Origin of the sequence: Nonomuraea longicatena (assembly GCF_039525605.1) — a bacterium.
Lineage (GTDB): Bacteria > Actinomycetota > Actinomycetes > Streptosporangiales > Streptosporangiaceae > Nonomuraea > Nonomuraea longicatena.
Genome location: NZ_BAAAHQ010000008.1, coordinates 86345 through 144015 on the forward strand (window position 1 = coordinate 86345; position 57671 = coordinate 144015).

Genomic DNA, 57671 nt, shown 5'->3' on the forward strand with positions numbered 1-57671 from the left:
CGAGCGGGCGCGGGCCGCCTGGCCGAAGGCGGCAGAGGCGGACGTGCCCTCGGGCGGCGGCGCGGACGTCGGCGGGCTGCCCGTCGGCCTCACCGGCGCCGAGGACCGGACGGCCCGCGTGCGGGTGCTCGACCGCGCCGCCGCCGACGCCGCGGGCGTGGACGGGGTCCTGCTCACGGCGTCACTCACCACGGAGGCCCAGACGTCGGGCGACAGTACATTGAGCGTCGGCTACGCCGACTTCGCCTCCGCGTACGGCGGCGGCTGGAGCGGCCGGCTGCGTCTCGTCCAGCTCCCCGCCTGCGCGATCACCACCCCGGAGCGGGCCGAATGCCGCACCCGGACCCCGCTCGACACCGACAACACCCTCGCCACGCAGACCCTGTCCGCGCCGGTCGCGCTGGCCGCGGCGCCCGCCGTCCTGGCCGTGACCGCCGGTGCTCCCGGTGAGGGCGGCGAGGCCCCCGACGGCAGCGGCGACTACGCCGCGACCCCGCTGACCGCGTCCTCCACCTGGGAGGCGGGCGGCAGCTCCGGCGCCTTCAGCTGGTCGTACCCGATGGCCGCCGTGGACCCGGCGGCGGGCCCCGCCCCCTCGCTCGACCTGTCGTACGACTCGGGCGGCATCGACGGGCGCTCGGCCGCCAGCAACAACCAGGGCACCTCGGTCGGCGAGGGCTTCGACCTGGAGGCCGTCTCCTACATCGACCGTCAGTACGAAAGCTGCGATGACGACGGGCACAGCAAGCAGTTCGACCGGTGCTGGAAGTTCGAGAACGCCTCGCTGGTGCTCGACGGCAAGTCCACCGAACTGGTCAAGGACGACACCAGCGGGAAGTGGCGGCTCAAGGACGACGACGCCGCCACCGTCATCCACTCGACCGGCGCCGACAACGGCGACGACAACGGCGAGTACTGGACCGTCATCACCGGCGACGGCACCAAGTACGTCTTCGGCCTGAACAAGCTGGCGGGCGCGGGCGCCCAGCGCACCAACGCGGTGTGGACGGTCCCCGTCTTCGGCGACGACGCCGGCGAGCCCGGCCACACCAAGGGCGACACCTTCGCCGAACGTCACGTGACGCAGGCGTGGCGGTGGAACCTCGACTATGTCGAGGACACCCACGGCAACGCCATGTCCTACTGGTACACGGCGGAGACCAACCACTACCGCAAGAACAAGGCCGACACCGCGAACACGCTCTACACGCGCGGCGGTTACCTCGACCGGATCCTGTACGGCCAGCGCGCGGACACGCTGTTCACCGCGACGGCGCCGTACCAGGTGGGTTTCTCCTACGCCGAGCGCTGCACGGTCGCCGACTGCGGCACCCTCACCAAGGCCAACGCTCAGAACTGGCCGGACGTGCCCTTCGACGCGCTGTGCGACAAGGACGAGAAGAAGGAGGACTGCCACGCGGTCGCCCCCACCTTCTTCAGCCGCAAGCGCCTGGTGAAGATGGAGACCTCCGTCCTGTCCGGTACCTCCTACCAGCCGGTGGACTCCTGGGCGTTCGCGCAGAGCTACCTCGACGGCGGCGACATCGGCAGCTCGGCCGACCAGACGCTGACGCTGACCTCGCTAACCCGTACCGGCTCCTCCGGGACGCCGGTGAAGCTCGACCCGGTCTCCTTCACCTACACGATGCGGCCCAACCGGGTGGCGGGCGGCACCCAGCCGGGCGGCGGCAACGTCCTGCCGCTGAGCCGTCCCCGCCTGGAGACGATCACCACGGAGACCGGCGCGATCACCACGGTCGCCTACAGCGGGCCCGAGTGTGTGCGCGGCTCCGGCATGCCGAAGGCCGAGGACGACAACGCGCTGTCGTGCTACCCGCAGTTCTGGCACGTCAACGGCGCCGACAACGCCTCCCTCGACTGGTTCCACAAGTACCGGGTGCTCGCGGTCAACACCGCGGACCCGGCCGGGCACAACCCGCTCACCGAGTTCGCCTACGAGTACGAGCGGCCGGGCTGGCGCTACAACGACAGCCCGTTCACCCCGGGCAAGGAGCGGACCTGGTCGCTGTGGCGCGGCTACCAGAAGGTCACGACGTACACGGGGGCCTCGGACGGCACCAGGGGCCGGACCGTGTCCGTGTTCATGCAGGGCATGAACGGCGACCGGCTGCTCAAGCCCGGTACCACCACCAGGACCCTCGACCCGGACCGCAGGCGGGTGGCGGCGGTGCCCGGACTGGACGTCTCCGGCCTCGACGTGCCCGACCTGACCGACACCGAGCAGTACGCGGGTTTCGCCCGTGAGGAGATCACCTACTCCGGGGCCGACCCGGTCGAGGTGACGGTCAACGAGCCGTGGTCGGCGCGGACCGCGACCCAGCACAAGTCGTACGCCGACACCGAGGCGTACTACGTGCGGACCGGCCGGTCCTCCGAGCACACCTTCCTCACCGTCCCGAAGACCTGGCGCACGGTGACCACCGCCACGACGTACGACGGATACGGCATGAAGGCCGAGGAGGAGAACACCGGCGACACCGCCAAGAGCGGCGACGAGTCCTGCACCCGCACCTGGTACGCCCGCGACGACGCCAAGGGCATCAACGACCTGGTCTCCCGCGTCCGTACGGTCGCCCGCCTCTGCTCGGTGGCGGAGGCCGGCCTGTCGCTGCCCGCGAACAGCGCCACCCACGGGGACGTGCTGTCGGACACCGCCACCGTCTACGACGACCCCGCCGCCACCACCTGGACGGCCGGGCAGAAGCCGGTCAAGGGCGCCGAGACCTGGATCGGGCGCGCGAGCGGCTACCCGGCGGCGGCCACCGGCGACGACCGGCCGCCCACCGGCTGGCAGCGTACCGAGCGCACCACCTACGACGCGCTCGGCCGCCCGCTGACCCAGACCGACGCGGGCGGCAACGTCACCGGCAACGCCTACACCCCGGCGGGCGCGGGCGTGCCGACGAAGACCGTGGTCACCGACCCCAAGTTGCACAGGACGACCACGTTCCTCGACGGGGTGCGCGGCGTGCCGGTGCGCACGTACGACCCGAACAACGGGCTGACCGAGCAGACCTACGACGGCCTCGGCAGGCTGACCGGCGTGTGGAAGCCCGACCGGAGCAGGAGCGGCGGCCAGACCCCCAGCCTCGCCTACACCTACGTGTACGAACGGGGCAAGGCGCCCGCGATCGGCACCGGGACCGTCAGGTCGTCCACGACGGCGAACTGGTCGTACCAGATCTTCGACTCGCTGCTGCGGCCCCTGCAGACGCAGACCCCCACCCCGAACGGCGGGCGGCTGCTGACCGATACCCGCTACGACTCGCGCGGCCTGGCCTACGAGACCCACGCCGACGTCTTCGACGCCGCCCGCGAGCCGAACGCCACCTACACCCGCGCCGAGTACGGCCAGGCGCCCAAGCAGTCCAACCTGGTCTTCGACGGCGCCGGGCGCGAGGTCGCCACGACCTTCTCGGTCTTCGGCGCCCGCAAGTGGACCACTACCACCTCCTACACCGGCGACTCCACCGCCGTGAGCGCGCTGGAGGGCGGCAGCGCGGTCAGGACCGTCGAGGACGCGCTCGGCCGCGTGGTCGAGCGCCGCGAGTACAAGTCGCCCTCACCCGACGACACCCAGTACGGCGCCGCGACCTCCAGCGGCCACACGAACACCTCCTTCACCTACCGGGGCGAGGACGAACTGACCGTCACCGGCCCCGGCGGCGCGAAGTGGACCCACACCTACGACCTGTTCGGCAGGAGGACCGGCACCGACGACCCGGACAAGGGCGCGGGCACCATCTCCTACACGGCCTTCGACAAGCCGGACACCGTCACCGGCTCCGACGGGAAGAAGCTGCTGTACGGCTACGACGAGCTGGGCCGCACGACCGGGCTGTGGGCGGGTTCGCGCACCGACGCGAACAGGCTGGCCACCTGGACCTTCGACACGGTGGCCAAGGGCCTGCTGGCCTCCGCCACCGGCTATGACGACGGGAAGGCGTACACCAAGAAGGTGCTCGCCTACGACGCGCAGTACCGCACGACCAGCAGCGAGATCCAGCTCGACCCGAACGACCCCATGGTGACCTCGGGAGCGGCGAAGACCAGCTACACCTTCGCCAGCGCCTACAACGTGGACGGCACGCTGAAGAACTCGACCGAGCCCGCCGTCGCGGGGCTGGCCCAGGAGACGGTCAGCCTCAGCTACACGCCGACCGGGCAGGTCGTCGGCGTCACCGGTGTCAACGACTACCTGCAGAAGGCCGACTACAGCCCCACCGGGCAGCCGCTGCAGCTCACACTCGGGCTGTCGGGGGCCGCGCAGACGAAGAAGACCTTCGTCAACCACACCTACGAGGAGGGGACCGACCGGCTCCGGCGCTCGTTCGTCACCACGCAGTCGGCGGCCGTGAAGCCGCAGGACCTGGCCTACACCTACGACGACGCGGGCAACGTCACCAAGATCGCCGACACGCCGACCGGTGAGGGGGTGGGCGCCGGTGACGTCCAGTGCTTCACCTACGACGGGCTGCGCCGCCTGACGGAGGCGTGGACACCGGCCGCCGACGACTGCGCGAGCAGGACGCTCGGCGGGGCGGCGCCGTACCGGACGGCCTACACCTACGACGAGGCGGGGCTGCGTACCAGCGAGACCCGCTACTCCGGCACGACCTCCACCACCTCCGCGTACTGCTACGGCGACGCCAAGCGGAAGCGGGCCCTCACCGCGACCACGACGGGTTCCTGCGCGGGCGCGGCGGCCACCTATGCCTACGACCCGCTCGGCAACACGACCGCGCGCGACGGCCAGACGCTGACCTGGGACGCCAGGGGCCGCGTCGCGACCCTGACCCAGGGGGCGCGCAAGACCGCCTACGTGTACGACGCGGACGGCGAGGTGCTGATCCGCCGGGCCGTCGGCGACGGTGAGAGCGTGCTCTACCTCGGCGCCACCGAGGTCCACGCCAAGAAGACCGGGACCGAGCTCAAGATCTGGAGCACCCGCATGTACGTCGCGGGCACCCAGCAGCTGGCGGTACGAAGCACCCAAACGGGCGCGAGCACGGTCACGTTCCTCGCGGGCGACCGGCACGGCACCTCGTCGCTGGCGCTCGACGCGGCCACCCAGGCGGTCACCCGGCGCTTCCTGACCCCGTTCGGGCTGCCGCGCGGCACCGCCCTCGGCGGGAACTGGCCCGACGACAAGGGTTTCCTCGGCAAACCGGCGGACGCCGACACCGGGCTCACCTACGTCGGGGCGCGCGTGTACGACCCGGCGACCGGCCGGTTCCTGAGCCCGGACCCGGTGCTGTCCACCGACCAGGCCCAGGCGCTCAACATGTACGCCTACGGCGCCAACAACCCGGCCACCTTCAGCGACCCGACCGGCAGGGAGATCGGGTCGCGGCCCAACTCCTGCCAGTACGATCTGCGGTACTGCTCGAAGAAGGAGCAGCGCAAGGTCGGCTACAACCCCAAGACCCGCAAGGTCACCCCGCGCTACCGGCACCGGCCGAGGAAGGCGATCTACTACACCTCCAAGCCGCGCATCCTCTTCGGGATCAGGATCCCGATCCCGAAGATCCGCATCCCCAAGATCCGTCCGCCCAAGAAGGCGGGCCTGCTCAAGGATCTCGCCACGAACCCGTTCCACGTGCGAAACAACCTCAACGGGGCGAACGCCATGGCCGCGGGCTACGCGATGACCATGAGCGACAGCTGCGAACGGCACGCCAGGCAGTTCGTCTGCTTCGGCGGCTCACCCGGCGGCAACCAGTCGATGACGGTCGGGGACGTGCACTTCTACCCGTACTCGAAGCGCGAGTTCGAGGAGGACCTGGTGGCGGAGAAGAACAAACGGGAGGAGATCGCCCGGGTCCTGGGCCCGAAGGGGGCCGAGAAGTACGGACCCGACCTGGAGCGGCACGAGGCCGTCCACTCCCGGCAATGGGCCAGATATCGGAAGGCGACCGACTTCATCGCCGCCTATGGGGCCGCGACGGCCGCGTCGAAGCTGAAGACCGGCGATGTCGCGGCGGGCAACCCCTTCGAGCAGGAGGCCGGCCTGTACTGGGGCCAGTATCTCCGCTGGTGTCCGACGGCCTTCCGCGCGCCCGGCGAACAGTGCTGGTGATGGTCATGAGAAGGTTCAGACGCGCGGGCCTCGGAGTGCTCTTCCTGGCCCTGCTCGCCTCGGCGTGCGCTTCGCCCGCGCCGAAGGCGATCCTCGCCATCGCGCCCGCCCAGGACGGCGGCGTGCGGCTCCTCCTGGCGGACTGCCCGGACTACCGGGCCACGGACCTCAGCCTCTTCGCCGACGTCGAGGGCGAAACGGGCAAGTGGAGCGTGCGCAACGACGGAGGTGCCTCGTCGGTGCGTGACTTCGGGGTCTTGCAGGATCCGCCCGAGGGGTGGACCTCGACCGGCTCCGGCCTCACCGCCCTGCGGGACGGGGTGCCGTACGTGGCCAGGGTGGACGGCGGCGTCCGGGAGCGGGTGCTGAAGGGGCGGGTGCCGTTCACCCTGGCCGACGTGCGGGACCTCGCCGAGGACCAGGTGTTGGTCTGGAGCGGGGGAGAGGAGAGCGAGGCGGTCGGCCGGGCCGACTTCCTCCGCTCAGAGGAGCGCTGCAGCCCGTAACGCCACCACCGGTCCGCGCTACCCGGTCATCGGTACGCCTGCGGCGCGGGCGTTCGCGAACAGGTCGTCCACGAGGACGGCCTGTTTGCCGTCCCTGGCCAGGATCGAGGCCGCCGCCGCGGCCCGGTAGCCGCTGCCGCAGTGGACCCAGATCTCGCCGCCGGGCAGTTCACCCAGGCGGGCGGGCAACTGCGGCAGCGGGATGTTGAGGGCGCCGGTCACGTGGCTCGCCCGGTGCTCGTCCGGCTGGCGGACGTCGAGGACGACCACGTCGCCGTGGACCGCCGCGAGATCGGCGAAGGTCGCTGTGGGCAGGGTGGCGACCTCGCCCTTCAGGTCCTGCGGGGCACCGACGGCGGCCGAGGGCCGGTCGAGGCCGATCCGCACCAGTTCGCGGCGGGCCGTCGCCACCTGCTCGCGGGTCTCGCCCAGCAGGGTGATCGGCGCCCCCCGGTCCACCAGCCAGCCGAGCCAGGTGGCCATGCTGCCGTCCAGGCCGAGGCTGACGGTGCCGGTGAGGTGGGCGGCCGCGTACGCCTTGCGTGAGCGCAGGTCCACCACCCACTCGCCCGCCGCGATGCTCGCGGCCAGCCGTTCGGGGTCGGCGAGGACGGGCAGGCGCAGGTCCACGGGGTCGGGGCCGGCCGCGTTGAGCGCGCCCATGTGGGCGTAGTAGGCGGGGTAGGCGCCGAGGCCGGACAGGACCTCCGTCACGAAGGCGTGCTTTGCCAGGCGCAGCGCCGGGTTGCCCAGTTTCTCCTGGGCGAGGGTCGAGGCGTCGTCACCGGTGGGGGTGCCGACCGCGCAGAAGCTGCCGAAGCCGTGCGTCGGCCAGATCCTGGCGCCGTCGGGCAGCGTGTCGGCGAGCCTGCGCGCCGAGGCGTGCTGGTGGCGGGCGAGCGTCTCGGTGTGCTCGGGGCCGAGCAGGTCGGGGCGGCCGGTGGTGCCGAACAGCAGTGAGCCCCCGGTGAAGACGCCGACCTGGGCGCCCTCGTGTTCGAGGACGTACGACAGGTGGTGGAAGGTGTGGCCGGGGGTGGCCATGGCCTTCAGGCGCAGGGTCGGGGAGACTTCCAGGACGTCGCCGTCGGTGAGCGGGGTACGCTCGAAGGCCACTTCGTCGCCCGCCGCCATGGCGTAGGCGGCGCCGGTGAGCCTCGACAGTTCCAGGCCGCCCGAGACATAGTCGTTGTGCAGGTGGGTCTCGGCGACGGCGGTGATCCGTACCCCGAGGCGGCCGGCGAGGGCGAGGACGCGGTCCACGTCGCGCTGGGGGTCGATCACCACGGCTGCCGCGCCGTCGGTGGCCAGGTAGCTCCGGTCGCCGAGCGAGGACGTCTCGATCACGTGCACGTCATACATGTCTGGGACAACGTCTACCCCTAGGGGGTATATTCCGAGGTCAGCGGTGGCGGCGGGCCCACGCGCGGCGGGTCTGGGCGCCCCAGGTCAGGAAGTCGTCGTGGGTGTGCGGGTCGTGGCCGAGGGAGATCAGCGCCGTGTCGGTCCAGCCGCACGCCTCCTCCACGTCCGCGCCCGCCAGCAGCGGCAGCGCGACCTCCACGTGCCTCGGCAGCGTGCCGGTGTTCACCCAGGCGGTCGCCGCGAACGCCGCGCCCTGGGCCAGGTGCGGGCGGTAGCCGTCGGCGCCCGCGTGGGAGTTCAGCTCCTCCAGCTCGTCCGGGGTGGCGCCGCCGGTGTAGGCGGCGGCGAAACCGACCCCGCTCCACAGGTCGGTACGGCGGCACGAGGGGTAGGCGGCGATCCGGGCGGCGACGTCGCCCGGCGCGGCGCAGTCGTGGTACCACAGCAGTCTGCCGAGGCCCTGGTCGAAGATGGCGCAGTGGGTGCGCAGCGCCAGTTCGGGCATCGCGCGCTCGCCCACCATGCGGTCGGCCTTGGCCATGCTCCACTGGAAGCCGTAGCCGTCCAGGGCCAGCCACCGCAGCAGCGGGTGCGCGCGGCGCAGGCCCCAGGTCGGGGGGAGCCTGAGCAAGGCGTGCGCACGGCCCGCGCCGAGATGGGCGGCGTGGAGGTGGGAGCTGGCGGGACCGGCCAGTAGCTCGCGAAGGCGCCGGCCCCGGGTCAGGGTGAGCAGGTCCAGCACGGTGGCGGCGGCTGCCGCGCCCTCGAAGCCGAAGACCTGCTGCTCGACCGGCATTTCGCCGATCTTCATGATTTCTCGTGACAAAGCAGCGTTGAAGCCGAAGATGTATGAATTTTCGGCTGATTGGAGGACCTTGGGGGCCGGGCCGGCCCTCAGGCGGAAGCGTCGCCTCCCCAGATCGGACTCTCGCGGATCCTTCTCCAGAAACCTCCACAGGCCACGAACCGGGGCCAGTGTCGGGACTTTGTTGATGAATGCGGTTGTGTCCGTGTCGCCCACGCTTCCCCCGAAGACGCATCGTACGGCCACTCCCGAAGCTAACGACGCCAATGCGGCATTAGCTGGCGGCGCTCCGCCTGTTCCGGCAAAGGTTCTCCAAAAGCGGTTGCGATCTCCGTGTGGTAGTCGGCGCTACGGCGGAGCCGACTTGGCGCCCCCCACCGACGCGGGTGCCCGGCCGTGCGGGCGCTCAGCGCGGAAGGGGGCGGGCACCGTACAGCCGTGATGTGGGCCGCCCGAAGGGCGGACACCCGGATCGGCGGCGCGCCCTCGTCAGGACGGGTCGTATTGCGGCAGGCAGCCGCACAGAGGTGAGGCGGGGTCGGTGGAGCTGGCCCGCACATCACGAAATATCCCGCTACCGCCGGTGAAGCCGGACAGGGCGTCGGCCGCCAGCACCACCGCGGCCGCCGTGTAGCCCGAGCGCTCGTGCGGGAAGTGCCTGCGGTTGGCGAACTGCCAGCCCGTCCAGTAGGAGCCGTCCGCGTGCCGCAGGTGCTGCATGTCGGCGAACAGTGCCGACGCCCGCTCATGATCACCCAGCGCGTCCAGCGCCAGCGCCAGCTCGCACGTCTCCGCCCCCGTCACCCACGGCTGGTCGGACACGCACCGGATGCCCAGCCCGGGCACCACGAACGTGGACCACTCGCGCTCCAGCAGCTCGGCCGCCTCCGGGCCGCGAAGGGCGCCGCCGAGCACGGGGTAGTACCAGTCCATCGAATAGCGGCTCTTGTCGGCGAAAGCCGCCGGATGGGCGGCGAGCACGTGCGCCAGCCGGTCGGCCGCGAGTTCCCAGTGCGGCTGCTGATCGCCGAGCCGGTCGGCGATCAGCACCCCGCAGCGCAGCCCCTGGTGGATCGAGGCGCACCCGGTGAGCAGCGCGTACGTCGCGGCCCTGCCCAGCGCGTCCCGCTCCCAGACGATCTCGCCGCGCTCGGTCTGCAGGTCCACGGCGAAGTCGAGCGCGCTCTTGACCATCGGCCAGAGCCGGCCGGGCTCCTGGCCGGTGACCAGGTGATGGTGCCAGGCGCCGACCGCGACGTAGGCGGCGTGGTTGGACTCGCCGCCGTGCTCGACGGCGCGGCCGTCCTTCACCTTCATCGGCCACGAGCCGTCGGGACGCTGCCGGTCGGCCAGCCAGCCGTACCCGCGCTCGACCGGCTCCTCCAGCCCCGCGACGGTCATCGCCATGAGGCACTCGACGTGGTTCCAGGCGTCCACGTGGCCCTCCGGCCACGGCACGCCGCCGTCCTCCTGCTGGATGGCCGCGATGCTCTCAGCGGTCTGGACGACCTGTGCCCACGAGATCACGCCGGCTTCCGCACATAGAGCACCACGCTCTTGCCGATGACCGGGTTGAGAAGCTGCTCGGCCAGGCGGGTGATCGGCGGGCGCTTCATGATGTCCCACACGAGCAGTTCGTGGTACGCCTTCGCGAGCGGGTGGTCGTCGTTGCCGACGCCGACGGCGCACTTGATCCACCAGTACGGCGCGTGCAGGCCGTGCGCGTGGTGGTGCGGGCCGATCTCGAAGCCGGTCGACTTGAGCTTGGCCGACAGCTCCGCCAGCGTGTAGATGCGCACGTGCCCGCCGGGGGCGGTGTGGTAGTCCTCGTCCAGCGCCCAGCAGATGCGCTCGGGCAGGAAGCTCGGCACGGTCACCGCCGCGCTGCCGCCCGGCTTGAGCACCCGGAAGATCTCCGCCATCGCGGTCATGTCGTCCGGGATGTGCTCAAGGACCTCGGCCGCGATGACCCGGTCGAAGGAGCCGTCCTCGAACGGCATGTCGAGCGCCGTCCCCTTCACCGTCTCGCCGCCCGCGCCGACCGGCACCTCGCCCGCCTTGTCCATCGCGACGAACATGGCGGCCACGTTGTCCAGCTCGGACTGGTCCATGTCGAACGCCACCACGTCCGCGCCCCTGCGCAGCACCTCGAAGGCGTGGCGGCCGCCGCCGCAGCCGAGGTCGAGCACCCGCTCACCGGGGCCGACGGGCAGCTTGGCGAAGTCGACGGTCAGCACAGTTAGCGCGCTCCTCTTGCGTTGATGGCTTCTCGGTAGGCTTCCACGGTCCGCTTGGCGACGACGTGCCAGGTGTAGCGCTCCATGACGCGGTCGTATCCCGCCTTCCCGACGCGCTCGCGCTCTTCCGGCGAGTCGTGCAGGCGCCGCAGCACCGAGGCCAGTTCCTCCGCGTCGCCGGGCGCGACCTGCACCGCCGCGTCGCCCACGACCTCGGGCAGCGCGCCGGTACGGCTGGCCACGAGCGGCGTGGCGCAGGCCATGTGCTCGACGGCGGGCAGGGAGAAGCCCTCGTAGAGCGAGGGGACCACGGAGATCTCCGACGTGGCGATCAGCTCGCCGAGTTCGTCGTCCGAGATGCCGTGCACGAAGCGGACCCGGTCCTTCAGGCTGAGCTCCTGCACGAGCTGCTCGGTGGGGCCGCCGGGCGTGGGCCTGCTGACGACGGTCAGGTTCACGTCGCGCTCGGTGGCGAGCTTGGCGACCGCCCTGAGCAGGGTGGCGACGCCCTTCATGGGGGAGTCCGCCGAGGCCACGGCGACGATGGAGCCCTTGCGGCGGGGCTTGTCCGGGCGGGGGTGGAAGAACCTGGTGTCCACGCCGAGGGGGATCAGGCGCATGTTGGCCTGCGGGACGTTGAAGTCGCGGTGGATGTCGGCCAGCGACGACTGGCTCACCGTGAGAATCGGGCGCAGCCTCGGCGCCACCTTGGCCTGCATCTTCACGAAGCCGTACCAGCGGCGCAGGCTCACCCGCTTGGCGCCCTCCGCCGCCTCCAGTTCGATGCGGCGGTCCACGCTGATCGGGTGGTGGATGGTGCCGACCACGGGGAACAGGCGCTGGATGCCGAGCAGGCCGTACCCGAGCGTCTGGTTGTCCTGGACGACGTCGAAGTCGCCGACGCGCTTCTTCAGCTCGCGGTAGGCGCGCAGGGTGAAGGTCAGCGGCTCGGGGAAGCCCGCGCTCCACATGGTGCCGACCTCCAGGAGGTCGATCCAGTCGCGGTACTCGTGGAGCTTGGGGGTGCGGAAGGGGTCCTCGTCGCGGTACAGGTCGAGGCTGGGGACCTTGTTGAGGATCACACCGGGGTCGAGTTCCGGGTACGGCTGGCCGGAGAAGACCTCGACATGGTGGCCGAGGGCGACGAGTTCGCGGGTGAGGTGGCGGAGATAGACGCCTTGGCCGCCACAGGTGGGCTTGCTGCGGTACGACAGCAGGGCGATACGCAGGGTATCGGTGCTGTTCCCGCCCGCTGTCCGAGTGTGCCGGGTGCGGTCCCGCACGGACACCCCTTTCTCCGCCACAAGGCCCATAAGGGCGGGCGTGTACCGTGAAAGATGACCTTAGCTGGAAAAGGCTACCATTCGGTAGGTCTGATGGAATTGTTCCTATCGGTGCTCACAGGGCGTGCGAACTGCGACGTTGCCGTGACCGAGCGTGCTTCGGTGGAACGTGTTCTAGATGGCTCTCTGAGTGTACATTCGGTGGTTGTGAGAGTTGGAGGACCCCGTTGGCCAGGCGCGCTCTGATCACCGGCATCACCGGGCAGGACGGTTCCTATCTGGCCGAGCATCTGCTCGCCGAGGGGTACGAGGTCTGGGGGCTGGCGAGGGGGCAGGCCAACCCCCGGCTGTCGCGGATGCGCAGGCAGTTGGCGGACGTCCGCGTGGTGCGCGGCGACCTGCTCGACCAGGGCTCGCTGATCTCCGCGGTGGAACGTGTTCAGCCCGACGAGGTGTACAACCTGGGGGCGATCTCGTTCGTGCCGATGTCGTGGGAGCAGGCCGAACTGACGGCCGAGGTCACCGGCATGGGCGTGCTGCGGATGCTGGAGGCGATCAGGGTGTGTTCGGGGGTGTCGAGGGGGTCGTCCACTCGCACCGGACAGATCCGCTTTTATCAGGCTTCGTCGTCTGAAATGTTCGGGCAGGTCACCGAGACGCCGCAAACCGAGCGGACCGGGTTCCACCCCCGGTCGCCGTACGGCGTGGCCAAGGCGTACGGGCACTTCCTCACCCAGAACTACCGCGAGTCCTACGGGATGTTCGCCGTGTCCGGGATCCTGTTCAACCACGAGTCGCCGAGGCGGGGGGCCGAGTTCGTCACCCGCAAGGTGACGCTCGGGGTGGCCCGCATCAAGCTCGGCCTGGCCACCGAACTGCGCCTGGGCAACCTGGAGGCGCGGCGCGACTGGGGCTACGCCGGCGACTACGTGCGGGCGATGCATCTGATGCTGCGGGCCGGGACGCCCGAGGACTACGTGATCGGCACCGGGCGGATGAAGTCGGTGCGCGAACTCGTGGAGGCGGCCTTCTCCGCGGCGGGGCTCGACTGGGAGCAGTACGTGGTGTGCGACCAGGCGCTCCACCGGCCGGCGGAGGTCGATCTGCTGTGCGCGGACCCCAAGAAGGCGCGGGTGCAGCTGGGCTGGGAGCCGACGGTGTCGTTCGACGACCTGGTGGCGATGATGGTCGAGTCCGACATCCGCCTCCTGTCGGAGGGCGGCGACCCCGACCAGGACTCCAACTGGCCGTAGACCCCTGATCGGGTGACCCGGGCCGCGACTCCAGCTGGCCGTAAGCCCCTGGTCGGGTGACCCGGGCCGGGACTCCCACTGGCCGTGGAGCCCGGTTGGAGGACGGCGACCCGATCGGGGCTCCCATCGGGGTGGGGCCTGATTTGAGGGCAGCGACCGGGATCCCCGTCGGCCGTGGAGCCCGGTCGGAAGGTGTCGGCCCGATCGGGGCTCCCATCGGGGTGGAGCCCTGATCTGAGAGCGGCGACCGGGATCCCAACTGGCCGTGGAGCCCTCGTTCTGTGGACAGCGGTCGGTTGTCCACAGAATCCGGTTCGCCTCGGCGGCGGGTGCACTCGCGGTCGCATCGTGGACCGGTGCACTTCACCCCCATCACCGGCCCGCTGACCACCAGGGCCCGCGTCTTCGCCAGTCTTCTCCCCGAGGCGGTGGCCTGCCTCCGCACGGCCGCCCACATCTGGGGGGTCGAGGCTCTGCCCATGGGCATCAAAGAGATCAACTGGCCGGTGGATCTCGCGTTGCCCGTCCCGATCGAGATTCCCGGGTGCACCGTTCGCGAGGGCGTGTACGCGGAGGCGGACCGTACGGTCTGCCGGGGGGTGCAGGTCACCTCGATGGCCCGCACCGCCCTCGACTGCGCCCGTATCCTGCCCCGCCTGGACGCGGTCATCATCGTCGACCAGTTCCTGAGACGCGGGGTCGAGCTGTCGGATCTCCGACGCCGCGCCGCCGGTTATCCCGATCTGCAATCGACCCTGTCGCTGGCCGACCGCGACGCGGGCTCGCCACAGGAGAGCCGACTCCGCGTCACGTTCACCCTCGCCTGGCTTCCCCGCCCGACCACCCAGATCAAAGTCCCCCTGACCAGCCGAACCCCACCGCCGACCACCTCCCCTCCCACCGCGTCCCCACCGTCTCCCACCGCGTCCCCACCATCGCTCCCGTCCACGCTCCCGTCCACGCTCCCGTCCACGCCCACGCCCACGCCCACGCCCACGCCCACGCCCACGCCCACGCCCACGCCCACGCCCACGCCCACGCCCACGCCCACGCCTGCGTTCGAGTTCCCGTCCACGTTCACGCCTACACCTGCGTTCCCGTCCGCGCCCACGTCCGCGGCAGCGTTCGATTTCCTGGCCGTGCCCTCGTCTGCGTTCCCGTCTCCTTCCGCGCCCACGTCCGCGTTCGATTCCGTGTCCGCATCCGGGCCTGCGTTCGAGACCGCTCCCACACATGGCCCTGATCACGCCGGCGCCCGGTACGAGGCCCAGACCGCCTATCTGGACCTCGGCTGGCCGGAGTACCGCGTGGCCGTGGAGTACGACGGCCGGGAACACCACAGCAGCCCGTCAGATCGGGCCCGCGACGCCGCCCGTCGCACCCGCCTGGCCGAACTCGGCTGGTACGTGATCACCGTACGGCAGGACATCATCCCAGCCCGCACCGGAGACCTCATCGCCCACGTCGCCAACACCCTCATCGCCCGGGGCTGGGACCCCGGCCCCGCCCGCACAGCCAAGATCCTCGCCCGTATCCGCGCCACCCGCCGCCGTCGTCGCTGACCCTCCGACCGGCCATCAGGTGTCACACCCTCCATGCCGCCGTCACCCGGCCTCCCGGAGTGCTCAGGTCAGGCGCACCGGGAGGGTTTGATGCCGCCTGGAGGTGCTCAGGTCAGGTGGGTGGCGATCTCTTGGAGGGTGCTCAGGTCAGACGGACGGGGCGGGATTCAGCACCGGTAGGGAGGCGGCCAGGTCAGGTGGGCGGGAGGGTTCTGATGCCGTTCGGCGATGCTCAGGTCAGGCGGCTGGGGAGGGGTTTGATGCAGCTCGGGAGGCGGTCGGGTCGGGCGGGCAGGGAGGGTTCTGATGCCGTTCGGGAGGCAGTGAGGTCGGGTGGTTGGGGAGGGTTTGATGTTGTTCGGGCGATGCTCAGGTCAGGCGCACGGGGAGGGATTTGATGCCGTTGATGAAGTTCGAGCGCAGGCGGCGGGCCTCGCCGGTCTGGCGGAGCTTGGGGAAGCGGATGGCCAACTGCTCGAACAGGATGCGAAGCTCCAGCTTGGCCAGGTGGTTGCCGAGGCAGAAGTGGGCGCCACCGCCGCCGAAGCCGATGTGCGGGTTCGGGTCGCGCCCGATGTCGAACGTCTCCGGGTCCGTGAACACCGACGCGTCCCGGTTGGCGGAGCCGTAGAAGACGACGACCTTGTCGTTCTCGCGGATGCGCTGCCCGCCGAGGATCACGTCGGAGGTGGCCGTACGACGGAACAGGTTCACCGGCGACACCCAGCGGACGATCTCGTCGGCCGCCGTGCGCGCGAGCGCCGGGTCGGCCGCGAGCCGGTCCCACTGCTCGGGGTGCTCGAACAGCGCGAGCATGCCGCCGGAGGCCGCGTTGCGGGTGGTCTCGTTCCCGGCGACGACGAGGAGGAGGACGAACAGGTCGAACTCGTTCTCGTCGAGGGTCTGGCCGTTCTCGTCGGGCTGGATGAGCTTGCTGACGATGTCGTCGCGCGGCGCGGCCTTGCGCTGGGCGGCGAGCTGGTTGGCGTACGCGTACACCTCCATCGCCGCCGCGCCGCCCTCCTCGGGGGAGGTGGCGTAGTCGGGGTCGTCGGCGCCGATCATGCGATTGGACCAGTTGAAGATCTTGTCGCGGTCGGCGACCGGGGCGCCGAGCAGCTCGCAGATGACGTACAGGGGCAGCGGGGCGGCGACCTCGGTGACGAAGTCCACCTCGCCGGAGCAGTTGTCGAGGAGGTCGTCGCAGATGGTGCGGATGTGCTCTTCGAGGGCGTTGATGGTGCGCGGGGTGAAGCCCCGGTTCACGAGCGAACGGCGGCGCGTGTGCTCGGGCGGGTCCTGGTTGAGCATCATCAGCTGCTGGAGTGCCAGTTGGTCCTCCGGCACCTCGTCGAAGATCGCCAGGCGCCGGGCGGAGGAGAACAGCTCGGAGTTCCTGGACACGTGCACGACGTCGTCGTACCTGGTCACGGCCCAGAACCCGGGCTCTCCCGGGTGCTGGTGGACGGGGTCGTGCTCTCTCAGCCAGCGCAACTGCTCGTGAGGTGGTCCGCTCGCCGCGTAGGTGTCCTGGTCGACGAGGTTGATGAGCACCCGCTCCACCGCCTTGATCAAGGGCTTCGGCAATTTACTGAAACGTGTTCTATTACGCTCGCCCGGCTCCGTCAAGGGCGCGGACGCCAGGGAAAGCGACCTGTAACGGGCGCGGTCGGCGGCTGCCGGGGGACCGTCGCAACGGCGATCGCCACAGGATCGGGGGTCGTTCAGGGCGAGATGAGGCCACCACGATGCTATCGCCGCACGGACGCGGGCTTCTGTCGCGGGGAGGCTGGATATTCGGCCGTTCGCGTTGCGGTCACCGGCCGTGACGCGGTGCGGACAGCTGCGGCGATGTTGGCGGCGCACACACGCGAGCGTCGCGGGGAGGGCGCACACACGCGAGCGTCGCGGGGAGGGTGCACACACGCGAGCGTCGCGGGGAGGCCGGGCAGCCCTGCCTTCCGCTCGCGCTACGGTCGTGCACCCGGTGCGGTCCCGGGGTGAGCGTGTGCGGTTGCGGGCCGCGATGCGGTGCGGACGGCTGCGGCGATGCTGTCAGCGCACGCACCCGAACCTCTGTCGCGGGGAGGTCGGCTAGCCTCCGCTTCCCGCTTCCCGCCGCGACCCCGCATCCAGTGCGGCCCTGGGCGACTGCGTGCGGTCATCGGCCGCGACGTGGCGTGGACAGCTGCGGCGATGCTGTCGGCGTACGGATACGGGCCTCTGTCGCGGGGAGCCTGGACGTCCGCTTGTCCGTGTGTCGTCACCGGCTGCGACGCGACGTGGGCAGCCGCGTCGCGGTCAGGATCCAAAGGCGGCGCAGCCGACAGGGACGGACGTGGTGAGGTGGGGAGTGTGAACGGAACGGATGGAGATAGCGGCGCGATGGGGCCGAGGGCCCAGAATCGTCGGGAGCGGGGAGCGGGGAGCGGGGAGCGGGGAGCGGGGAGCGGGGAGCGGGGAGCGGGGAGCGGGGAGCGGGGAGCGGGGAGCGGGGAGCGGGGAGCGGGGAGCGGGGAGGGTGGGGAGAGCTTGGACCTTTGGGGAGGTGGGAGGTGGGGGCGAGCGTCGGGCCTCCTCCGATGTTTCTGGGGTTGACGCTTCCTGGTGAAGGGTGGCCTGCGGGCGTGGGTGTGTGAAGTGGTTCTGAGCCGGGCTCTGGTTTGCAAGAAGGGATGCCATCCCAGGTTGACCGAGGCGTCGAGTGCAACCGGTTGCAGTCTCGGTCGGCGAATCGGGAGGTCACGGATCGGAGGTATCTGCCTGGCTGGGCTTGACAGTGGCCAGGTCGAACCGCAGCATCAGAAGGCAAGACATCCGATGTATAAAGGCTAAGGGTGCGGTGTGAAGCTGCTGCGAGTAGGACCTGCCGGCAACGAGCGGCCGGTGGTGCTGGACGCCTCCGGTGACCTGCGAGACATAGGGGAGCCCGACATCGACGGCGCTTTCCTGGCCTCGGGAGGGCTCGCGCGGGTGCGTGCGGCCCTGGAGGCCGGTCGGCTGCCCGTCGTGGACGGCGAGGGCCTGCGGATCGGCGCGCCCGTCGCGCGCCCCGGCAAGATCGTGTGCATCGGCCTCAACTTCAGCGACCACGCCGCCGAGTCCGGCGCCGCGGTGCCCGAGGAGCCCGTCGTCTTCATGAAGGCCGCCAACACCGTGGTCGGGCCGTACGACGAGGTGCTGGTCCCGCGCCGGAGCGAGAAGACCGACTGGGAGGTCGAGCTGGCCGTCGTCATCGGCGGCACCGCCCGCTACCTGGACAGCCGGGAGGCCGCGCTGGAGGTGATCGCCGGATACGCGATCTCCAACGACGTGTCCGAGCGGGAGTTCCAGCTTGAGCGCGGCGGCCAGTGGGACAAGGGCAAGTCCTGTGAGACGTTCAACCCGCTGGGCCCGTGGCTGGTGACGGCCGACGAGGTCGGCGACCCGCAGGACCTGGCGATGCGGTTGTGGGTGAACGGCGAGCTGCGCCAGGACGGCAACAGCAAGAACATGATCTTCGATGTGGCCGAGATCGTGCGCTACCTGAGCTGGTTCATGGTGCTCGAACCCGGCGACGTGATCAACACCGGCACCCCGGCGGGCGTGGCGCTCGGCCTGCCCGGCCAGCCGTACCTTCGTCCGGGCGACGTCATGGAGCTGGAGATCGACGGGCTCGGACGGCAACGGCAGACGGTGGGCCGAGGATGAGCCACCGCATCGTGGAGACGGAGATCGGCGGGCCCGGGCGGCAACGGCAGACGGTGGGCCGAGGATGAGCCGCCGCATCGTGGAGACGGAGATCGGCGGGCCCGGGCGGCAACGGCAGAGGGCGGGCCGAGGATGAGCCGCCGCATCGTGGAGATGGAGACGTACGACATCCGATTCCCGACATCTCGGGAACTGGATGGCTCCGATGCGATGAATCCGGATCCCGACTACTCCGCCGCCTACGTGGTGCTGAAGACCGACGACGGCCACGAGGGCCACGGCTTCGCGTTCACGATCGGGCGCGGCAACGACGTGCAGACGGCGGCCATCGGGGCGCTGCGGCCGTACGTGCTCGGCCGCGACGCCGACGACCTCGGCGCGCTGTACAAGGAGATGGTGGGCGACTCCCAGCTGCGCTGGCTCGGGCCGGAGAAGGGCGTCATGCACATGGCGATCTCCGCCGTGGTCAACGCGCTGTGGGACCTGAAGGCCAAGCGGCACGGCAAGCCGCTGTGGCTGCTGCTGGGGGAGATGTCCCCCGAGGAGATCGTCGATCTGGTGGACTTCCGCTACCTCAGCGACGCGCTCACGCCGGAGGACGCGCTGCGGATCCTCCGCAAGGCCGAGCCGACCCGGCGCGAGCGGATCGAGAGCCTGCGCAAGGACGGCTACCCCGCCTACACGACCTCGCCCGGCTGGCTCGGATACGACGACGAGAAGCTGCGCCGCCTCTGCAAGGAGGCCCTCGACCAGGGCTTCAAGCAGATCAAACTGAAGGTCGGCGCCGACCTCGAAGACGACCTGCGCAGGTTCGCCACCGCCCGCGAGGTCTGCGGCCCCGACTTCCCGATCGCCATCGACGCTAATCAGCGCTGGGACGTCGCCTCCGCGATCGAGTGGGTCACCGCGCTCAAGCCGTACAACCCGCACTGGGTCGAGGAGCCCACCAGCCCCGACGACGTGCTGGGCCACGCGGCCATCGCCGAGGCCATCAGCCCGGTCCCGGTCGCGACGGGCGAGCACGTGCAGAACCGGATCGTCTTCAAGCAGCTTCTGCAGGCCGGGGCCATCTCCTACCTGCAGCTCGACTCGGCCCGCGTGGGCGGCGTCAACGAGAACATCGCGATCCTGCTGCTGGCGGCCAAGTTCGGGGTGCCGGTGTGCCCGCACGCGGGCGGCGTCGGGCTGTGCGAGCTGGTGCAGCACCTGGCGATGTTCGACTTCGTGGCCGTCAGCGGGTCGATGGAGGGCCGGGTCATCGAGTATGTCGACCACCTGCACGAGCACTTCGCCGACCCGGTGGTGATCGAGCAGGGCTGCTACGTCGCGCCGAGCCTGCCGGGCTTCAGCGCGCAGATGCGCCCGGCGTCGATCGCCGCGCACCTGTATCCGGACGGCTCGGTGTGGAGCGGCTCGTGAGTACGGCCAGGCGGGAGGAACCGGTGAGTCTCAAGGCCATCGTGACCGGCGGCGGCTCCGGCATCGGGCTGGCGGCGGCGCACGCGCTGCTGGCCCGGGGGATGAGTGTCGCCTGTTTGGACCTCAATCCCCCCGGCGAGCCCTTTATCGGGATAAAAGCTGACGTGTCGGATGACGTGCAGGTCCGTGCCGCCGTCGCCGAGGCCGTCGACCGCCTCGGCGGCCTCGACGTGGTCGTCAACAACGCGGGCATCGGCGCGGCGGGCACCGTCGAGGACAACCCGGACGACGAATGGCGCCGGGTGCTGGACGTCAACGTCCTCGGCATGGTCCGGGTGGCCAGGGCGGCGCTGCCGTACCTGCGGAGATCGGAGCACGCCGCGATCGTCAACACCTGCTCCATCGCGGCCACGGCGGGGCTGCCCGACCGTGCCCTCTACAGCGCGAGCAAGGGCGCGGTGCTGTCGCTGACGCTGGCGATGGCCGCCGACCACGTCCGCGAGGGCATCCGCGTCAACTGCGTCAACCCCGGCACCGCCGACACCCCGTGGGTCGGGCGGCTGCTCGACGCGGCGGCGGACCCGGAGGCCGAGCGGGCGGCGCTGAACGCCAGGCAGCCGATGGGCCGCCTGGTCAGCGCCGAGGAGGTGGCCGCCGCCATCGCCTTCCTGGCCGGCCCGGAGTCGGGTGCGACCACCGGCACGGCGCTCGCCGTCGACGGCGGCATGCAGGGACTACGGCTGCGCCCGGCCACCTGACGTACTTCACAGCCATCCACCCCCCGGAAGAGTACGAAGGAACCTGGCACATGAGGATCGGATTCGTGGCCGCGACGGCGGCCCTCCTGGCGTTGGTGACGGCCTGCGGCTCGGCGGACGGCGGCGGAGCCGCCCCAAGTGGAGGAGGTGGCGGAAAGGTCGGAATCGACCATCCGAGAGCCGACTCCGACTTCTGGAACTCCTACATGAAGTACGTGGACACCCTGTCGGGCGAGCTGAAGGTCGACAGGCTGAACCCGACCAACTCCCAGAACGACGTCTCCAAGCTGGTCGGCAACGTCCAGGCGCTGACCGGCCAGGGCGCGAAGGCGATCATCATGGCGCCGCAGGACACCGGCGCCGTCGCCACGACGCTGCAGCAGCTGGAGAACAAGAAGATCCCGGTGGTCTCCGTGGACACCCGTCCGGACAAGGGCAGGGTGTTCATGGTCGTGCGGGCCGACAACCGCGCCTACGGCACCAAGGCGTGCGAGTTCCTGGGCGAGAAACTGGGCGGCAAGGGCAAGGTCGTGCAGTTGCAGGGCGCGCTCGGCTCGATCAACGGGCGCGACCGTTCAGAGGCGTTCACGGAGTGCATGAAGACGAGGTTCCCCGGCGTCACGGTCTTCAGCGAGCCGACCGAGTGGGAGGGCAGCAAGGCGGCCTCGATGCTGCAGACCCGCCTGGAGCAGCACCCCGACATCAAGGGCGTGTACATGCACGCGGGCGGCGTGCACCTGGCGCCGACGCTGCAGGTGCTGCGGACGAAGGGGCTGCTGGTGCCGCCGCAGGACGCGGGACACGTCTTCGTGGTCTCCAACGACGGCATCCCGCAGGAGTTCGAGGCGATCCGCAAGGGGGAGATCGACGCGACGGTGTCGCAGCCCGCAGACCTGTACGCGCGGTACGCGCTCTTCTACGCCAAGGCCGCCACCGAGGGCAAGACGTTCAAGCCCGGCCCGACCGACCACGGCAGCACGATCATCGAACTGCCCAACGGCCTGGAGGACCAGCTCCCCGCCCCGCTCGTCACCAAGGACAACGTGGACGACCAGAACCTCTGGGGCAACCAGGTCAAGTGATGATTTATCACGTCGAAGCTCTGAATGTCGTGAAGCGCTTTGGCCCGACCACCGCGCTCGACCACGCGGGCATCACGATCGCCGAGGGCGAGACCCACGCGCTCGTCGGCAGGAACGGCGCCGGCAAGTCCACGCTGGTCTCGATCCTGACCGGCCTCCAGCGCCCCGACGGCGGCGAGGTACGGTTCGCCGGCCGGCCCGCGCCCGCCCTCGCCGACCGCGACGCCTGGCGCCGGCGGGTGGCCTGCGTCTACCAGAAGTCCACGATCATCCCCGCGCTGACCGTCGCGGAGAACCTGTTCCTCAACCGCCAGGGCAGGTGGATCGACTGGCGCGGGCTCCGCGCCCGCGCCCGCGACCTGCTCGCGACCTACGAGGTGGACGTCGACGCCGAGACACTCGCCGGCGACCTCGGTGTCGAACAGCGCCAGCTCGTCGAGATCGCCCGCGCGCTGTCGTTCGGGGCGACCTTCATCATCCTGGACGAGCCCACCGCCCGCCTGGACGGCCCGGCCATCGAGCGGCTGTTCACCCGCATGCGCGCACTGCGCGAGCAGGGCGTGACGATGATGTACATCTCCCACCATCTGGACGAGGTCTACGAGATCTGCCAGAGCGTCACGGTCTTCCGCGACGCCCGGCAGGTCATGACCCGCCCGGTGGCGGGGCTGCCGCACGACGAACTGGTCTCGGCCATGACCGGCGAGGCCGCCGTCCACTACGAGGCCCGTCCCCGCACCCCAGGCCAGAACATCGTGATAAAAGCCGAAAACCTCTCCCTCAGCGGGAGATTTCACGATGTGGGGCTGACGGTGCGGTCCGGCGAGGTCGTCGGCCTGGCCGGGTCGGCGAGCAGCGGCAAGGTCGGCCTCGCCGAGACCCTGGCGGGCCTGCGCCGGCCGGACACCGGCCGGGTCGAGGTCAACGGCTCCCACCCCAGATCGGGCGACGTCCCCGCGTTCCTCGCCGCCGGGCTCGGCTTCGTCCCCGAGGACCGCCACCGCGAGGGCTTCGTCCCCCTACTGTCGGTCGCGGAGAACGCCACCGTCCCGATCGCCCGCAGACTCGGCAGGTTCGGTACGGTCAGCCCCGCCCGCCGCCGCGCCGAGGCCGCCCACCTGATCCGGACCCTCGACATCAAGACCGAGGGCCCCGACCAGCCCGTCGGCGACCTGTCCGGCGGAAACGCGCAGAAGGTGGTCTTCGCTCGCGCCCTGGTCGACGACCCCAAGGCCCTGGTGGTGATCAACCCGACCGCCGGAGTGGACGTGAAGTCCAAGCTGGCCCTGCTCGGCGCCGTGGAGGACGCCGTCGAACGCGGCGCGGGCGCGGTCGTGGTCTCCGACGAGCTCGACGACCTGCGCATCTGCGACCGGGTGCTGGTGATGTACCACGGCCGGATCGTCAGGGACGTGCCGCGCGGCTGGACCGACCACGAACTCGTGGCCGTCATGGAAGGCATCGAACAGTGACCACTGCCACCGTTCCGGCGTCGAAGTTGAGGATGGCTCGCTTCCGCGACCTGACCCTGGTGCCCGTGATCGTGCTCCTGCTGGCCGTCGGCGCGGTCCTGGACCCGATCTTCCTGACCTCCGGCAACCTCACCAACATCCTGCAGCAGCAGGCGGCCATCTCCCTCGTGGTGCTGGCCGAGGCGATGATCCTGATCAGCGGGAAGTTCGACCTGTCCCTGGAGTCGACCGTCGGCATGGCCCCGGCGCTCGCGGTGATGCTGGTGGTCCCCGCCGCCGCGGGCGGGTTCGGCCTCGGGCTGCCCGCCGTCCTGGTGATCCCGCTGTGCCTGCTGGTCGGGGCGGCGGTCGGGGCGTTCAACGGCTTCCTGATCATCAGGTTCCAGCTGTCGGCCTTCGTGGTCACGCTGGCCATGCTGATCATCGTGCACGGCCTGCAACTCGGCCCCACCGAGGGTAAGACGCTCTTCCAGTTGCCGGACTCGATCCTCTACCTGGGCAGCGCGACCTGGCTCGGACTGCCCGCCGCGATCTGGATCGCCGCGGTGCTGTTCGGCGCGGGCAGCCTCGGCCTCGGCTACCTGCGGCTCGGCCGCTCCCTGTACGCCATCGGGGGCAACGCCGACGCCGCGCGGGCGGCGGGCATCCGCGTCGACCGGGTGCTGTGGGGCGTGTTCGTGCTCGGCGGGGTGCTGGCCGCGCTGGCGGGCATCCTGGAGACCGGCAGGCTCGGCGCCATCGGCGCGGGCCAGGGCGTGGGCTGGATCTTCATGGTCTTCGCCGCCGCCGTCATCGGCGGGGTCAGCATGGACGGCGGCAAGGGCACGATCCTCGGCGCGCTGACCGGCGTGCTGGTGATCGGGCTGGTGCAGAACATCCTCACGCTGAAGGGCGTGTCCGGATTCTGGCAGCCGGTGGTGTACGGCGGGATCATCCTGGTAGCCCTGATGATCAGCCGGATCGCCGGCGGGAAGGCGCAGGACTGATGGAACGGCTGGCACTGCGGTCGCGGCTGCGGCCCGGCTGTGAGCGGGTCTACGACGAGGTGCACGCGAGCGTCCCGGCCGAGCTGGAGGCGGCGATGCGGGAGCACGGGGTGCGCTCGTGGCGGATCTGGCGCGACGGGCTCGACCTGTTCCACGTGGTGGAGGTCGACGACTACGCGGCGTTCCAGGCGGCGATGAAGGGGCATCCGGCCGACCGGGCGTGGCAGGTACGGATGAACCGCCTGCTCGACGGGGACTTCGACAAGGACACGGGCGGCCTGAAGCTCGTCTGGGAGATGCAATGAAATTTCCGGACATGGGGTTCGGGGCCGCGCCCATCGGCAACCTCTTCCGGGCCGTCTCCGACGAACAGGCCAGAGAATGCCTCGACGCCGCCTGGGACAGCGGCGTCCGCCTGTTCGACACCGCCCCCCACTACGGCCTCGGCCTGTCGGAACGCCGGGTCGGCGCGGCCCTGCGGGGCCGTACCGGCTATGTGTTGTCCACCAAGGTCGGCCGCCGCCTGGTGCCCGGCGACCCCGCGCCGGACACCGAGGGCTTCGACGTCGTCTCCGGCCTGCGCCGGGTCTGGGACTTCTCTCGCGACGGCGTCCGCCGCTCCCTGGAGGAGTCACTGGTACGGCTCGGCCTCGACCGCATCGACCTCGCCCTCATCCACGACCCGGACGAGCACGTCGAGGCCGCGCTCACCGGCGCCTACCCCGCGCTCGCCGAACTGCGCTCGCAGGGCGTGGTCAAGGCCATCGGGCTCGGCATGAACCAGTGGCGGGTGCCGCTGCGGTTCGTCGAGGAGACCGACCTCGACGCGGTCATGCTGGCCGGGCGCTACACGCTGCTCGACCAGTCGGGGCTGCCGCTGCTCGACGCGTGCGCGGCCAGGGGCGTACAGGTGCTGGCGGCGGGGGTGTTCAACAGCGGCCTGCTGGCCACCGACGAGCCGTCCGGGACCTTCGACTACCTGCCCGCGTCCGGCGCGCTGCTGGAGCGGGCGCGCACGCTCGCCCGGGTCTGCGCCCGCCACGGCGTCACGCTGCCGCAGGCGGCCATCGCCTTCCCCGCACGGCATCCGGCCGTCTCCACGGTCGTGCTCGGCGCCAGGTCCGCCGAGGAGGTACGGCGCAACGCCGCGCTCCGGGCCGAGCCGGTGCCGGAGTCACTGTGGGAGGACCTCGGGTTCGGCGAACGATGACTCACCCTTCGACCCCCTGAGCACGCACGGGCAGCCGAGGCGTCTGCGCGCAGCCGGGCAGGTCCTGTCCACGGGCCGCGGTGCTGAACCGGCAGGCACATGGAGAACTCCATGATCGCCGCTGGCGGGATCGCGCCACCTGCACGGGCCGCGCCGCCGTACCGGTCGGCCCTGTCCCTTCCGGGACGGGGCCGCCAGCGGGCGCGGCCACGGCAGTTCGTGGGCCAGGCCGGTGCGGCCGCCTTCGATCGGCGCACGGCCCGGGGCGTTCGGCGGGGGGTCAGTCCAGAGCCCTGCGCAGCCATTCCTCCACGCCCGCCACGTGGACGGTCGCCCAGGAGCGGGCCACGTCGGGCTGGCGGGCGGCGATCGCCTCGTAGATCGCGGTGTGCTGCTCTCTCGTCTTCTCCAGCGCGCCCTCCTGGGTCAGGCCGCGCCAGATGCGCGCCCGGTGGGTCGGACCGGCCAGGCTCTCGATGAACGAGCACAGCACGCTGTTGCCCGAGCCCTGTGCGATGAGCTGGTGGAAGGTGAGGTCGTTGTCGACCAGTTCCTCGATGGTCGGCTCTTTGGGCAGCGAGCGCAGGACCTCGGCCAGCGCCTCGATGTCCTGCTCGGGCATCTGCACCGCCGCCATCGCCGTCGCCGCCGGTTCCAGGATGCGGCGGACCTCGAAGAACTGGATGACGGTGTCGTCGCGGTGCAGGTCGAGGACGAACGACATGGTGTCGAGCAGGAGCCGGGGTTCGAGGCTGGTGACGTAGGTGCCGTCGCCCTGCCGTACGTCGAGGACGTTGATGAGCGCCAGTGCGCGCACCGCCTCGCGCAGCGAGTTGCGGGACAGACCCAGCCGCTCGGCGAGGTCGGCCTCCTTGGGCAGCCGGTCGCCGGGGGCGAGTTCGCCCGAAAGGATCATCTGCTTGATCTTGTCGATCGCCGCGTCGGTGACGGCCACACTTGTCTCCCTAGACATCGGATGTCTATGAGTCTAGGGCCTGGGAGCGTACGGGATCGACCTCGGGGGTGCGGGGGATCGCTCCGCGCGTCTCCATGGTGTGGCAGCGGGCGGCCATGCGGTAGGCGGCCATTCCTCGGAGCATCGGGGGTGGTGTCGTCATCGCGGCGATCTCCCGGATCGGGGGTCAGGTCCTCGCCGTCCGAGGCGGGACGACGGTGAGTGCGCAGGTGCTCCTGGAGATGGTGACGGATCTTCCCCGGCCGTGGGGCGACATCCGGAAATTCCCGCCCTATCCGCCTAACGAGGAAAGGGGGTGGGTGGGGATGCTGAGCGAACCCGGGGTGCCTCAGGTGAGGCGTTCGAGGATGGTCGCCGTGGCGAGGGCGCCGCCCGCGCACATGGAGACGAGGGCGGTGGAGGCGTCGGAGCGTTCGAGTTCGTGGACGGCCGTGGTGATCAGCCGCGAGCCGGTGGCGCCCACGGGGTGCCCGAGGGCGATGGCGCCGCCGTTGCGGTTGACGCGGTCGAAGTCGGGCCGGTGCACGTCGGCCCACGACAGGACCACCGCCGCGAACGCCTCGTTGACCTCGAAGGCCCCGATGTCGTCCATGCGCATCCCGGCCTGGGCGAGCACCCGCGCCGTCGCCTCGACCGGGCCGTCGAGGTGATAGTACGGCTCGGCCCCCACCAGCGCCTGGGCGAGGATCCGGGCGCGGGGCCGCAGCCCGTGGCGGCGGGCGGCCTCCTCGCTCATGAGCAGCACGGCCGCGGCGCCATCGGAGATCTGCGACGCGGTGCCCGCGGTGTGGAGCCCGTCGGGCAGGACCGGTTTGAGCCCGGCCAGCCCCTCGGCGGTCGTCTGGCGTAACCCCTGGTCGCGGTCGATGCCGTCGATGGCCACGATCTCACGCGCGAACCGCCCGTCGGCCCACGCCTGGGCCGCCAGCCGCTGGGAGCGGGCGCCGAGCCAGTCGAGCCGTTCGCGGGTCAGCCCGCGCCGCCTGGCGATGCGCTCGGCGGCGGTGAACTGGTCGGGCAGGTCGATCGACCAGTCGTCGGGCCGGGGCCGGGCGGGACGCACGTTGCTGCCGAGCGGCGCCCGGCTCATGACCTCGACCCCGCAGGCCACACCGACGTCGATGACCCCGGCCGCGATCATGGCGGCCGCCAGGTGCACGGCCTGCTGGGACGAGCCGCACTGGGCGTCGACGGTCGTGACCCCGGCCTGGTGGGGCAGCCCGGCGTACAGCCATGCGTAGCGGCCGATGTGGCCGCCCTGCTCGCCCGCCTGGGTGACGCATCCGGCGAAGACCTGTTCGACGAGGGCCGGGTCGAGGCCGGAACGTTCGACGAGCCCGCGCAGCGCCGCCGCGAGCACCTGCTGCGGTTTGAGCTCGGCCAGCCAGCCGCCCCGCTTGCCGATGGGGGTGCGTACCGCTTCGACGATCACCGGTGAGCCCACAGCCGCCTCCAGAATGATGCTCCGGAGTGGACTGTAACGCGTTCTACTTTTGTGGTGCAACGGCCTCCGGGAGGGTTTCCTGAAGTCCGAAGACGCCGAAGAGAGCCAGGTCGAAGAACTGGACCGTGCGGCTGATGCCGTCCGGCCGCAAAGTGAGAACGTGGATCGCGAAGGCGCGGTGCGGGCCGCCCTCGGGATCGCGGAGGTAGGCGGCGAAGGCGGGCTGGCCGTTGGCCGCGCACGGCACCAGCCTGAGGTCGCCGGGACCGCTGACCGGGCAGTGGGTGACGGTCAGGCGGCGGATGTTCTCGCGGCCCCGGAACCAGCCGGGGTAGGGCGGCATCTCGAAGACCGCGTCCTCGGTGAACAGCGAGACGATGGCGTCGAGGTCGTAGCTCTCGAACGCGCTCACGTAGCGGTCGAGCAGTTCGCGCTGGGTGCGCTCGTCGGGCTCGGCGAGAGCCTCTTCGGACGGCGCCGCCTGGGCGAGCTGGGCGCGGGCGCGTTGCAGGATGCTGTTGACGGCGGTCGTCGTGGTGTCGAGCACCTCGGCGACCTCGGCGGCCCGCCACTGCAGGACGTCGCGCAGGATCAGCACCGCGCGCTGGCGCGGCGGAAGATACTGCAGTGCGGCGACGAGCGCCAGCCTGATGCTCTCGCGCGAGGTGACCACCGTCGCCGGGTCGCGGCCGTCGGCGCCGACCGTCGCGTCGGGGACCGGCTCCAGCCAGGGCAGGTCGAGCGCCTCGGCCAGCGGTTCGGCGCCCTCTGCGTCGGGAGAGCCGAGCCCGGTCGGCAACGGACGTCTGCCGCGCTGGTCGAGCGCGGTCAGGCAGCGCGTGGTGGCGATGCGGTAGAGCCAGGTGCGCACAGACGAACGGCCCTCGAACCCGTCGTATGCCCGCCAGGCCCGCAGATAGGTCTCCTGGACGAGGTCTTCGGCGTCGTGCACCGAGCCCGTCATGCGGTAGCAATGGGCCAGCAGCTCACGCCGCAGCGGGTCGGTGAGCTGGAGAAAGTCTTCTCCGACGGTCATGCCCTCATGTCTACCCGATGCCTACGACAGAAAATGTGTTCGATCGCGCCGGGGTCAGAGGTCGCCGACGAGCCTGGTGGCGGCGATCTCGATGCGGCGCTGGATCTCGTCGTAGGTGCGGCGGCCGCGCAGCATCTCCAGCAGTTCGTGGACCCACACGCTGGACAGCGAACCGGCCAGGGCGAGCTGCTCGTCCGTGGCCTGCTCCAGGGTGAGCCCGCCGGCCGACACCCGCAGCAGCAGTCCGGTCATCCGGTCGCCGAACGGCGTCTCGACCTCGGCCATGATCAGCGAGCGGATCAGCGCGTCGGCGAGTTCGGGCTCGCGCATGAGCCCCCGGGTGGCGCGCATGAGCACGTCGACCGCGCGTCCCGCCGAGGTGTCGGCGTTGGGCGGACGCCGTTCGATGCTGTTCTCCAGCAGGTCGATCTCTTCGCCGACGACCGCCACGACCAGGTCCATCTTGGAGGGGAAGTAGCGGTAGAGCGTGCCGAGGGCGACTCCGGCGCGTTCGGCGACCGTACGCATCTGCATGGCCTCGACGCCGCCGCGCGAGGCGAGGGCGGCGGCGGCCTGGACGATCCGCTTGCGGCGCTGGTGCTGGCTGCGGGTGCGCACGCCGGAGCCGCCCGTGGCCTTCTTCGGGTCCGCTTCTGGGTCGTTCTGTGACGCTGCGACGGTCGCAGTCGGAGTGCGCATAAGAACACGTTATCTGATACTGGCGGCACCGGCTTTGTTACTCGTCAGTCACAAACGAACCGTATACACCCATGTCTCATGGGTCACGGAGTCGCGGGAATCCCAGCTCGGCGGGCCGGGCACTGGACACTGAATAGAATCTGTTCTACTTTGCGGACGTCGGACGACCGAGCGCTTGGTGGAGGTGTGATGCCCGCTGACACCCTCGCCGCCCTGCTCCTGGCCCGCGCCGAGGACGATCGGCCCGCGCTGCTGTTCGAGGGGCGGAGCTGGAGCTGGCGTGCCCACGTCGCCGAATGCCGCCGCCGGGCGGCGTGGCTGCGCGGCCGTCCGCATGTGGGGGTCCTGCTCGACAACGTCCCGGAACTGGTGACCCTGATCGGCGCGGCCGCGCTGAGCGGCCAGGTGATCGTGGCCCTCAACCCCACCCGCTCGCCCGCCGAACTCGTCCGCGACGCCCGCGCCGCCGACGTCGGCCTGCTCGTCTGGGACGACCCCCACGGTACGGCGGCGCGCGCGATCGCCGCCGCCCTCGCCGTCCCCTGCCTGCGCACCGAGGACCTGGACGGACCCGGCGGGCGGGCACCCGCCGGCAGGAGGACGCCCGACGAACTGGTGATGCTGATCTTCACCTCCGGCACGTCCGGACGGCCGAGGGCGGTACGGGTGACCCAGCGGAAGATCGCGCTGCCCGGCCTGTCCCTGGCGCGGATGCTGGGTCCGGCGGACGTCGTCTACTGCTCGATGCCGCTGTTCCACTCCGGCGCCCTCATGGCCGCCTACGCCCCCGCCGTCGCCGCCGGGGCCGCGCTGGTGCTGAAGCGCCGCTTCTCCGCCTCGAACCTGCTGCCCGACCTGCGCGAGTACGGCTGCACCTACCTCCACTACGTGGGCAAGGCCCTGTCCTACGTCCTGGCCACGGAGGAGCGCGGGGACGACGCGGACAACCCGCTCCGGCTGGCCTTCGGTAACGAGGGCAGCGCCACGGCGACCCGGCGCTTCGCCGAGCGGTTCGGCTGCCGGGTGATCGACGCGTTCGGCTCGACGGAGACCGCCCTGTCGATCCGTCCGGACCCGCAGGCCCCGCCCGGTTCGCTGGGGCGGCTGCCGGACGGCGTGGAGATCCGCAGCCCCGTGACCGGCGCGCGCTGCGCCCCCGCGCGCGTCGAGGACGGCCGCCTGCTCAACCCGGACGAGGCGGTCGGCGAACTGGTGAACGTCCGGGGGACGGGCCTGTTCGACGGCTACTACAACGACCCGGAGGCGGACGCCGAGCGGATCAGGGAGGGCGCGTACTGGTCGGGCGACATGGCCTACGCCGACGCGGCGGGCCACGTGTTCTTCGCGGGCCGGGGCACCGAGCGGCTGCGCGTGGACGGGGAGAACCTGGCCGTCGCCCCGATCGAGGAGGTGCTCGGGCAGGCTCCGGGGGTGGTCGAGGTGGCGGTGTACCCGGTTCCGGACGTGGCCGCGGGCGACCAGGTGATGGCCGCCGTGGTGCCGGGCCCGGCGTTCGAGATCGACGGGTTCGCGGCGTTCATCGCGGGCCGCACGGATCTCGGCCGCAAGGCCGTACCCCGATACATCCGGATCAGCGGGGAGCTGCCGCACACCTCCTCGCACAAGATCGTCAAGCGCGTCCTGGCCGCCGAGTGCTGGCACACCACCGACCCGGTCCACGTCAGGACCGGCACCGGCTACCGCCCGCTGACGGCCGCCGACAGAGCGGAGATCGACGCGGAACTCGCCCGCAACGGGCGGCGAACCCCACGGGAGACCTGAGTGGACTTCACCCTGGACGAGACACAGAAGGAACTGCGCGACCTCACCGCCCGCCTGCTCGCCGAGGACGTCGGCCCGGACGCGCTGCGCGCGGCCGGGCTGTTCGGCGTCTGCCTGCCGGAGGAGGTGGGCGGCGCCGGGCTCGGCGCGGTCGAGATGGCCGTCGTCCTGCGCGAGGTGGGCGCGCGCGACCTGCCCGCGCTGCCCCTGCTGGTCGGCTCGCTGGCGGTCGCCGCGCACGGCTCCCGCGAGCAGCAGGCGAAAGTGGCCCAGGCCGGGCTCACCACCGTGGCCCACCGCGACCAGGGGCGGGAGACCACCGCCCGGTACGCCGCAGGCTGGACGCTCACCGGCCGTAAGTCCGGCGTCCCGTACGGCGCGCAGGCCGACCTGGTGCTCGTCGCCGCCGACCGGGGCCTGTTCCTGGCCGCGCCCGGCCGGAGCGTCCCGGAGTTCACGGCGACCGGGGCGCCCGCCGCCACCCTCGTCTTCGACGGCACCCCGGCGGAGAAGCTCGACGGCGGCGACCCCGGGGCGCTCGCCCGGCTGTTCACGGTCGGGGTGGCCGCGCAGGCCGGCGGCGTGCTCGCGGGCGCGCTCGCGCTCACCACCGAGTACGTCAGGACGCGCCGCCAGTTCGGCCGGGCGCTGGCGGAGTTCCAGGCGGTCACCATGCAGATCGCCGACGTGTACATCGCCTCCCGCGCGCTGGACGTGGCCATGTGGTCGGCCGCCTGGGGCCTTTCCGACAAGGACGTCGCCCTCGCCGGGTTCCACGTGAGCGAGGCCTACCGGGCGCTGTTCACCTGCCAGCACCTGCACGGCGGCCTCGGCCTCGACGTCACCTACCCGCTGCACCGCGCCTTCGCCCACGCCAAGCACCTGACCCACCTGCTCGGCGGCGCCGACGCCCAGCTCGACCTGATCGGAGCGCTCGTCTGATGCTGATCGACCTGACCGCCGAGCAGAAGCGGCTGCGCGACGGGCTGCGCGAGTACTTCCGGAACTGCCTCACGGAGGACGACCGCGCCAAGATGGCCGAGGACCCGTTCGGCGAGGCGTACATGGCGCACTGCCGCCGCCTCGGCGGCGACGGCAAACTCGGCCTCGGCTGGCCCGAGCAGTACGGCGGCGCCGGATACGGCCCCCTTGAGCAGCAGATCTTCGCCAACGAGATCGCCCGCGCCGGGGTGCCGTACCCGATCATCACGGTGCAGACGGTCGGCCCGACCCTCATGCAGTACGGCACCTCCGCGCAGAAGGAGTTCTTCCTGCCGCGCATCCTCGCGGGCGAGTGCCACTTCGCGATCGGCTACAGCGAGCCGGAGGCGGGCACGGACCTGGCCGCGCTGCGGACGAGCGCGGTGCTCGACGGCGACCACTACGTCGTCAACGGCCAGAAGGTCTTCACCTCCGGCGCCCACCACGCCCAGTACATCTGGCTGGCCGCCCGTACGAATCCGCAGGCCAAGAAGCACCGGGGCATCACCATGATGATCGCCGCCACGGACGATCCCGGCTACTCGTGGACGCCGATCGTCACCATGGACGGCCGCCACCACACCAACGCGACCTACTACCAGGACGTACGGGTTCCGGTGGACATGGTCGTCGGCGAGGTGGACAAGGGCTGGGACCTCATCGTCAACCAGCTCAACCACGAGCGGGTCACGCTGGGCCCGGCGGGCAACCTCGGGCAGTCCCTCGACCGGTTCGCGGCGTGGGCGGACCGTACCGGTGCGATCGCCCTTCCCGACGTACGGCGGGCGGTGGGCCGCGTGTACGCCTACTTCCGCACCAACGAGCTGCTGAACTGGCAGGTCGCCGCGAACATGGACCTGGGCTGGCTGGGCGCCCCCGACGCGTCCGCCACCAAGATCTACGGCTCGGAGCGGATGCAGGAGGTCGGCCGGATCATCGGCGACATCCTGTCGAGGTACGGCGATCCGGCCGATCCGGAGACCGCCGAGCTGCTGGAACGCCACGACCACGGGGTGAAGGGGGCGGTGGTGCTGACGTTCGGCGGCGGCGTCAACGAGGTGCAGCGGGAGCTGATCGCCATGCTGGGCCTGAGCCTGCCGAGGCCGCCGCGATGACCGGGCCGCACGAGCTGGCGGAGAAGGCGCGGGCGCTGGGGGAACTGCGCGGCGCCCCGGCTGCCGACCCGGTGAACGTGCCGATGATCAGGCACTGGCTGGCGGCCATGGGCGACGACAACCCCGTGTACCTGGACGAGGGGCTGGCGCCGCCCGCGATGGCGCAGGTCTGGACGATGGCGGGGGTGCGGGGCGGGCGTGACGGTTCGCCGATCGACGAGGTCCTCGCGGAGCTGGACGCCCAGGGGTTCACCGGCGTCGTGGCGACCGACTGCAGGCAGACCCACCATCGGTACGCCAGGGTCGGCGACCTGCTCACGCCGGGCACGCGGTTCACGGAGCTGACGGGGCCGAAGCGCACCAAACTCGGCGAAGGGTACTTCGTCACCTGGACGGTGACCTGGTACGACCAGGCTGAGGAGCAGGTGGCGACCATGCTATTCCGGATCCTGAAATTTCGCCCGGCAGAGAAAAAATCGGTCTATCCCCTGAAACCCGCCGTCAACCAGGACACCGCGTTCTTCTGGGACGGCGTCGAACACGGCGAGCTGCGCATCCAGCGCTGTGAGGACTGCGGTGAACTGCGCCATCCGCCGGGACCGCTCTGCCCGTCGTGCCGTTCGACCCGCCGGGGGTACACCGTCGCCTCGGGCGAGGGCACGGTCCTGAGCTACGTCGTCCACCACCACCCGCCCGTCCCTGGGCGGGCGGCGCCGTTCGCAGTGGCGGTGGTGGAACTGCCGGAAGGGGTGCGGATCGTGGGCAACGTGGTGGACTGCCCCGTGGACGCCGTGGAGATCGGCCTGCCGGTGCGGGTCGCCTTCCGCGCGATGGACACCGACCGGACCCTGCCGCTGTGGACGCCGAGGGAGCCGTGACGGCCATGATCGGTACCGCACTGCCGCGACTGTCCCTCGACCTCACCCCCACGCTGGTGGTCTCGACGGCCATCGCCACCATGGACTTCACACCCGTGCACCACGACGCGGAGATCGCCCGCGCACAGGGCGCCAAGGACGTCTTCCTCAACATCCTGACCACGATGGGCCTGGTCGAGCGCTACGTCACCGACTGGGCGGGACCCCGGGCGATGATCCGCAGGATCGACGTCAAGCTGGGCGTCCCGGCGTACGCGGGGGACCGGCTCACCTTCGCGGGCGCGGTCACCGCCGTCGCGGGCGACGAGGTGACGGTCGAGGTCCGGGGCGCCGTGTCGCTCGGCGTGCACGCCACCGGCACGGTGATGTTCACTCTGGCAGGGGAGGGCTCGTGATGGACGCCGCCATCGCCGGTATCGGGGCCACCGAGTTCAGCAAGGACTCCGGCCGCTCCGAACTGCGGCTGGCCGCCGAGGCCGTCCTCGCCGCGCTCGACGACGCCGGGCTGCGCCCCGCCGACGTCGACGGCCTGGTCACCTACACCCAGGACACCAACCAGGAGATCGCCGTCGCCAGGGAGACCGGGATGGGGGAGCTCGGCTTCTTCTCCCGCGTCCACTACGGCGGCGGCGCCGCGTGCGCGACCGTCATGCAGGCCGCGATGGCCGTCCAGACCGGGATGGCCGAGACCGTCGTGTGCTACCGGGCCTTCAACGAACGCTCCGGGCGGCGCTTCGGCCAGCCGGACGCCCGCCTCGGCGGCGAGCCGACCTCGCAGGGGCTGGAGATGAGCTGGCACGTGCCATACGGGCTGATGACACCGGCCGCGTGGGTGGCCATGTCCGCCCGGCGCTACCTGCACGTGTACGGCGCGAGCTCCGAGGACTTCGGCCGCGTGGCCGTCGCCATGCGCAGGCACGCGGCCACGAACCCGGCGGCCTGGTTCCACGGGCGGCCGATCACGCTCGCGGAGCACCAGGCGTCGCGGTGGATCGTCGAGCCGCTGCACCTGCTCGACTGCTGCCAGGAGAGCGACGGCGCGGTCGCGCTGGTGGTCACCTCGCTCGACCGCGCCCGCGACCTGCGCCGCCCGCCCGCCGTCGTCACGGCGGCGGCCCAGGGTTCCGGGGCCGGGCAGATGATGATGACCGGCTACTACCGAGGCGACCTGACCGGGCTGCCCGAGATGGCGGCCGTGGGGCGCAGGCTGTGGGAGCGCTCGGGGCTGCGCCCGCAGGACGTCCAGACCGCGATCCTCTACGACCACTTCACCCCGTTCGTCCTCATGCAACTGGAGGAACTGGGCTTCTGTGGCCGGGGCGAGGCGCCCGGCTTCGTCGCCGACGGCGGCATCGAACTCGGCGGGCACCTGCCGGTCAACCCGCACGGCGGGCAGCTCGGCGAAGCCTACATCCACGGGATGAACGGCATCGCCGAGGCGGTCCGCCAGGTGCGCGGCACATCGGTGAACCAGGTCGCGGACGTGGCGCACGTCCTGGTCACGGCGGGGACCGGCGTGCCGACCAGCGGCCTGGTCCTGTCGGCCCGCTGAACGGCCACGGACCGGTGACCCCCCGGGCCGTGAAGACGACCGGCAACGGCTGCCGGCGGTGACCCCGGGGCAAGACGACCGGCGACGGCTATGGGCCGGTGATGCCGGGGACCGTGAAGAACACCAGCATCGCGATGGCCACGCAGATCAGGAAGCCGAGCACCTCCCAGGCCCAGTCGTGGTGCCGCTCGCGCCGTTTGCGGGGCGTGGTGCTCCGCTCCTGGCCCTGCGGCCGCCGCGACCGGGACGGACGGCGGGCGGCGCGAGCGGGCTCGGCCCGTACGGCCGTGCCGAACGGCCCGCCCTCGGACTTCTCCGGATCCTCCGGGCCCGGCGGGGGCGCGAACAGCGCGTCCGCCTCCCGCCTGGCCAGGTAGGCGGGCGGAGCGCTCTCCTCCGGCACGCCTTCTTCGCACAGGATCTCCTCGCGCAGGCCCTCTTCACGCAGGCCCTCCTCGTGCACGATCTCCTCGCGCACGATCTCCTCGTGCGGGATCTCCCCGTGCAGGACCTTCGCGGGCAGCGTGTTCCCCGGCAGCGCTCTACCCTGCGGGGCCCTTTCCTGCAGTGTCCATTCCTGCGGGGCCCCTTCAGTCAGGGTCTCCTCGGGTGAGGGCATCCGGTAGACGGGCTCGCCCGGCGGGCGGCGCGGCCGGAAGAACCCGCCCGGAGGGGCGTCCTCCGTGAGCTCACGCGCACTGTGGACGAGGACGTCACCGGGACTGGGCAGCCCGAACCGGATCGCGGGCAACTCGGCGGTCACGGCGTCGTCGAGCACATCACCGGGCGCCGGGGCGACCGTGCCACCGGCCGTCTCCACCGCATCGACGACCGGCGCCTCCACCGCGTCGGCGCTCGGCGCGTCCAGCACGTGGGCCGGGAGCGGGGCCGACAGGACGGGCCCGTCGTCCGAGACACCGGGCCGGACGTCTGAGACCTCGGGCCCTGCGTCCGGGACGGCGGGGGTCCAGCCGCGCGGCTTCGGCCGGGGCGGCAGGCGTCTGCGGGCGGGGGAGTCCGGCCGTTCGGTGCGCCCGAGGCTGAGCGCCGCGTCCAGCCCGGACGGCAACTGCCCGCCCCGCAGCCGGGGAATCGGCGCCGTCGTGGCCTCGTGGTCGGCCGGGCCGGCGGGCGGCGTCAGCAGCTCTGCGGGGAAGATGCCGGTGGCCGTACAGGGATCGGTGTCGGCGAGCGGCTGCGGCCACGACGGCGGCGCGGGCCACAGCGGCTTGACGAACAGCGGCGCGGCGGCCTGCGGGCTCGCCCCCGCGACCTGCGTCCGCAGCACGGACGGCGGCGCGGGCCACGGCAGGCGGCACAGGATGTCGCGCAGCGGCGCGACGGCGAGCGCGCCGAAGACGTCCGCCATGTCGGCGGGTACCCGGGTGGAGTCGAGGGCGAGGGTGAGCGCCTGCCTGAAGCGGCCGGTGGCGCTGTCGGCGAGTTCCTCGGCGGTGTCGGGTGCGACTTCGAGCACCCAGCCGAGTTCGGCGCGGGTCAGTCCGCACACCTCGCAGAGCAGCAGCACCTCGCGCTGGTGGGGGCGTAGCTCGCGCAGGGTGCGTTCGACGAGGGCGGAGGCGGGGTCGACGAGCGGGTCGACGACGGGCGGCGCGTAAACGACATCCCCGCGGTGGATCTCACGGCGGGCGAGGGCGTACAGCGCCGCACGCGGCGGTGCCACGGCCGGGACGCCGGACAGCACGGAGACCAGCGCGTACTCGGCGGTCTCCGGGTCGCCGAGCTGGTCCGCGCAGTACGCGAACAGCCCGGTGGCGTGACGGTCGTAGAGCTCGGCGATCAGGTCGTTGCGGGTGCGCTGATCGGTGAGCGGTTGTGTCACTGGGCCGGTTCCTCTGGTGAAAACGGACGCTTGACTGTGAGGGGTGCGGCGTCGGGGTCAATCATGCCAACTCAACCGGTTCAGTGCACTAGCGACACGGCATTTGATGGGAATTATCCCAGGTAGGTGAACCGCTTAAGCCGGGGCCGAGGGGACAGACTGCCTCACATCGCCATAGGGTATGTGGGCAGGAGATCATGCGGCGGTCGTGGCAGGGGGGCTACGGCCCTGCCACGAAACGCGGAAGGTCGCGCGTGATCACATTCGACTCTGTCACAAAACGCTATCCGGACGGCACCGTGGCCGTGGACGACCTCTCACTGGAGGCGCCCACCGGCCAGATCACCGTGTTCGTCGGCCCTTCGGGCTGCGGGAAGACCACGTCACTCCGGATGATCAACCGGATGATCGACGCGACGGAGGGGCGCATCCTGCTCGACGGCGTCGAAGTCGGGACGATCGACCCGCCCACGCTCCGGCGCGGCATCGGCTACGTCATCCAGCAGGCCGGGCTCTTCCCCCACCGTAAGATCGTGGACAACGTGGCGACCGTCCCGTTCCTGCTCGGGTGGGACAAGAAGAAGGCCCGCGACCGGGCCATGGAGCTGCTGGAGGTGGTCGGGCTCGACCCGGCCATGGCCGGGCGGTACCCGTTCCAGCTCTCGGGCGGCCAGCAGCAGCGCGTCGGCGTGGCGCGGGCGCTGGCCGCAGACCCGCCGGTGCTGCTCATGGACGAGCCGTTCAGCGCCGTCGACCCGATCGTGCGCACCAGCCTCCAGGACGAGCTGATCAAGCTCCAGTCCGAGCTGCACAAGACCATCGTGTTCGTCACCCACGACATCGACGAGGCCATCAAGCTCGGCGACCGGGTCGCGGTGCTGCGGGTGGGCGGCAAGCTGGCCCAGCTCGCCGACCCGAAGACGCTGCTGTCCGAGCCCGCCGACGACTTCGTGCGCGAGTTCCTCGGGCACGACAGGGGGATCCGCCGCCTGCAGTTCATCGGCTCCGCCGGACTGCGGCTGCGTACCGACCTCACGATCGAGCACGAGGAGTACGCCATCGGCTCCGCCGAGCCGTGGCTGCTGGTCGTCTCCCCGGACGAGCGGCCCGTGGCGTGGGTCTCGCCCAGGCGGCCGCAGGAACGGGAACCGTACGGGACCTTCGTGCACGGACAGGACAGCATGCGCACGGCCCTCGACGCGGCGCTGCTGTCGCCCTCCGGCTGCGCGGTGGCCGTGGACGCCGACGGCAAGGTCGTCGGCGTCGCCACCCGTGAGGCCATGGACGAAGCCCTCGCGGAGGTCGCGGATGGGTGACGGCCCCCCCTCACTCTGGGAGTGGATCGCCCGCAACTGGGACACCGGCCGGGTCGGCAGCATCAGCGACCTGCTCCAGGACCACCTGGTGATGTCGTTCGTGCCGATCGTCGCCGCGCTGGTGCTGGCGCTGCCGCTGGGTCTCGCGTGCGTCCGCTTCCGCTGGCTGTACCAGCCGACCTCGGGGCTCATGAACGTCGTGTACGCGCTGCCGTCGCTGCCGGTCTTCATGCTGCTGATCTCGGTGACCGGGCTGTCGAAGACCACCGTGATCATTCCGCTGACCTTCTACGCGATGGCCGTGCTGATCCCGTCGGTGGTCGACGGACTGGGGGCCGTACCCGACCATGTGCGGCAGTCGGCGGTCGCGATGGGCTTCACGCCCGCGCGCCGCCTGATCCAGGTCGAGCTGCCGATCGCCACGCCGGTCGTGCTCGCCGGGCTGCGGGTGGTCGCGGTCTCCAGCATCAGCCTGGTCAGCGTCGGCGCGCTGATCGGACAGGGCGGGCTCGGCATGCTGTTCACCCGCGCCTACCAGAACCCGTTCCTGCCGCCGGTGATCGTCGGGATCGTGCTCATCGTGCTGCTGGCGCTGGTCGCCGACGGGCTGCTGGTACTGGCCCAGCGGCTGCTCACGCCGTGGGTGCGGGCGAGGAGGGCGTCGTGAACTGGCTGCTCGACTTCTTCGGCGACCCGGCGAACTGGACGGGCCCGTCCGGCATCCCGATGCGGCTGCTGGAGCACCTGGAGTACTCCCTGATGGCGCTGGCCCTCGCGGTGGTGGTCGCGATCCCGCTGGGGCTGCTGATCGGGCACAAGGGCAGGGGCGGGGTGGCCGTGGTCGTCACGGCCAACCTGGCCAGGGCGCTGCCGACGCTGGGCCTGCTGGTGCTGTTCGTGCTGCTGCTCGGGACCGCTTCGATCCTGCCGGTGATCATCCCGCTGGTGCTGCTGGCGATCCCGCCGATCCTGGTCAACACCTTCGAGGGGATCAGGGGCGTCGATCCCGAGCTGCGCGACGCGGCGTACGGGATGGGGCTGCGCGGCGGGCAGGTGCTCGGGCGGGTGCTGGTGCCGGTGGCGCTGCCGCTGATCCTGCTGGGGTTGCGGCTGTCGGCCATCCAGGTGGTGGCGACGACGACCGTGGCCGCGTACGTCGGACTGGGCGGGCTCGGCCGGTTCGTGATCGACGGGTTCGCGACCAAGGACTATCCGAGCGTCGTCGGCGGTTCGGTGTTGATCGTGCTGTTCGCGCTGGCCGTCCAGCTGGTTTTCACGCTGGTCCAGCGGGTGACGGTTTCGCCGGGGGTGAGCCAGAAGCTGAAGGTTCGCTAGTGTCCTGTATTACCCCCCGGTTAGAAAGGGAATTTTGATGAGACGTTTGATCGGCACCGCCGCAGTACTGCTGTCGGCCACACTCACGCTGGCCGCCTGCGGTTCCTCCGGAGGGAGCGGCAACCCGCTCGACACCTCCAGCGCCGCGCCGAGCGGCTCGGCGAGCGCCGGAGGCGGCGGCAAGGCCGTCATCGGCTCCTTCGACTTCGACGAGAGCGTCCTGCTCGGCTCCATCTACGCCCAGGCGCTGGAGGCCAAGGGCGTACAGGTGGAGGAGAAGCCGCGCATCGGCAGCCGCGAGGTCGTCTACGACCAGGTCAAGAGCGGCGGCCTCACCGTCGTGCCCGAGTACAACGGCAACCTGCTGGCCTTCGTCGACCAGACGAACAAGGCGAGCACCACGGCGGACGTGGACGCCGCGCTCAAGGAGAAGCTGCCGCCCGAGGTCGAGATCCTCGACTCCTCGCCCGCCGAGGACAAGGACAGCCTCTCGATCACCAAGGCCACCCAGACCAAGGACTCGATCAACACCATCGAGGACCTGGCCAAGGTGTCCAAGAACATGATCGTCGGCGGCCCGCCCGAGTTCAAGAAGCGGTGGGAGGCCCGCTTCAAGGAGGTGTACGGGCTGGAGTTCAAGGAGTGGAAGCCGACCGGGCCCACCACGGCGGACGCGATCAAGGACAACACCATCCAGGTCGGCAACGTCTTCACGACGGACCCGAAGATCGTCGCCAACGAACTGGTGCCGCTGCAGGACCCGAAGAACATCTTCCCCGCGCAGAACGTCACCCCGCTGGTCTACAAGGCCGCGGCGAACGACACCGTCAGGACCACGCTGAACGCCGTCTCGGCCAAGCTCACCACCCAGTCGCTGACCGAGATGATGACCAAGATCTCGGTGAACAAGGACGAGCCCGCCATCGTGGCCAAGGAGTGGCTGAGCGCCAACGGGTTCGGCTGAGGACGTTGAGCGAGTTCACCGAGGCGATGGCGCAACTCGCCGCAGGGGTCGCGGTCGTCACCGTGCGTGACGGCCGCGACGACCTCGGCGTCACGGTGTCGGCGCTGATGTCGGCATCGGCGGAGCCGCCGATGGTGCTGGTGTCGCTGGGCAGCGGCGGCTACCTGGCGGAGGTGCTGCTGCGGCAGGACCTGTTCGCCGCGTCGCTGCTGTCGTCCGGGCAGGCGGCCGTCGCCAGCCGCTTCGCCTCGGTGGGGCGCCCGAGCGCGCGCCACCTGCTGGCGGGGACGGGGCACCACCGGGGCGCGCACACGGAGGCACTGGTGGTGGAGGGCGGCGTGGCGGCGCTGGAACTGGAGACGGCGCAGGTGGTGCCAGCGGGGGACCACACGCTGTTCCTGGCCCGGGTGCTGTCGGTGGACTACGTCGAGTCGTCACTGCAGCCGCTGGTGCGGCTGCGCTCCAGGTACCGCCCGCTCTGAGTGCTCGGGCCTTACCGGGCCGCGACCGGCTCCTGCCCGAAGAACCACAGTCAAAAGCATCGGGGAAACCCAGCACGGGCGGACACCGCAAGGGGCACTCCGTGCCCCGCTACCGCGCCGCGTCCTCTCCTCCCGTCCGACGACACGCACTCGCCGTCGCGGCGCCCTCCCCTCTTCGCCCTGGTCGTTCAACGCGCCCGGATCACAGTGAGAGATCGGGCCCCCGGGCCCGTGCCAACGGGGCCAGCCACGCGCACTGCGTGCACGAACGTGGAAGCGCCGCCGACCAGCGCATGGGCTGAGGCCCCCGCCATACGGCGCGGGCGATCACCCCGCATACCGTCGGGAACTGTCCGACCGTGCGTGGCAGGTCCGCGAGGGCGTGCAGTACGCGTCCACGGTCGCCCGCCACGCCGCAGCACAGGATCTCCGCGTACGGCACGAGCACCGGCGGCGGCTCCCACAGCGTCAGATCCAGTAGCGAGATCTGCCAGATCTTGCGCCGGTCCACTTCTTCGTCCAGGCGTACCCGGGCCCACGAGTCGCCGCGGACCAAGAGGACGACTCCGTGCACGCCGACCAGGTGTGCGGCCCACTTGCCCGCCGCCGTCGCCGTGTCACCGTCCTCGATGCTCGCGACCACCACCCAGTCGCCCGGCTGGACAGCCCGCGCCGGACGGCCGGTCGAGCAGTCGTCCGGCGCCTGGTCACTCGTCACCGGCCGGACACCCGTGACCGTGGCCTGCGTCCAGTTCGGCCCAAACGATGCGCGCGCATCCCGTGCCCGCCGGGGTGAACCCCCAGCGCTGCGCGAGACCGGCCACCACCAGCAGCCCCCGCCCGCCCTCGGCCGACTCTGAGACCGGCCGCACCACGGGGCACCCGGCCGAGCCCTGATCGTGCACGGCCACAAGCACCACCGCCCGTCCGTCGCGCAGCTTCTGCCAGATCTCCACAGAGAACTCCCCGTGGGGACCGCCCGACGCCGTGTGGCGGATGGCGTTGCCTGCCAGCTCACTGAGCACGGCCTCCGCGTCGGCGACCACACTCGGCAGGCAGCCCACACCCGGCAGCGTGAGCCCCGCACATTGCCGAGCCAGCCGCACTGAATGCTCGGTGCCCGGCAGAGTGAGGGTCATCGCCGGCCTCGACGCCAGCCCCACCTGGCCCATCACCGCCCGACCCCGCGTAGCCCATCGATCGGTCCGTGGTGCCACGGTATGAGCGAATCTCTAGGTTGTCCCACGGGTCGCACCCTCCGTGTGATCAAGGACCGTCAAGCGCCGAGGCAGGCGAGCTTGGCGGGTCCATCTACGAAACCGTTCCGATCTGGTGAGCGGATCTTCTTTCGCCCTCCACGGCATGACGCCACAAGGCGGGGATGATCCATGGCAACCTCCACGCTCCGTAAAGAAGGAGCAACGCAGAGGAAGACTGCTGCCAGTGTGCACCTATGGGCAGGCGTTTGCAAGGTGTGCGTTCTCACTCTGTGCAAACGCATTCTGACTTAGCCTCAACGGTCACCATGCGCGATGATTGGCGTCGTGCAGACGAAACGACCGACGCCAACGTTGCGCATGCGACGACTGGCCGCCGAACTTCTACGGCTACGTCGAGAAGCTGGACTCTCTCAAGAGGAGGTTGCGGCGCGGACTGACATCAACGTGGCGACCCTCTACCGCATCGAGTCGGCCAAGGCCAAACCGCAGCTCAGAACGCTTAACACGCTGCTCGACACCTACGAAGTCGAAGCGGGCCGCCGTGCTGATCTTGTCGCACTCCAGAAGGAAGCGGGCAAGCGTGGGTGGCTGCATGCCTATGACTCTGAACTGCCGGGGCAGCTCACCGCGTTCATCGGCTTCGAGCAGGAGGCGCGGGAGATCCTCAATTATGAGTCCCTGTTCGTGCCTGGCATGCTCCAGACAGAGGACTATGCACGCGCGGTGATCGCTGGAGTACTGCCGGGGGCGACCGGTGGTGAGGTTGAGACACGTGTGGCAGCGAGGATGCGGCGGCAGGACCTGCTAACGACGCCGGATCGCCCGAAGCTGTGGGCGGTCATCGATGAAGCCGCCTTGCACAGGCTTGTCGGCGGCCCGAGTGTGAGACGGGCGCAGCTCGCCCATCTGCGTGACTGCGCCGACAGCCCGCACGTCACAGTTCAAGTGGTCCCGTTCTCGGCGGGCGCGCATCCGGGAATGCCGGGGAGTTTCATCATCCTGAGGTTCGGGCCACAAGATCCAGATGTGGTCTACATCGACAGCATGGCGGGAGACCTCTTTCTGGAGGAGGAGACCGACCTAATCCGGCATAACATGATGTTTGAGCATCTTCGTGCTGTAGCGCTCAGTCCCTCGGACACGCTGGCGCTACTTGCATCCCTCATCAACGAAGATCATGAGTGAGAGGAGTTGGGATGCATCCCGACCTTTCGGATGCTGTATGGCACAAGAGCAGCCTCAGCGGTAACGGTGCGAGCTGTGTTGAGGTGGCTATCGGCAAGAGTGTGATCGCAGTCCGAGACACGAAGGACCGCGAGGCAGGCATGCTCATGTTCACTCCGGACGAGTGGCGGGCATTCATCGGGGGCGTGAGACTGGGCGAATTCGACCTCTGACCCGCTTGCGCCTCTAAAGGGATCCCGCAGGTGAGGCCCCGCCCCCGGAGTACGCCGCTTTCGGGGAGGGGCCTTCACACATTCTGTGAGGGCACCCCTTCGTCGGCCGGAACGCGTTCCGGTATCGGCGTGCAGAACGTCCCTCGCGTCTCTCCCGTGTCTTCCGTACCTGATTCCGTGACTTTTCCGAATCGCGGGCCAGATTCCCCTGGAATGCCTGCCCGCACGAGAGTTACGGTGGTTTCCATACCCCGCATATGGCCTGTGACCTGCGGTTATATGGCTGCGTGGTGGAATTTTGGGGGTTTGGGGAGTGTTCTACAGGCGCTGACGAAGGGGGGAGAGCGTGAGCCTGCGTATGCGAAGCAGCCTCATCGCCGGATCCATTGCCGCGCTGATCAGCCTGGTTCTCTGCACGGGCCTGCTGGTCCAGGGCTACTGGACCCGAGTCGAGACCACGAAGGACGGAATCGCCACGAGCGCACGCCGTATAGCGCTCGTGATGAGCCGTGACCAGCTCAGCTCTCCCATCCCCACCGTGAGCGGCCAGAGCGTCCAGGTCATCAACGACCACGGCCAGGTCACGGCGAGCACCGCGGACGTCGCCGGTCAGCCGCCGTTCACCGGTCATCTGCCGCCGACGGACGATTTCCGCTGGGACGGCGTCATCGAACGCGACGGCGAAGAATTTCTCGTCGTCGGCGTACGCGCCGGGCTTGAACCGCTGGCTCCGCAGACCGTGTACGTCACGACGGCCATGCCGAAGCTCCTGACCTACGATCCCCAGTTCCTTCTCACCCTCGCCGGAATCTCCATCTTCAGTGTCGGCGCGGTCATGGCCCTCACCTGGTACATGGTGTCCAGGGCGCTGCGGCCCGTCGCGGCCATCAGGGACGAACTATGCGAGATCACCGCCACCGACCTGCACCGGCGGGTTCCGGAACCGTCCCGCGACGACGAGATCGCCACCCTGGCCCGTACGGTCAACGCCACCCTCGACCGGCTGGACGAGGCGCTCAGCCAGCAGCGCAGCTTCGTCGCCGACGCCTCCCACGAGTTGCGCAGCCCCATCACGTGCCTGCGCGCCGAAGTGGATCTCGCGCTCATGGAGGCCAGTGAGGACTGCCCGCAACGCGCTCCGCTTGAGGCCGTGGACCGCGCGGCGGACCGCCTCCAGATACTGGTCGCCGACCTGCTGGCGGTCGCCAGGATGGACGCCGGAATGGCGCCCAAGGCCGAGCCCGTGAACCTGCGCGACCTCGTCCTGGACGAGGTGGCCCGCCGCCACCCCGACAAGACGGTACGCACCAGCCTCGCCACCGGCGTCGTCGTCGAAGGCGACCGGCTGCAGCTGGCCCGCGTCCTGGTCAACCTGCTCGACAACGCCCTGCGTCATGCCAGGTCCACGGTGGACATCGTGGTGCGCGCCGACCGCGACCACGGCGTGCTCGAAGTGAACGACGACGGCGCCGGTCTCGCTCCCGAGGACCGGGAGCGGGTCTTCAAACGCTTCGCCCGCCTCGCCGAGGGCCGTACCCGCGACCCCGGCGGCAGCGGCCTCGGCCTCCCGATCGCCCGCGAGATCGCCGCCCGGCACGGCGGCACCCTCCAGGTCGAGGAGGGTTCCAGGCTCGTCATGAGAATCCCGCTGCTGTCCCGCCAGGCCGTCCCGAAGCGATCGGGCAACCGCCAGATCGCCTGAGACAGGCCCAGCCGTCAGCGGATCGTGTACCAGGCCGGGATGGACAGCGGCCCCACGGCGGGCAGGCCGAGTTCGGCTGACAGGCGGGCCAGCGGCCCCCAGGCGTCCAGTCGTACACGGGCCAGCGCCGCCGCCCGGTCCTCGCTGGAGTCCGGGCCGCGCAGCCGCTCCAGCGGGTTGGTCCGGGGGTAGGTGCGGACGGGCGCGTCCGTCGCCAGCCCCGCCCGCTTGCGGGCCAGCACCAGCGCGTCCTCCAGCCCGCCGAGTTCGTCGACCAGCCCGTTGTCCCGCGCGTCCGCCCCGGTCCACACCCGCCCCTTGGCGAGTTCGTGCGCCTGGTCGCGGGTCATGTCCCTGCCCTGTGCGACCTTCCCCACGAAGTCCTCGTAGATCCGGTCGAGCCAGGCGTTGACCCGCTCCCACTGCTCCGGGGAGAACTTCCGGTTGGTCGAGAACATCCCCGCGTTGGCGCCCTCGGCGACGAGTTCCGTGCCGACTCCGAGGCGCTCCATCAGCTGTGCCATCACCGGCTTGCCGCCGAAGACGCCGATCGAACCGGTGAGCGTGCCGGGCTGGGCCATGATCACGTCGGCGGCCATCGCCACGAAGTAGCCGCCGGAGGCCGCCACGTCCCCCATGGAGACGATGACCGGCTTGACCTTCCGCGCGAGGACGATCTCCCGCCAGATGGTGTCCGACGCCACGTACGACCCGCCGGGGCTGTCCACACGGAACACGATCGCCTTGACGTGCTCGTCCCTGCGCGCCGCCCGCAGGGCCGCGCTGATCGTGTCGGAGCCCATCGCCCCGCCGCTGCCCAGCGGGCTGCGCCCGCTGCGGCCGGCGCGGATGGGCCCGCTGCCGTGGACGAGCGCGACGCTCGCGGCGCCCGGATGCGGCAGTTTGCGGACTGCGGGGGTCTTGGCGTACTTCGCGACGAACATCAGCATCGAGTCGGCCCCGGCCGAGGTCTTGACCTCGTCGTACACCTCGTCCCGGTACACCAGCTTGTCCACCAGCCCGGCCTCGATCGCCACGGCGCCGATGAACGGCCCCTTGTCGACGAGTTCGCGCACCTTGGCGGGGTCGAGGCGGCGGCCGTCCGCGATGCCCGCGACGATCTGCTCGGTGACCGACTCGGCGATGCGCGCCATGGTCTCGCGATGGGGTTCGGTCAGGTGGTCCTGGGTGAACATGTTCATCGCGGTCTTGTACTCGTGCCGCTGCCCGCCCTCGTAGTCGATGCCGAGCTTGGTGAGCGCGTTCTTGACGAAGCGCTGCTCCAGCGCGACGCCGGTGAGGCCGACGTCGCCGCTGGGCTGCAGGTACACGCGGTCGAAGGCGCTGGCCAGGTAGTAGGGCACGGTGCCGTTGCCGAACTCGCCGAACGTCTCGGAGAAGGCCACGGTCAGCTTGCCGGACGCGCGGAAGTGGATCACGGCCTGCCGCAGTTCCTGCACCATGGCCAGGCCCAGCGGCTGGCCGCCGATCTTGACGATCAGCGCCTTGACCCGCGAGTCCTGCCGCGCCCGCTTGAGGCCGCCGAGCACGTCGGCGAGCCTCGGCTTGCGCATGGACAGCACGGCGGCGAGCGGGTCGGCAGGTGGTCCCTCGGTGAGGCCCTCCGTGAGATCGAGCTCCAGCACCAGAGGGGCGGTACGCCGCTGGCGGAACTTGTCGACGGTTGTGAAGATCGCCTTACCTGCGTCCATGAATCACACCCTAAGCGACATATTCCACACTGTGCGCGGCGGCCGTCCTGACGTCATCTGAGACTCGCGGCCGCCTTGACGAGCTGGGCCGCCGTGGACTTCCCCGACAGCCGTACCTTCTCCGCCTTCTGCAGCGCGCCGAGGTCGCCGTTGCCGTTGGCCCAGTTGAGCCAGCCGGCCAGCAGCGCCCGGTCCAGCTTCGCCCGCGCGCCCTCCGTCACCTTCAGCACCCGGTACGCCTTGCCCAGCGACGTGGCCTTGGTCAGCTCGGGGAAGACCCGGCTCGACTTGCCCGCGAGCTTCAGGTAGCAGTTCAGCGCCGAGTCCGCCAGGCTGCCACTGCGGCGGTGCATCTCCACCGCCCACTGCTTGGCGCTCAGCCCGTCCTTCGCCGTCCCCCTCGTGCACACGGCCGCCGGAGCCTTCGCGGTGACGGTCACCGTCACGGTCACGGTCGGGATCGGCACCGGCGTCGGGTCCGGGCGGACCGGCTCGGGGGAGGGGCCGCTGCTCGACGGATCCGGGTCCGGCTCGTCCTCGTGGCCGGGGTCGTCTGGGTCGCCGGGTGCGCCGGGGTTCTGCTCGATCGGCGCCTGCGGCGCCCCGCCGGTGACGGCCGCCAGCAGGTCCAGGCGCGGCGTCGTGACCCCCTGGTAGGTGTACGGGCGCCCGCTGCTCCTGAGCTTGTCGATCAGCTCGGTGATCGGCGCCTGCGGCGCCTGCGCCTTCAGCACCGCCAGCGCCCCCGCCACGTGCGGCGCCGCCATCGAGGTCCCGCTGTACGTCGTGGAGGAGTCGTCCGGCACCGCCGACTCGATGTCCACCCCCGGCGCGAACAGGTCGAGCATCGCCCCCCGGTTGGAGAAGTCCGCGATGGCGTCGGAGTCGTCGTTGGCGCCCACGGCCAGCGTCGAGGACACGCAGGCGGGGAAGGAGGCGCCGTCGTACCCCTCGTTGCCCGCCGCCACCACCGTGGCCACGCCCTTCGCCAGCAGGTCGTCCACCTTGGGCTTGAAGGCCGCGCCCTCCTCGCTGGTGTCGCAGGACGTGCCGGTCGGCCAGCCGCCCAGGCTGAGGTTCACGGCCGCGATCGGCCGGGAGGCGGTCAGCCCCGCCACGTACTCCATCGCCAGCCGCAGCGACGACTCGTAGGCGAGGATGCAGGACGGCTGCCCGCAGGTGGCCTCGTCGTCGATCCGGCTGAAGACCTGGACGGCGACGATGCCCGCGCCCGGCGCGACCCCGCCCGTCCCGGCGGCGATCCCGGCCACGTGGGTGCCGTGGTCGCACAGGTTCACCCCGTCGGCCTGGCAGCTCGCGGTCTCGGCGTCGGCGGCGCCCAGCCCGGTCTGGGTGGCCTGCCCGTTCGGGCAGAGCGTGCGCACCCCGGCGTCCACGGCGGAGAAGCAGGCCTCGTCCACGATGCGGCCCTGGAAGACGGGGTGGTCGCGGTCGATGCCGGTGTCGAGCACCGCCACGGTCTGACCGGCGCCGGTGTGGCCCTGGCGGTGCACCTCGGTGGCGCCGATCTGCTGGAGGCTGGAGACCAGGGTGGGCGGGTAGGCGCGGTCGCGCCTGATCGCGGTGACCCTCGGGTCGTCGGCGAGCTTGGCCAGTTCCTCCGCCGTGCCCTGGACGACGACGAACGGCTGCGTCTGCGGCTGCAGGACGACGTCGAGGGAGTCCTTCGTCGCCTCGGCGGCCACGGGGGCGGTCTGGGCGGTGCCGGTGAGTTCCACGATGGCCCGTACGGGGCCGCCGTCCAGGGAGAGGCCGTCTTCGAGCTTCTCCTCTGCCGGTTTCTCTGGGGCCGGCTTCTCTTGGGTCGGCTTCTCTTGGGTCGGCTGGTCGGCGGGGGGCGGGTCCTGGGTGGGCTCGGGGCCGGCGGGTAACTCGGGGGAGGGCTGGGCGGTCGGTGTCCGCTGCGCCGAGGGATCATCGGCGAACGCCGGGGTGACGGGCAGCACGGAAAGCAGGACCGCCGAGGCGATCAGGCGTCGAAGTCGCACCAGTCCTCCGAGGGGAGATGATCTCGGAGTTTATGGTGATTTTTCCTGATAGCACAGGGGTTGGCGGCCCAGTTTTCCCTTCAGCACCAGGGCTGGTGGCCCCTAAGCCTCGTTCACCAGCCAGAGCGCGCCCAGCGGCGGCACCCGCAACGTGACCGAATACGGCAGCCCGTGATGCGGCTCCTCCGCCGCCTCGATCACGCCGGGATTGGCCACGCCGCTGCCCGCGTACTCGTAGGCGTCGGTGTTGAGGGCCTCCGTCCAGGCTCCGCCGTACGGGAGACCGAGCCGGAACCCCTCGTGCGGCGCCCCGCTGAAGTTGACCACGCACGCCACCGCCGAGCCGTCGGCCGCCTTGCGGACGAACGAGAACGTGTTGCCCGCCGCGTCGTCGGCGTCGATCCACCGGAAGCCGTCCGGGCTGTGGTCCAGTTCCCACAACGCGGGGGTCGCCCGGTAGAGGCGGTTGAGCTCGCGCACCAGCCGCTGCACGCCCTGGTGCACGTCGAAGTCCAGCACCCACCAGTCGAGCCCGCGCTCCTCCGACCACTCCGAGCCCTGGCCGAACTCGCCGCCCATGAACAGCAACTGCTTGCCCGGATGCGCCCACATGAACGCCAGCAGCGCCCGCAACTGCGCGAACCGCTGCCACTCGTCGCCCGGCATCTTGCCGACCAGCGAGCCCTTGCCGTGGACGACCTCGTCGTGGGACAGCGGCAGCACGAAGTTCTCGCTGTAGGCGTACATGAGGGAGAAGGTCAGCTGATGGTGGTGGTACTGCCGGAAGATCGGCTCATGCCGGAGATAGGCGAGCGTGTCGTGCATCCAGCCCATGTTCCACTTGAAACCGAATCCGAGCCCGCCCAGGTGCGACGGCCGTGACACGCCCGGCCACGCCGTCGACTCCTCCGCGACGGTCATGATGCCCGGGGCCTCGCGGTAGCACAGCGCGTTCATCTCCTTGATGAACTCGACCGCGTCGAGGTTCTCCCTGCCGCCGTGCACGTTCGGCGACCACTCGCCCTCGCGCCGCGAGTAGTCGAGGTAGAGCATCGAGGCGACCGCGTCCACGCGCAGCCCGTCGACGTGGAACTCCTTCAGCCAGTAGAGCGCGTTGGCGACCAGGAAGTTGCGCACCTCGTTGCGCCCGAAGTCGAAGACGTACGTGCCCCAGTCCGGGTGCTCGCCGCGCGCCGGGTCCGCGTGCTCGTACAGCGGCGTGCCGTCGAAGCGGGCCAGCGCCCAGTCGTCCATGGGGAAGTGCGCGGGCACCCAGTCGAGCAGCACCCCGATCCCCGCCTGGTGCAGCCGGTCGACCAGGTGCCGGAAGTCGTCGGGAACGCCGAAACGGGCCGTCGGCGCGTAATAGGACGTCACCTGGTAGCCCCACGAGCCGCCGAACGGATGCTCGGCGACCGGCATGAACTCCACATGCGTGAAGCCCATCTCACCGACGTACTCCGTCAGTTGCTCGGCCAGTTCGCGATAGCCGAGTCCAGGCCGCCACGACCCGAGATGCACCTCGTAGACGCTCATCGGCCGCTGGTGCGGGCTCAGCCGTACGGGATCGGCCATCCACTCGGCGTCGCCCCACGTGTAGTCGGAGCGCTCCACCACCGAGGCCGTCTGCGGCGGGTGCTCCGTGCGCCGCGCCATCGGGTCCGCCTTGTCGCGCCACACCCCGTCGGCGCCCAGCACCTGGAACTTGTACCGCTCGCCCGGCCCGACCCCCGGGACGAACACCTCCCACACCCCGGAACGCCCCAATGACCGCATCGGATGGCCGATGCCGTCCCAATGGTTGAAGTCGCCCGCCACCCGGATGCCACGCGCGTTCGGCGCCCACACGGTGAACGCCGTGCCCTCGACGTCCTCGTGCCGCATCACCCGCGCGCCGAGCGCCTCCCAGAGGCGCTCGTGGCGGCCCTCGCCGATCAGGTGCAGGTCGATCTCGCCCAGCGTCGGCCAGTGCCGGTACGGATCCCTCATCTCGTACGGCTCGGCCCCCGGATACCGCACCCGCAGGCTGTAGCCGGGCACCTTGTCCAGGCCGGGCACGCTGACCTCGAACACGCCGTGGGCGACATGGCTCATCGGATGCGAACCGCCCTCGTCGAGCACCACCTCCACCCGCTCGGCCAGCGGCCGCAGCGCACGGAAGGTGACCCCGCCGCCGCTCGGATGCGCCCCGAGAATCGAATGCGGGTCATGGTGTGCTCCGCCTGCCAGGCGGTCGAGCTCTGTCCTCATCGGCATGCTCCCCACAGTGCCCTACGACGGCCACCTGCCCCGATTTCTGGGGATCAACCCATAAAGGTACGGGGTATCCGCAATACTTACGCGGCTCTGGTCTACACCTCTATGTGCTGTCTGTCACCGAGAGCTCGGCGGAGGTGTTGGCCGCTTGTCTACCCCGATGAGGTGCCTGCCATGAACCCACCGCCCGTCACCCTCAAGCCCGTGCGCATAATGGCGATCGTCGTCATCGTCATGCTCTGCGTCGACTCGTTAGCCGCGCTCCTGACGCTCGGTGCCGACCTGTACGGCATCGCGCTGATGGAGCGCCTCATCCTCGATCCCGACACCGTCTCCGAAGCCGAGCTCGCTACCTCGGACACCATCGACCTGGCCGTCGAGGGCCTTTGGTCGGGTGCTTTCCTCGGCTCCGGGGTGGCATTCCTGGTCTGGTTGTTCCGGGTACGGGCGAACGCCGAGGTTTTCGATGCCGATTCACAGCGCTACTCCAAGGTCTCACTGGTCCTGGGATGGGTGGTGCCGATCGTCTGCCTTTGGTACCCGAAGAAGTTCGTTGACGACATCTGGCTCGCCTCCCTGCGTGCGCAGGTCCCGCCCGGCGCCCAGGTGCGCCGCTCCGGCCTCGTCTGGGGCTGGTGGTTGTGCTGGGTGGCGTGGTTGATCGCCAATACCTTCGCCACGCTCGCCTTCCGATGGGCTACCGACGCGCAGGGCTGGCTCGACGCCTACCGGATCGAGATCGTCTTCGTCGTGGTGTCCTGGGTGACCGCCGGACTGGCCATCGCCGTCGTCCGGCGGATCACGGCCATGCAGGAGGAAGTGCGGGCCCGCCTCGCCGCCATGCCCCCGCAGCCCGTGGAGTGAGCAGTGGTGGGAGACACGGCCATGCGGCCCGGCCCGCAGCCCGTGGACTGACGGCGGGCCGTCGTTTCGCGCGGTGACGGCTTGCGCGGGCGCGACCGGAACAGCGGGTCAGCCGTGTGGGTTGTGTGCCGTCACGTCGCGGGGGGTGACGCGGAAACCCTGCCAGTGGACCGGCATCGGGTCGTGGTCCTCGTCGCGGGCCACATGGTGGAAGCCGACGTTGACCCAGACCACCGGGTCGGCCACCTTCTCCCGGCCCGCGTACTGGTCCACCGACTCCTTGCACTTCGGCGCGATGTTGTAGGTGGCCAGGCGCTCGCAGGGCCGGTAGTTCGTGACGTACAGGTCGGCGTGGGTGAAATGCTCGTCGTCCGGTCCCCGGTACTCCGCGCTGTCGGAGTTGTTGATCTCCCAGGAGACCGCATGGTTGTCGGCGTTGCGCACCCCCTGGTCCACGACCCGCCACCAGCGCGTCCGCTGGTTGACCGCCTTGGTCTCGTGGGTGAGCCGGGTGCGGACCATCGTGCGCTTGGCCGTACGGTCACCCTCGAAGTCGTACTGCTCGACGAGATCCCGCGCCTTGCCGTTGATGTCGAAGTCCAGCCGCCAGAAGACGTTGTGGCTGTGCGACTCCTCGAAGTGCGTGCGCCCCACGCCGATCGGCCAGCCGTGCTTGGGTACCGTCGTCGTCCCCGCCAGCGAACCGGTGGCCCCCACCTGCGGTGAGATGGCGCCGTCGTCGCCGAAGACGAACTCGGAGACGTAGGTGTACCAGCCGATCTGGTAGGCCGCCAGCACCACCAGCTCCCGCCCCTGCGCCGACCGGCGCGCGGCCGGGTCGTCGAAGCCGTCCTTGAGGTGGGCGTGGCCGCGCGGCCTGGTCGCCACGCACACGAGTTCCTTGCGCCGTTCGCTGGCGGGGCAGTCGCCGTCCGTCAGCGTGACCGTGGACGTCCCGAGTGCCCCGATGTCGTGGAATCTCGGTTCACCCGAGTCGTACGGCACATGGATCTGCGCGAGTGCCGCGCTGTGCAGCACGCCGACTGCGGGCCCGCCCTTCGGTGTGTAGACGACGTTGCGCAGGGTGAGCCCCTCGACCGTGCGCATCTCCCAGCACATCTGCCAGCGCGCCCCGTTGGGCAGCGTCTGATCGACCTGGTAGGGGGCGGAGCACGGCAACCGTCCCGGCTTCGCGACCTCCGGCCCGGGGGACGCCGCCTCCCCGGGCGTCGGCCCGGTGGACTCGTGCTGAGTCGGCGTCGGCCCGGTGGGTGTCGGATCTGGGGACTCCTGTCGGGCGGGCGTCTCGTGGGCGGGAGCGGTCGCCACCGCGGACACCTTCCCGGTGGAGGGCGGGGCGACGGATCCGGCTGCGGCGACGAAAGCCGCCAGCGCCAGTTGCAGGAACACCTCACCACTCCAAGGTGTGGACTTTTTCGGCGGAAAGATCGACGACGATGCGGCTGGTGTCGAGATGCTTGCCATCGGGCAACCGCACGAACAGCCGTACGCACCGATGGGTCGCGCACAGCCCCGTCCGCTGCTGGTAGATGAGCCCCCGCAGGCCCAGCTCGGCGGCCGAGCGCAGCGCCCGGCCCGCCGCCTTGGCGTACTCGCGCCGGATCCCCGCGCCCAGCTTCGGATCGGCGAGGACGAGCTCGGCCGCCCGCACCTCCTCGGCCTTCGAAGGCGGCGGCTGCACCCCCGTGTCGCGCGTCTCCTGGACGATCCGGCCGTTGCCGAGATCGACGGTCCGTACGGTCAGGGAGTCGTCGCCGTAGTCGTACAGGTAGGCGGAGGCCCGCCGATCGACGACGTCCTTGGCGTCGTCCCGTTCCACGTACAGCAGCTCGACCTGCCCCGTCTTCTCCCGCGCCCGTGACGGCGCGGTGGCGATCTCCCCCGCCCGCCGCGCCTCCTCCGGCGTCAGCGGATCACCGGGAGCCGGTCCGGCGAACCGGGTGCTCGCGGCCTCGGGAGTACTCTCGCTCGTGAACAACGCACGAGCCCCCACCAGCAGCGCGATACCGCCGACCACGGTCGCGAACACCGCCTTGCGGCGCATGCGGCCCCCTTACTTCGAACTCACTCAGCGCACTTAAGCGCGTACGAAGCGTAGATGGGCGGGAGGTCGTCCCGATGTCGAATCGCCGACATTCCCTCACCCCGGTTCGGGGGTCGTGGGTCAGCGGGTGAGGGACAGGGCCTCGTCCGGCGTCATACCGGCGCCTTCGGCCAGGGCCGCCGCGAGGTCGGTGCCGCTCATCGCGGCCTGGAGGTGCTCTCGGATCCGGTGCACGTCCCACTGTTCGCCCGGAGGCAGCGGGGCGCCGGCCGCCGCCCGCAGCGCCCCGGCTTGGCCCAGCAGCAGGGCGGCGTCGCGGTGGCGGCCCTGGAGAGTACGGGCACCGGCCACCCCCTCCAGCGCGAGGGCGACCGCGCGGGGGTCGCCGATGTTCAGGCTGACCGCGAGCGCCCGCTGATGCCACGCAAGGGCCGAGGACCCATCGCGTGACCCGGCCGCCCAGGCGCGTTGTTCGGCGACGAATCCGAGCTGGGCCTGCAGCAGGGCGATGCCGGGGTCTCCCGCCATCCCGATCGCCCAGTCCAGGCAGCGCCGCAGCAGGCGTTCGGCCTCGTCGAGGCGGCCCTGGCGGCGGGCCGACAGCGCGAGGCCGGTCTCCGCGAACTGCTCCGTCACCCGGTTGGACTGCTCGACGGCCAGCCGCCGCGAACGCTCGTGGTATTCGTCGGCGGCGGCGTAGTCGCCCGTCAGCAGCGCGATCCGGCCCAGCCGCGCCAGCGCGTCCGCGACCGCACCCCACAGCCCCAGGTCCTCGGCGACGAGCAGGTCCGTGCGCCGCAGCTCGGCGGCTCGCGCGTAGTCGCCGCCGATCTCCGGGAGCGTGCTCAGCCGCGCGGCCGCGTGCCCCTGCCCCCACCGGTCGCCGACCGCGCGAAACAGCTCCAGGCTGCGCTCGCCGTTCTCGCGCAGCGCCGCGAGGTCGCCGCGCAGCACCGCGTGACCGGCCCGTACGCTGAGCGCCATCGCGACCGCCCACCGGTCGTCACCGGCCTCGCGCAGGCTGTCCTCGATCAGTTCGACGCTGACGGAGGAGTCCTCGAACCCGAACACGGCGCGGCCCAGGACGGCCGCCAGCCGAGGCCGCCGGGACGGGTCCACCTCGGCCAGCCGGTCCCGGTCGACGTCGACCGGGACGCCCAGGTCGAGGCGGACGCTTTGCAGCCACAGCAGCGTCTCGGCGTCGTCGGAGAGCGTCAGCGCCGCCTCCAGGGAGCGCCGCGCCTCGCCGAGACGTCCGCGCAGCACCCAGTACCACGCGAGCGACCGCACCAGCCGGTGCGCGAGCCGTGCCCCGCCCGAGGACTCGCCCAGTGCGACGGCGGTGTCGAGGGCGGCACGCAGGTTGGCGCTCTCGGCCTCCAGGGTGTCGAGCGCGCGGCGCTGCTCGGGGCCGCGCAGCAGCGGCTCGGCCCGTTCCGCGAGGGCGACGTGGTGGCACAGGTGCCGCCGCCGCGCCATCAGGTCCTCGCCGGCCTCGGCCAGCCGCTCCAGCGCGTACGCGTTCACGGACTCCAGCAGCCGGAACCGCCCCCCGCTCGGGACCACAAGAGACCGGTCCACGAGGCGGGCGAGCACGTCGAGCACGTCCACGCCGGGCTCGGCGCACACGACCTCCGCCGCCTCCAGCGTGCACCCGTCGCGGTGCACGGCCACCCGCCGCAGCACCAGCCGCTCCTGCTCGCCGAGGAGCTCCCAGCTCCAGTCGATCACCGCCCGGAGGGTACGCTGCCGGGCGGGCGCGTCCCGCCGTCCGGACGTGAGCAGCCCGAACCGGTCGTCGAGCCGTTCGGCGAGCTGGCGCGGCGTCAGCACCCGCGCCCGCGCGGCGGCCAGCTCCAGCGCCAGCGGGATCCCGTCGAGCCGGGCGCAGATCTCGGCCACGGCGGCGTCGTCCAGACCCGCGCCCGTGCCCGGGGACGTCGGGGAAGGGGTTCGTGAGATGTCGGCGGCCCTGGTCGTGAACAGTTCGATCGCGGCCTCCGGCGTCAGCGGCGGCACCGGCCACGGCACCTCGCCCGTCACCCGCAGTGTCTCCTGGCTGGTGGCCAGGATGCTCAGCCCGGACACCGACTGCAGCAGCCGCCGGGCCAGCCGGACCACGTCCTCGATCACGTGCTCGCAGTTGTCCAGCACCAGCAGCGTCCGCTTGCCGGACAGCGCGGCCACGAGCCGGTCGGCCATCGCGTCGGAGCCGTGGTCGCGCAGCCCGAGCACCTCACCGACCGCCTCGGCGACCTGCGGGGAAGCGGGCGAGGGCCGCAGCGGCGCCAGCTCGACCAGCCACACCCCGTCGG

Annotated in this window: 46 protein-coding genes (1 of these 46 cut by a window edge); 27 read left to right on the forward strand and 19 right to left on the reverse strand. The window is 70.9% G+C overall.

Features of this window, described 5'->3' with window-relative positions; translation table 11 throughout:
• Positions 1–43 precede the first annotated feature (43 nt).
• Both ABD120_RS09655 and ABD120_RS09660 read left to right on the forward strand, forming a co-directional pair.
• Positions 44–6100, forward strand: coding sequence for an RHS repeat-associated core domain-containing protein (locus tag ABD120_RS09655; RefSeq protein WP_343949407.1), 6057 nt, complete (start codon positions 44–46; stop codon positions 6098–6100).
• Positions 6101–6105: 5 nt separating this feature from the next.
• Positions 6106–6606: a hypothetical protein gene (locus ABD120_RS09660; protein WP_343949408.1), complete on the forward strand. Its 501-nt coding sequence runs from the start codon at positions 6106–6108 to the stop codon at positions 6604–6606.
• Between the two features lie 18 nt (positions 6607–6624).
• Here the strand turns inward: ABD120_RS09660 and ABD120_RS09665 are convergent, their stop codons facing one another.
• The 5 genes from ABD120_RS09665 to ABD120_RS09685 all read right to left on the reverse strand — a co-directional run bounded on the left by ABD120_RS09665 (position 6625) and on the right by ABD120_RS09685 (position 12296).
• The gene (locus tag ABD120_RS09665; RefSeq protein WP_343949409.1) at positions 6625–7968 is read right to left on the reverse strand and encodes a rhodanese-like domain-containing protein; all 1344 of its coding nucleotides are present in this window, start codon (positions 7966–7968) and stop codon (positions 6625–6627) included.
• Positions 7969–8008: 40 nt separating this feature from the next.
• Positions 8009–9022 carry a DUF1702 family protein gene (locus tag ABD120_RS09670; RefSeq protein ID WP_343949410.1) on the reverse strand — a complete coding sequence of 338 codons (1014 nt, stop codon included), beginning with the start codon at positions 9020–9022 and terminating at the stop codon, positions 8009–8011.
• 243 nt (positions 9023–9265) lie between these two features.
• The gene (locus ABD120_RS09675; protein WP_343949411.1) at positions 9266–10303 is read right to left on the reverse strand and encodes a prenyltransferase; all 1038 of its coding nucleotides are present in this window, start codon (positions 10301–10303) and stop codon (positions 9266–9268) included.
• Positions 10300–11013: a class I SAM-dependent methyltransferase gene (locus tag ABD120_RS09680; protein ID WP_343949412.1), complete on the reverse strand. Its 714-nt coding sequence runs from the start codon at positions 11011–11013 to the stop codon at positions 10300–10302. The genes ABD120_RS09675 and ABD120_RS09680 overlap by 4 nt, the downstream gene beginning before the upstream one ends.
• Positions 11014–11015: 2 nt before the next feature.
• A complete protein-coding gene (locus ABD120_RS09685) occupies positions 11016–12296 on the reverse strand; it encodes a glycosyltransferase family 4 protein (RefSeq protein WP_343949413.1) in 1281 nt (426 codons plus the stop codon).
• A 227-nt stretch (positions 12297–12523) separates the two neighbouring features.
• Here ABD120_RS09685 and ABD120_RS09690 point away from each other — a divergent pair, with 227 nt between their 5' ends.
• Positions 12524–13549, forward strand: coding sequence for a GDP-mannose 4,6-dehydratase (locus tag ABD120_RS09690; protein ID WP_343949414.1), 1026 nt, complete (start codon positions 12524–12526; stop codon positions 13547–13549).
• Positions 13550–13905: 356 nt separating this feature from the next.
• Positions 13906–15111 (forward strand): hypothetical protein, encoded by a 1206-nt coding sequence (locus tag ABD120_RS09695; RefSeq protein ID WP_343949415.1) that lies wholly within the window; start codon positions 13906–13908, stop codon positions 15109–15111.
• A gap of 369 nt (positions 15112–15480) precedes the next feature.
• On the opposite strand, the gene ABD120_RS09700 is transcribed toward ABD120_RS09695, so the two are convergent.
• Positions 15481–16686, reverse strand: coding sequence for a cytochrome P450 (locus ABD120_RS09700; RefSeq protein ID WP_343949416.1), 1206 nt, complete (start codon positions 16684–16686; stop codon positions 15481–15483).
• A gap of 1269 nt (positions 16687–17955) precedes the next feature.
• Between ABD120_RS09700 and ABD120_RS09705 the strand changes: the two genes are divergently transcribed.
• The 8 genes from ABD120_RS09705 (at position 17956) to ABD120_RS09740 (ending at position 25728) form a co-directional block, all read left to right on the forward strand.
• Positions 17956–18801, forward strand: a complete 846-nt coding sequence (locus tag ABD120_RS09705; RefSeq protein WP_343949417.1) for a fumarylacetoacetate hydrolase family protein — start codon at positions 17956–17958, stop codon at positions 18799–18801.
• A 132-nt stretch (positions 18802–18933) separates the two neighbouring features.
• Entirely contained in the window at positions 18934–20220 is a 1287-nt protein-coding gene (locus tag ABD120_RS09710) for an L-fuconate dehydratase (RefSeq protein WP_343949418.1), read from the forward strand.
• On the forward strand, positions 20217–20978 hold the full coding sequence (locus ABD120_RS09715; RefSeq protein WP_343949419.1) for an SDR family NAD(P)-dependent oxidoreductase: 762 nt from the start codon (positions 20217–20219) through the stop codon (positions 20976–20978). Before ABD120_RS09710 ends, ABD120_RS09715 begins: the two co-directional genes overlap by 4 nt.
• 50 nt (positions 20979–21028) lie before the next feature.
• Positions 21029–22060, forward strand: a complete 1032-nt coding sequence (locus tag ABD120_RS09720; RefSeq protein ID WP_343949420.1) for a sugar ABC transporter substrate-binding protein — start codon at positions 21029–21031, stop codon at positions 22058–22060.
• Positions 22061–22089: 29 nt separating this feature from the next.
• A complete protein-coding gene (locus ABD120_RS09725; protein ID WP_343949421.1) occupies positions 22090–23532 on the forward strand; it encodes a sugar ABC transporter ATP-binding protein in 1443 nt (480 codons plus the stop codon).
• Positions 23533–23564: 32 nt separating this feature from the next.
• Complete coding sequence (locus tag ABD120_RS09730) at positions 23565–24518, forward strand: ABC transporter permease (RefSeq protein WP_343949422.1); 954 nt, start codon at positions 23565–23567, stop codon at positions 24516–24518.
• Positions 24518–24823: an L-rhamnose mutarotase gene (locus ABD120_RS09735; protein WP_343949423.1), complete on the forward strand. Its 306-nt coding sequence runs from the start codon at positions 24518–24520 to the stop codon at positions 24821–24823. Before ABD120_RS09730 ends, ABD120_RS09735 begins: the two co-directional genes overlap by 1 nt.
• Positions 24820–25728 carry an aldo/keto reductase gene (locus tag ABD120_RS09740; RefSeq protein ID WP_343949424.1) on the forward strand — a complete coding sequence of 303 codons (909 nt, stop codon included), beginning with the start codon at positions 24820–24822 and terminating at the stop codon, positions 25726–25728. The genes ABD120_RS09735 and ABD120_RS09740 overlap by 4 nt, the downstream gene beginning before the upstream one ends.
• A gap of 280 nt (positions 25729–26008) precedes the next feature.
• On the opposite strand, the gene ABD120_RS09745 is transcribed toward ABD120_RS09740, so the two are convergent.
• From ABD120_RS09745 to ABD120_RS09760, 4 genes are all read right to left on the reverse strand, one after another.
• Positions 26009–26683 (reverse strand): FadR/GntR family transcriptional regulator, encoded by a 675-nt coding sequence (locus ABD120_RS09745; RefSeq protein ID WP_343949425.1) that lies wholly within the window; start codon positions 26681–26683, stop codon positions 26009–26011.
• A gap of 349 nt (positions 26684–27032) precedes the next feature.
• A complete protein-coding gene (locus ABD120_RS09750; RefSeq protein ID WP_343949426.1) occupies positions 27033–28148 on the reverse strand; it encodes a steroid 3-ketoacyl-CoA thiolase in 1116 nt (371 codons plus the stop codon).
• A gap of 43 nt (positions 28149–28191) precedes the next feature.
• Complete coding sequence (locus ABD120_RS09755; RefSeq protein ID WP_343949427.1) at positions 28192–29184, reverse strand: sigma-70 family RNA polymerase sigma factor; 993 nt, start codon at positions 29182–29184, stop codon at positions 28192–28194.
• 54 nt (positions 29185–29238) lie between these two features.
• Positions 29239–29883 carry a TetR family transcriptional regulator gene (locus tag ABD120_RS09760; protein ID WP_343949428.1) on the reverse strand — a complete coding sequence of 215 codons (645 nt, stop codon included), beginning with the start codon at positions 29881–29883 and terminating at the stop codon, positions 29239–29241.
• A gap of 189 nt (positions 29884–30072) precedes the next feature.
• On the opposite strand from ABD120_RS09760, the gene ABD120_RS09765 reads away from it, so the two are divergent.
• From ABD120_RS09765 to ABD120_RS09790, 6 genes are read left to right on the forward strand one after another with little or no spacing between them, the layout of a single operon-like run.
• Positions 30073–31665 (forward strand): AMP-binding protein, encoded by a 1593-nt coding sequence (locus ABD120_RS09765; protein WP_343949429.1) that lies wholly within the window; start codon positions 30073–30075, stop codon positions 31663–31665.
• Positions 31666–32607 carry an acyl-CoA dehydrogenase family protein gene (locus ABD120_RS09770; RefSeq protein ID WP_343949430.1) on the forward strand — a complete coding sequence of 314 codons (942 nt, stop codon included), beginning with the start codon at positions 31666–31668 and terminating at the stop codon, positions 32605–32607.
• Positions 32607–33761 carry an acyl-CoA dehydrogenase family protein gene (locus tag ABD120_RS09775; protein ID WP_343949431.1) on the forward strand — a complete coding sequence of 385 codons (1155 nt, stop codon included), beginning with the start codon at positions 32607–32609 and terminating at the stop codon, positions 33759–33761. Before ABD120_RS09770 ends, ABD120_RS09775 begins: the two co-directional genes overlap by 1 nt.
• Complete coding sequence (locus ABD120_RS09780) at positions 33758–34639, forward strand: bifunctional MaoC family dehydratase N-terminal/OB-fold nucleic acid binding domain-containing protein (RefSeq protein ID WP_343949432.1); 882 nt, start codon at positions 33758–33760, stop codon at positions 34637–34639. The genes ABD120_RS09775 and ABD120_RS09780 overlap by 4 nt, the downstream gene beginning before the upstream one ends.
• A 5-nt stretch (positions 34640–34644) precedes the next feature.
• A complete protein-coding gene (locus tag ABD120_RS09785; protein WP_343949433.1) occupies positions 34645–35034 on the forward strand; it encodes a MaoC/PaaZ C-terminal domain-containing protein in 390 nt (129 codons plus the stop codon).
• Complete coding sequence (locus ABD120_RS09790; RefSeq protein ID WP_343949434.1) at positions 35034–36191, forward strand: lipid-transfer protein; 1158 nt, start codon at positions 35034–35036, stop codon at positions 36189–36191. Before ABD120_RS09785 ends, ABD120_RS09790 begins: the two co-directional genes overlap by 1 nt.
• A gap of 88 nt (positions 36192–36279) precedes the next feature.
• Here the strand turns inward: ABD120_RS09790 and ABD120_RS09795 are convergent, their stop codons facing one another.
• Entirely contained in the window at positions 36280–38034 is a 1755-nt protein-coding gene (locus ABD120_RS09795) for a hypothetical protein (RefSeq protein WP_343949435.1), read from the reverse strand.
• Positions 38035–38288: 254 nt separating this feature from the next.
• On the opposite strand from ABD120_RS09795, the gene ABD120_RS09800 reads away from it, so the two are divergent.
• Genes ABD120_RS09800 through ABD120_RS09820 form a run of 5 tightly spaced genes read left to right on the forward strand, consistent with a single transcriptional unit; the run spans position 38289 to position 42131 of the window.
• Positions 38289–39350: an ABC transporter ATP-binding protein gene (locus tag ABD120_RS09800; protein WP_343949436.1), complete on the forward strand. Its 1062-nt coding sequence runs from the start codon at positions 38289–38291 to the stop codon at positions 39348–39350.
• On the forward strand, positions 39343–40017 hold the full coding sequence (locus ABD120_RS09805) for an ABC transporter permease (protein WP_343949437.1): 675 nt from the start codon (positions 39343–39345) through the stop codon (positions 40015–40017). Before ABD120_RS09800 ends, ABD120_RS09805 begins: the two co-directional genes overlap by 8 nt.
• Positions 40014–40685 carry an ABC transporter permease gene (locus ABD120_RS09810; RefSeq protein WP_343949438.1) on the forward strand — a complete coding sequence of 224 codons (672 nt, stop codon included), beginning with the start codon at positions 40014–40016 and terminating at the stop codon, positions 40683–40685. Before ABD120_RS09805 ends, ABD120_RS09810 begins: the two co-directional genes overlap by 4 nt.
• Before the next feature lie 37 nt (positions 40686–40722).
• Entirely contained in the window at positions 40723–41649 is a 927-nt protein-coding gene (locus tag ABD120_RS09815) for an ABC transporter substrate-binding protein (RefSeq protein WP_343949439.1), read from the forward strand.
• A 5-nt stretch (positions 41650–41654) separates the two neighbouring features.
• Positions 41655–42131: a flavin reductase family protein gene (locus ABD120_RS09820; protein WP_343949440.1), complete on the forward strand. Its 477-nt coding sequence runs from the start codon at positions 41655–41657 to the stop codon at positions 42129–42131.
• A 202-nt stretch (positions 42132–42333) separates the two neighbouring features.
• On the opposite strand, the gene ABD120_RS09825 is transcribed toward ABD120_RS09820, so the two are convergent.
• Positions 42334–42849 (reverse strand): hypothetical protein, encoded by a 516-nt coding sequence (locus ABD120_RS09825; RefSeq protein ID WP_343949441.1) that lies wholly within the window; start codon positions 42847–42849, stop codon positions 42334–42336.
• Positions 42839–43270: an ATP-binding protein gene (locus ABD120_RS09830; RefSeq protein ID WP_343949442.1), complete on the reverse strand. Its 432-nt coding sequence runs from the start codon at positions 43268–43270 to the stop codon at positions 42839–42841. The genes ABD120_RS09825 and ABD120_RS09830 overlap by 11 nt, the downstream gene beginning before the upstream one ends.
• Before the next feature lie 405 nt (positions 43271–43675).
• Between ABD120_RS09830 and ABD120_RS09835 the strand changes: the two genes are divergently transcribed.
• The 3 genes from ABD120_RS09835 (at position 43676) to ABD120_RS09845 (ending at position 46450) form a co-directional block, all read left to right on the forward strand.
• Positions 43676–44536, forward strand: coding sequence for a helix-turn-helix domain-containing protein (locus tag ABD120_RS09835; protein WP_343949443.1), 861 nt, complete (start codon positions 43676–43678; stop codon positions 44534–44536).
• Positions 44537–44547: 11 nt separating this feature from the next.
• Entirely contained in the window at positions 44548–44748 is a 201-nt protein-coding gene (locus ABD120_RS09840; protein WP_343949444.1) for a DUF397 domain-containing protein, read from the forward strand.
• 346 nt (positions 44749–45094) lie between these two features.
• Entirely contained in the window at positions 45095–46450 is a 1356-nt protein-coding gene (locus tag ABD120_RS09845; protein WP_343949445.1) for a sensor histidine kinase, read from the forward strand.
• Positions 46451–46464: 14 nt separating this feature from the next.
• Here ABD120_RS09845 and sppA read toward each other — a convergent pair whose 3' ends face one another.
• The 3 genes from sppA to glgB all read right to left on the reverse strand — a co-directional run bounded on the left by sppA (position 46465) and on the right by glgB (position 52421).
• Positions 46465–48162 carry a signal peptide peptidase SppA gene (gene sppA, locus ABD120_RS09850; protein WP_343949446.1) on the reverse strand — a complete coding sequence of 566 codons (1698 nt, stop codon included), beginning with the start codon at positions 48160–48162 and terminating at the stop codon, positions 46465–46467.
• A gap of 53 nt (positions 48163–48215) precedes the next feature.
• Positions 48216–50171: a S8 family peptidase gene (locus tag ABD120_RS09855; RefSeq protein WP_343949447.1), complete on the reverse strand. Its 1956-nt coding sequence runs from the start codon at positions 50169–50171 to the stop codon at positions 48216–48218.
• Between the two features lie 102 nt (positions 50172–50273).
• On the reverse strand, positions 50274–52421 hold the full coding sequence (gene glgB / locus ABD120_RS09860; protein ID WP_343949448.1) for a 1,4-alpha-glucan branching protein GlgB: 2148 nt from the start codon (positions 52419–52421) through the stop codon (positions 50274–50276).
• Positions 52422–52601: 180 nt separating this feature from the next.
• On the opposite strand from glgB, the gene ABD120_RS09865 reads away from it, so the two are divergent.
• Positions 52602–53291: a DUF4328 domain-containing protein gene (locus ABD120_RS09865; RefSeq protein ID WP_343949449.1), complete on the forward strand. Its 690-nt coding sequence runs from the start codon at positions 52602–52604 to the stop codon at positions 53289–53291.
• A 108-nt stretch (positions 53292–53399) separates the two neighbouring features.
• Here the strand turns inward: ABD120_RS09865 and ABD120_RS09870 are convergent, their stop codons facing one another.
• From ABD120_RS09870 to ABD120_RS09880, 3 genes are all read right to left on the reverse strand, one after another.
• Positions 53400–54701 (reverse strand): copper amine oxidase, encoded by a 1302-nt coding sequence (locus ABD120_RS09870; RefSeq protein WP_343949450.1) that lies wholly within the window; start codon positions 54699–54701, stop codon positions 53400–53402.
• 1 nt (position 54702) lies between these two features.
• Positions 54703–55356, reverse strand: coding sequence for a hypothetical protein (locus ABD120_RS09875; RefSeq protein WP_343949451.1), 654 nt, complete (start codon positions 55354–55356; stop codon positions 54703–54705).
• A 120-nt stretch (positions 55357–55476) separates the two neighbouring features.
• On the reverse strand, positions 55477–57671 hold the 3' portion of the coding sequence (locus ABD120_RS09880; protein WP_343949452.1) for an ATP-binding protein. The gene runs 901 nt beyond the window's last position; the window shows 2195 of its 3096 coding nt (coding positions 902–3096); its start codon lies beyond the right edge, outside the window; it ends in the stop codon at positions 55477–55479.

What these genes read in the sequence shown, in the direction of transcription:
- ABD120_RS09665 (WP_343949409.1), bottom strand. Translation starts at nt 7,968, where the DNA reads ATGTATGACGTGCACGTGATCGAGACGTCCTCGCTCGGCGACCGGAGC.
- ABD120_RS09710 (WP_343949418.1), top strand. Translation starts at nt 18,934, where the DNA reads ATGAGCCGCCGCATCGTGGAGATGGAGACGTACGACATCCGATTCCCG.
- ABD120_RS09760 (WP_343949428.1), bottom strand. Translation starts at nt 29,883, where the DNA reads ATGCGCACTCCGACTGCGACCGTCGCAGCGTCACAGAACGACCCAGAA.
- ABD120_RS09875 (WP_343949451.1), bottom strand. Translation starts at nt 55,356, where the DNA reads ATGCGCCGCAAGGCGGTGTTCGCGACCGTGGTCGGCGGTATCGCGCTG.
- ABD120_RS09765 (WP_343949429.1), top strand. Translation starts at nt 30,073, where the DNA reads ATGCCCGCTGACACCCTCGCCGCCCTGCTCCTGGCCCGCGCCGAGGAC.
- ABD120_RS09755 (WP_343949427.1), bottom strand. Translation starts at nt 29,184, where the DNA reads ATGACCGTCGGAGAAGACTTTCTCCAGCTCACCGACCCGCTGCGGCGT.
- sppA (WP_343949446.1), bottom strand. Translation starts at nt 48,162, where the DNA reads ATGGACGCAGGTAAGGCGATCTTCACAACCGTCGACAAGTTCCGCCAG.
- ABD120_RS09805 (WP_343949437.1), top strand. Translation starts at nt 39,343, where the DNA reads ATGGGTGACGGCCCCCCCTCACTCTGGGAGTGGATCGCCCGCAACTGG.
- ABD120_RS09720 (WP_343949420.1), top strand. Translation starts at nt 21,029, where the DNA reads ATGAGGATCGGATTCGTGGCCGCGACGGCGGCCCTCCTGGCGTTGGTG.
- ABD120_RS09840 (WP_343949444.1), top strand. Translation starts at nt 44,548, where the DNA reads ATGCATCCCGACCTTTCGGATGCTGTATGGCACAAGAGCAGCCTCAGC.
- ABD120_RS09785 (WP_343949433.1), top strand. Translation starts at nt 34,645, where the DNA reads ATGATCGGTACCGCACTGCCGCGACTGTCCCTCGACCTCACCCCCACG.
- ABD120_RS09790 (WP_343949434.1), top strand. Translation starts at nt 35,034, where the DNA reads ATGGACGCCGCCATCGCCGGTATCGGGGCCACCGAGTTCAGCAAGGAC.
- ABD120_RS09780 (WP_343949432.1), top strand. Translation starts at nt 33,758, where the DNA reads ATGACCGGGCCGCACGAGCTGGCGGAGAAGGCGCGGGCGCTGGGGGAA.
- glgB (WP_343949448.1), bottom strand. Translation starts at nt 52,421, where the DNA reads ATGAGGACAGAGCTCGACCGCCTGGCAGGCGGAGCACACCATGACCCG.
- ABD120_RS09735 (WP_343949423.1), top strand. Translation starts at nt 24,518, where the DNA reads ATGGAACGGCTGGCACTGCGGTCGCGGCTGCGGCCCGGCTGTGAGCGG.
- ABD120_RS09730 (WP_343949422.1), top strand. Translation starts at nt 23,565, where the DNA reads ATGGCTCGCTTCCGCGACCTGACCCTGGTGCCCGTGATCGTGCTCCTG.
- ABD120_RS09830 (WP_343949442.1), bottom strand. Translation starts at nt 43,270, where the DNA reads ATGACCCTCACTCTGCCGGGCACCGAGCATTCAGTGCGGCTGGCTCGG.
- ABD120_RS09740 (WP_343949424.1), top strand. Translation starts at nt 24,820, where the DNA reads ATGAAATTTCCGGACATGGGGTTCGGGGCCGCGCCCATCGGCAACCTC.
- ABD120_RS09815 (WP_343949439.1), top strand. Translation starts at nt 40,723, where the DNA reads ATGAGACGTTTGATCGGCACCGCCGCAGTACTGCTGTCGGCCACACTC.
- ABD120_RS09660 (WP_343949408.1), top strand. Translation starts at nt 6,106, where the DNA reads ATGAGAAGGTTCAGACGCGCGGGCCTCGGAGTGCTCTTCCTGGCCCTG.
- ABD120_RS09865 (WP_343949449.1), top strand. Translation starts at nt 52,602, where the DNA reads ATGAACCCACCGCCCGTCACCCTCAAGCCCGTGCGCATAATGGCGATC.
- ABD120_RS09775 (WP_343949431.1), top strand. Translation starts at nt 32,607, where the DNA reads ATGCTGATCGACCTGACCGCCGAGCAGAAGCGGCTGCGCGACGGGCTG.